Origin of the sequence: Pandoraea sp. PE-S2T-3, assembly GCF_002179965.1 — a bacterium.
Lineage (GTDB): Bacteria > Pseudomonadota > Gammaproteobacteria > Burkholderiales > Burkholderiaceae > Pandoraea.
This window is the reverse complement of sequence record NZ_NGUQ01000014.1, coordinates 56,990-114,660: the sequence shown is the minus strand read 5'-3', so window position 1 is coordinate 114,660 and position 57,671 is coordinate 56,990. Positions and strand designations below refer to the sequence as shown.

Annotated in this window: 50 protein-coding genes (2 of these 50 running past the window's edge); 21 read left to right on the top strand and 29 right to left on the bottom strand. The window is 63.3% G+C overall.

Annotated elements, in window-relative coordinates; translation table 11 throughout:
* Nucleotides 1-685: the 5' portion of a LysR family transcriptional regulator gene (locus CDV46_RS10240; protein WP_254915993.1), read on the bottom strand. 302 nt of this gene lie to the left of the window's left edge; only the first 685 of its 987 coding nucleotides appear in the window; it begins with the start codon at nt 683-685; its stop codon lies off the left edge, out of view.
* A 253-nt stretch (nt 686-938) separates the two neighbouring features.
* On the opposite strand from CDV46_RS10240, the gene CDV46_RS10235 reads away from it, so the two are divergent.
* Together CDV46_RS10235 and CDV46_RS10230 are read left to right on the top strand one after the other, a co-directional pair.
* The gene (locus tag CDV46_RS10235) at nt 939-1,991 is read left to right on the top strand and encodes a bile acid:sodium symporter family protein (RefSeq protein WP_087691435.1); all 1,053 of its coding nucleotides are present in this window, start codon (nt 939-941) and stop codon (nt 1,989-1,991) included.
* A 283-nt stretch (nt 1,992-2,274) separates the two neighbouring features.
* A complete protein-coding gene (locus CDV46_RS10230) occupies nt 2,275-3,792 on the top strand; it encodes a DEAD/DEAH box helicase (RefSeq protein WP_087722473.1) in 1,518 nt (505 codons plus the stop codon).
* A gap of 78 nt (nt 3,793-3,870) precedes the next feature.
* Here the strand turns inward: CDV46_RS10230 and gluQRS are convergent, their stop codons facing one another.
* Both gluQRS and CDV46_RS10220 read right to left on the bottom strand, forming a co-directional pair.
* Nucleotides 3,871-4,785: a tRNA glutamyl-Q(34) synthetase GluQRS gene (gene gluQRS, locus CDV46_RS10225; RefSeq protein WP_087722472.1), complete on the bottom strand. Its 915-nt coding sequence runs from the start codon at nt 4,783-4,785 to the stop codon at nt 3,871-3,873.
* 9 nt (nt 4,786-4,794) lie between these two features.
* Entirely contained in the window at nt 4,795-5,679 is an 885-nt protein-coding gene (locus CDV46_RS10220; RefSeq protein ID WP_087691438.1) for a sulfurtransferase, read from the bottom strand.
* Nucleotides 5,680-5,907: 228 nt separating this feature from the next.
* On the opposite strand from CDV46_RS10220, the gene dnaE reads away from it, so the two are divergent.
* Both dnaE and CDV46_RS10210 read left to right on the top strand, forming a co-directional pair.
* The gene (dnaE, locus tag CDV46_RS10215) at nt 5,908-9,522 is read left to right on the top strand and encodes a DNA polymerase III subunit alpha (protein WP_087722732.1); all 3,615 of its coding nucleotides are present in this window, start codon (nt 5,908-5,910) and stop codon (nt 9,520-9,522) included.
* A gap of 58 nt (nt 9,523-9,580) precedes the next feature.
* Nucleotides 9,581-10,432, top strand: coding sequence for a glycosyltransferase family 2 protein (locus CDV46_RS10210; protein ID WP_087722471.1), 852 nt, complete (start codon nt 9,581-9,583; stop codon nt 10,430-10,432).
* A gap of 124 nt (nt 10,433-10,556) precedes the next feature.
* Here the strand turns inward: CDV46_RS10210 and CDV46_RS10205 are convergent, their stop codons facing one another.
* Complete coding sequence (locus tag CDV46_RS10205; protein ID WP_441339323.1) at nt 10,557-11,360, bottom strand: glycosyltransferase family 2 protein; 804 nt, start codon at nt 11,358-11,360, stop codon at nt 10,557-10,559.
* Nucleotides 11,361-11,385: 25 nt separating this feature from the next.
* Nucleotides 11,386-13,191: a DNA helicase RecQ gene (gene recQ / locus CDV46_RS10200; protein WP_058375736.1), complete on the bottom strand. Its 1,806-nt coding sequence runs from the start codon at nt 13,189-13,191 to the stop codon at nt 11,386-11,388.
* Nucleotides 13,192-13,354: 163 nt separating this feature from the next.
* Between recQ and msbA the strand changes: the two genes are divergently transcribed.
* The 5 genes from msbA (at nt 13,355) to rfbC (ending at nt 18,380) form a co-directional block, all read left to right on the top strand.
* Complete coding sequence (gene msbA / locus CDV46_RS10195; RefSeq protein WP_087691440.1) at nt 13,355-15,103, top strand: lipid A export permease/ATP-binding protein MsbA; 1,749 nt, start codon at nt 13,355-13,357, stop codon at nt 15,101-15,103.
* Between the two features lie 90 nt (nt 15,104-15,193).
* Nucleotides 15,194-15,775, top strand: a complete 582-nt coding sequence (locus tag CDV46_RS10190; RefSeq protein ID WP_087691441.1) for a peroxidase-related enzyme — start codon at nt 15,194-15,196, stop codon at nt 15,773-15,775.
* Nucleotides 15,776-15,802: 27 nt separating this feature from the next.
* The gene (rfbB, locus tag CDV46_RS10185; RefSeq protein ID WP_087691442.1) at nt 15,803-16,861 is read left to right on the top strand and encodes a dTDP-glucose 4,6-dehydratase; all 1,059 of its coding nucleotides are present in this window, start codon (nt 15,803-15,805) and stop codon (nt 16,859-16,861) included.
* A gap of 13 nt (nt 16,862-16,874) precedes the next feature.
* Nucleotides 16,875-17,762 carry a glucose-1-phosphate thymidylyltransferase RfbA gene (rfbA, locus tag CDV46_RS10180; RefSeq protein WP_212677150.1) on the top strand — a complete coding sequence of 296 codons (888 nt, stop codon included), beginning with the start codon at nt 16,875-16,877 and terminating at the stop codon, nt 17,760-17,762.
* 69 nt (nt 17,763-17,831) lie between these two features.
* Nucleotides 17,832-18,380, top strand: a complete 549-nt coding sequence (gene rfbC, locus CDV46_RS10175; protein WP_087722470.1) for a dTDP-4-dehydrorhamnose 3,5-epimerase — start codon at nt 17,832-17,834, stop codon at nt 18,378-18,380.
* Between the two features lie 80 nt (nt 18,381-18,460).
* Here rfbC and CDV46_RS10170 read toward each other — a convergent pair whose 3' ends face one another.
* The 15 genes from CDV46_RS10170 to CDV46_RS10100 all read right to left on the bottom strand — a co-directional run bounded on the left by CDV46_RS10170 (nt 18,461) and on the right by CDV46_RS10100 (nt 33,450).
* Nucleotides 18,461-19,699, bottom strand: coding sequence for a cation diffusion facilitator family transporter (locus CDV46_RS10170; RefSeq protein ID WP_087722469.1), 1,239 nt, complete (start codon nt 19,697-19,699; stop codon nt 18,461-18,463).
* 25 nt (nt 19,700-19,724) lie between these two features.
* The gene (rng, locus tag CDV46_RS10165; RefSeq protein WP_058375729.1) at nt 19,725-21,194 is read right to left on the bottom strand and encodes a ribonuclease G; all 1,470 of its coding nucleotides are present in this window, start codon (nt 21,192-21,194) and stop codon (nt 19,725-19,727) included.
* Between the two features lie 42 nt (nt 21,195-21,236).
* On the bottom strand, nt 21,237-21,836 hold the full coding sequence (locus tag CDV46_RS10160; protein ID WP_087691445.1) for a Maf family protein: 600 nt from the start codon (nt 21,834-21,836) through the stop codon (nt 21,237-21,239).
* A gap of 164 nt (nt 21,837-22,000) precedes the next feature.
* A complete protein-coding gene (gene ugpQ / locus CDV46_RS10155) occupies nt 22,001-22,780 on the bottom strand; it encodes a glycerophosphodiester phosphodiesterase (protein WP_087691446.1) in 780 nt (259 codons plus the stop codon).
* Entirely contained in the window at nt 22,777-23,874 is a 1,098-nt protein-coding gene (locus tag CDV46_RS10150) for a sn-glycerol-3-phosphate import ATP-binding protein UgpC (protein WP_087691447.1), read from the bottom strand. The genes ugpQ and CDV46_RS10150 overlap by 4 nt, the downstream gene beginning before the upstream one ends.
* Nucleotides 23,875-23,876: 2 nt before the next feature.
* Nucleotides 23,877-24,722 (bottom strand): sn-glycerol-3-phosphate ABC transporter permease UgpE, encoded by an 846-nt coding sequence (ugpE, locus tag CDV46_RS10145; RefSeq protein ID WP_058375725.1) that lies wholly within the window; start codon nt 24,720-24,722, stop codon nt 23,877-23,879.
* On the bottom strand, nt 24,719-25,615 hold the full coding sequence (ugpA, locus tag CDV46_RS10140) for a sn-glycerol-3-phosphate ABC transporter permease UgpA (RefSeq protein WP_058375724.1): 897 nt from the start codon (nt 25,613-25,615) through the stop codon (nt 24,719-24,721). The genes ugpE and ugpA overlap by 4 nt, the downstream gene beginning before the upstream one ends.
* Nucleotides 25,616-25,753: 138 nt before the next feature.
* Nucleotides 25,754-27,085: a sn-glycerol-3-phosphate ABC transporter substrate-binding protein UgpB gene (gene ugpB / locus CDV46_RS10135; RefSeq protein ID WP_087691448.1), complete on the bottom strand. Its 1,332-nt coding sequence runs from the start codon at nt 27,083-27,085 to the stop codon at nt 25,754-25,756.
* 277 nt (nt 27,086-27,362) lie between these two features.
* Nucleotides 27,363-27,833, bottom strand: coding sequence for a 23S rRNA (pseudouridine(1915)-N(3))-methyltransferase RlmH (gene rlmH / locus CDV46_RS10130; RefSeq protein ID WP_087722468.1), 471 nt, complete (start codon nt 27,831-27,833; stop codon nt 27,363-27,365).
* A gap of 20 nt (nt 27,834-27,853) precedes the next feature.
* On the bottom strand, nt 27,854-28,306 hold the full coding sequence (gene rsfS / locus CDV46_RS10125; RefSeq protein WP_087691450.1) for a ribosome silencing factor: 453 nt from the start codon (nt 28,304-28,306) through the stop codon (nt 27,854-27,856).
* 63 nt (nt 28,307-28,369) lie between these two features.
* Nucleotides 28,370-29,074: a nicotinate-nucleotide adenylyltransferase gene (locus CDV46_RS10120; RefSeq protein ID WP_087722467.1), complete on the bottom strand. Its 705-nt coding sequence runs from the start codon at nt 29,072-29,074 to the stop codon at nt 28,370-28,372.
* Between the two features lie 13 nt (nt 29,075-29,087).
* Nucleotides 29,088-30,035, bottom strand: a complete 948-nt coding sequence (gene hemF / locus CDV46_RS10115; RefSeq protein WP_087691452.1) for an oxygen-dependent coproporphyrinogen oxidase — start codon at nt 30,033-30,035, stop codon at nt 29,088-29,090.
* A gap of 169 nt (nt 30,036-30,204) precedes the next feature.
* Complete coding sequence (locus CDV46_RS10110; protein ID WP_249277717.1) at nt 30,205-31,104, bottom strand: mechanosensitive ion channel family protein; 900 nt, start codon at nt 31,102-31,104, stop codon at nt 30,205-30,207.
* A gap of 327 nt (nt 31,105-31,431) precedes the next feature.
* Nucleotides 31,432-32,718: a phosphoribosylamine--glycine ligase gene (gene purD / locus CDV46_RS10105; RefSeq protein WP_087691453.1), complete on the bottom strand. Its 1,287-nt coding sequence runs from the start codon at nt 32,716-32,718 to the stop codon at nt 31,432-31,434.
* A gap of 6 nt (nt 32,719-32,724) precedes the next feature.
* The gene (locus tag CDV46_RS10100; protein WP_058375716.1) at nt 32,725-33,450 is read right to left on the bottom strand and encodes a YebC/PmpR family DNA-binding transcriptional regulator; all 726 of its coding nucleotides are present in this window, start codon (nt 33,448-33,450) and stop codon (nt 32,725-32,727) included.
* Between the two features lie 437 nt (nt 33,451-33,887).
* Between CDV46_RS10100 and CDV46_RS10095 the strand changes: the two genes are divergently transcribed.
* Together CDV46_RS10095 and CDV46_RS10090 are read left to right on the top strand one after the other, a co-directional pair.
* Entirely contained in the window at nt 33,888-35,369 is a 1,482-nt protein-coding gene (locus CDV46_RS10095) for a helicase HerA-like domain-containing protein (RefSeq protein ID WP_249277736.1), read from the top strand.
* A gap of 129 nt (nt 35,370-35,498) precedes the next feature.
* Complete coding sequence (locus tag CDV46_RS10090) at nt 35,499-36,416, top strand: DMT family transporter (protein WP_058375714.1); 918 nt, start codon at nt 35,499-35,501, stop codon at nt 36,414-36,416.
* Between the two features lie 15 nt (nt 36,417-36,431).
* On the opposite strand, the gene upp is transcribed toward CDV46_RS10090, so the two are convergent.
* The gene (gene upp, locus CDV46_RS10085) at nt 36,432-37,082 is read right to left on the bottom strand and encodes a uracil phosphoribosyltransferase (protein WP_058375713.1); all 651 of its coding nucleotides are present in this window, start codon (nt 37,080-37,082) and stop codon (nt 36,432-36,434) included.
* Between the two features lie 212 nt (nt 37,083-37,294).
* On the opposite strand from upp, the gene CDV46_RS10080 reads away from it, so the two are divergent.
* From CDV46_RS10080 to CDV46_RS10070, 3 genes are all read left to right on the top strand, one after another.
* Nucleotides 37,295-38,074, top strand: coding sequence for an SDR family oxidoreductase (locus CDV46_RS10080; protein ID WP_087722466.1), 780 nt, complete (start codon nt 37,295-37,297; stop codon nt 38,072-38,074).
* A 30-nt stretch (nt 38,075-38,104) separates the two neighbouring features.
* Nucleotides 38,105-38,536, top strand: coding sequence for a methylglyoxal synthase (locus tag CDV46_RS10075; protein WP_087722465.1), 432 nt, complete (start codon nt 38,105-38,107; stop codon nt 38,534-38,536).
* Nucleotides 38,537-38,601: 65 nt separating this feature from the next.
* Complete coding sequence (locus CDV46_RS10070) at nt 38,602-39,576, top strand: quinone oxidoreductase family protein (protein WP_087691457.1); 975 nt, start codon at nt 38,602-38,604, stop codon at nt 39,574-39,576.
* An 87-nt stretch (nt 39,577-39,663) separates the two neighbouring features.
* Here the strand turns inward: CDV46_RS10070 and CDV46_RS10065 are convergent, their stop codons facing one another.
* Nucleotides 39,664-39,945 (bottom strand): YkvA family protein, encoded by a 282-nt coding sequence (locus CDV46_RS10065; RefSeq protein WP_058375709.1) that lies wholly within the window; start codon nt 39,943-39,945, stop codon nt 39,664-39,666.
* A 337-nt stretch (nt 39,946-40,282) separates the two neighbouring features.
* Between CDV46_RS10065 and CDV46_RS10060 the strand changes: the two genes are divergently transcribed.
* Complete coding sequence (locus tag CDV46_RS10060) at nt 40,283-41,809, top strand: gamma-glutamyl-gamma-aminobutyrate hydrolase family protein (RefSeq protein WP_087722464.1); 1,527 nt, start codon at nt 40,283-40,285, stop codon at nt 41,807-41,809.
* A gap of 117 nt (nt 41,810-41,926) precedes the next feature.
* Here CDV46_RS10060 and CDV46_RS10055 read toward each other — a convergent pair whose 3' ends face one another.
* Both CDV46_RS10055 and CDV46_RS10050 read right to left on the bottom strand, forming a co-directional pair.
* Nucleotides 41,927-43,090: a porin gene (locus CDV46_RS10055; protein WP_058375708.1), complete on the bottom strand. Its 1,164-nt coding sequence runs from the start codon at nt 43,088-43,090 to the stop codon at nt 41,927-41,929.
* 910 nt (nt 43,091-44,000) lie between these two features.
* Complete coding sequence (locus CDV46_RS10050; RefSeq protein WP_254915991.1) at nt 44,001-45,188, bottom strand: sigma-54-dependent Fis family transcriptional regulator; 1,188 nt, start codon at nt 45,186-45,188, stop codon at nt 44,001-44,003.
* A 344-nt stretch (nt 45,189-45,532) separates the two neighbouring features.
* Between CDV46_RS10050 and CDV46_RS10045 the strand changes: the two genes are divergently transcribed.
* Nucleotides 45,533-46,477 (top strand): LysR family transcriptional regulator, encoded by a 945-nt coding sequence (locus CDV46_RS10045; protein ID WP_087691458.1) that lies wholly within the window; start codon nt 45,533-45,535, stop codon nt 46,475-46,477.
* Between the two features lie 28 nt (nt 46,478-46,505).
* Here the strand turns inward: CDV46_RS10045 and CDV46_RS10040 are convergent, their stop codons facing one another.
* From CDV46_RS10040 to CDV46_RS10030, 3 genes are all read right to left on the bottom strand, one after another.
* Nucleotides 46,506-47,261, bottom strand: coding sequence for an SDR family NAD(P)-dependent oxidoreductase (locus CDV46_RS10040; protein WP_087691459.1), 756 nt, complete (start codon nt 47,259-47,261; stop codon nt 46,506-46,508).
* 155 nt (nt 47,262-47,416) lie between these two features.
* A complete protein-coding gene (locus CDV46_RS10035; RefSeq protein WP_058379828.1) occupies nt 47,417-49,279 on the bottom strand; it encodes a TRAP transporter large permease in 1,863 nt (620 codons plus the stop codon).
* A gap of 15 nt (nt 49,280-49,294) precedes the next feature.
* Nucleotides 49,295-50,314, bottom strand: coding sequence for a TRAP transporter substrate-binding protein (locus tag CDV46_RS10030; RefSeq protein WP_087691461.1), 1,020 nt, complete (start codon nt 50,312-50,314; stop codon nt 49,295-49,297).
* Nucleotides 50,315-50,983: 669 nt separating this feature from the next.
* Between CDV46_RS10030 and CDV46_RS10025 the strand changes: the two genes are divergently transcribed.
* The 4 genes from CDV46_RS10025 to CDV46_RS10010 are packed head-to-tail and all read left to right on the top strand — an operon-like array spanning nt 50,984 to nt 54,769.
* Nucleotides 50,984-52,150 carry an acetyl-CoA acetyltransferase gene (locus tag CDV46_RS10025; RefSeq protein ID WP_058375702.1) on the top strand — a complete coding sequence of 389 codons (1,167 nt, stop codon included), beginning with the start codon at nt 50,984-50,986 and terminating at the stop codon, nt 52,148-52,150.
* A gap of 35 nt (nt 52,151-52,185) precedes the next feature.
* Entirely contained in the window at nt 52,186-53,823 is a 1,638-nt protein-coding gene (locus CDV46_RS10020; RefSeq protein WP_254915990.1) for an acyl-CoA synthetase, read from the top strand.
* Entirely contained in the window at nt 53,820-54,356 is a 537-nt protein-coding gene (locus CDV46_RS10015; protein ID WP_249277720.1) for a PCC domain-containing protein, read from the top strand. Before CDV46_RS10020 ends, CDV46_RS10015 begins: the two co-directional genes overlap by 4 nt.
* On the top strand, nt 54,353-54,769 hold the full coding sequence (locus CDV46_RS10010) for a PPC domain-containing DNA-binding protein (protein ID WP_087691463.1): 417 nt from the start codon (nt 54,353-54,355) through the stop codon (nt 54,767-54,769). The genes CDV46_RS10015 and CDV46_RS10010 overlap by 4 nt, the downstream gene beginning before the upstream one ends.
* A 66-nt stretch (nt 54,770-54,835) precedes the next feature.
* On the opposite strand, the gene CDV46_RS10005 is transcribed toward CDV46_RS10010, so the two are convergent.
* Nucleotides 54,836-55,597: an alpha/beta fold hydrolase gene (locus CDV46_RS10005; RefSeq protein WP_087722462.1), complete on the bottom strand. Its 762-nt coding sequence runs from the start codon at nt 55,595-55,597 to the stop codon at nt 54,836-54,838.
* Nucleotides 55,598-55,712: 115 nt separating this feature from the next.
* Between CDV46_RS10005 and CDV46_RS10000 the strand changes: the two genes are divergently transcribed.
* Nucleotides 55,713-56,492 carry an AraC family transcriptional regulator gene (locus CDV46_RS10000; protein ID WP_087722461.1) on the top strand — a complete coding sequence of 260 codons (780 nt, stop codon included), beginning with the start codon at nt 55,713-55,715 and terminating at the stop codon, nt 56,490-56,492.
* 102 nt (nt 56,493-56,594) lie between these two features.
* Here the strand turns inward: CDV46_RS10000 and alaC are convergent, their stop codons facing one another.
* Nucleotides 56,595-57,671, bottom strand: partial view of an alanine transaminase gene (gene alaC, locus CDV46_RS09995; RefSeq protein ID WP_087722460.1) — the 3' portion only. It continues 141 nt past the right edge of the window; the window shows 1,077 of its 1,218 coding nt (coding positions 142-1,218); its start codon lies off the right edge, out of view; its stop codon occupies nt 56,595-56,597.

Here is a 57,671-nt window from a genome sequence, read left to right as displayed (position 1 = left end):
CGGTGATGGCGTGGCCGACTTCCTGCGCAATCTGGCAATACGCACCGTGCTCGGCCAGCGCCCGGTCGATGAGCGGCCGGCTGCCCGAGGCGTAATCGAGTAGCACCAGCTTCTCGCCGTTGAGTTCTTTCCACGTGACTTGCGACTGCTTGGCGAAGCGATGTGAGCGGTCGCACACCACGAGAAACGGTTCGACCATGATGGGCTCGCCGACCAAATCGTCGGTGCCTTCCGATGCCACGATCACGCCGAAATCGACTTCACCGTGCCGCACGCTGTCGGTCGCGAGCGTCTGCACCTGATCGCGCAGCATGAGGGTGATGTCGGGGTAGCGGGCGGCACACGCCGAGATGCATTCGGGCATGAGGTTGGCCGAAATGGTCGGCGCGCTGGCTACCCGCACGCGGCCACGCCGCTCTTCTGCGAGCCCGTGGGTATCGCGCAACGCGCTCTCCAGTTCGTCGAGTACCCGGGCGAGCGTCGCCGAGAGGCTAGCGCCCACTTCGGTCAGCGTGACTTCCCGCGTGGTGCGATCGACCAACTTGAGGCCGAGTTCTTGTTCCAGTTCGCGAATACAACGGCTCACGGCCGGTTGCGTCAGGCCAATGTCCTCTCCGGCCCGGCTGAAGCTCCCGTGCTGGGCGACTGCGAGGAACACCTTGAGTTGGCGCAGCGAGATATTCATGCGTTATTGGTATGAATAAATTTTTTAAATGAATTTGTATTTTAACTATCCTTGCGCTCTAATACGTGAAAACCCGTATCGCGAGCGCACACTTCCGGTCACATTCGATCGCATATTGATCCGCTATTGATCGCGCATGCATCGACCCACGACCACGCTGTCAGCCCTGAGCTGCGGCGTTCCGTGTCCTTGTGGACGGGCTTTGTCTTTTATGACCCGCCGAGATTTCCTCGAGATTCACCCGAGATTGACGATGGCCCGACCGCGTTTCCTTCCCGACAACTTTACGTTGATGTTAGTGGCGACCGTAGCGCTCGCCAGCTTCCTGCCGGCGCACGGCGAAGGCGAAGTTGCCTTCAACCTGCTCACGAGCGTGGCGATTGCCCTGCTGTTCTTCCTGCATGGCGCGAAACTCTCGCGCGAAGCCGTGCTGGCGGGTGCCACGCACTGGCGCCTGCACCTGCTCGTCTTTGCCAGCACGTTCGTTGTGTTCCCGATTGTCGGTGTGGCGCTCAAGCCGCTGCTGTCATGGGCCGTGACGCCTGAGCTATATCTCGGCATTCTGTTCCTGTGCACCTTGCCCGCGACGGTGCAGTCGGCCATCGCGTTCACGTCGATGGCGCGCGGCAATGTGCCGGCGGCCGTGTGCAGTGCCTCGGCCTCCAGCCTGTTCGGCATCTTCATTACGCCGGTCCTCGTGGGGCTGGTCGTGGTGCACCACGATGGCAACACGGGCGCATCGCCGTTCGACTCCATCGGCAACATCATGCTGCAACTGCTCGTGCCGTTCATCGCCGGCCAGTTGTCGCGCAAGGCCATCGGCGGCTGGGTCGAGCGTAATCGCGCGCTGCTCAAGTTCGTCGATCAGGGCTCGATCCTGCTGGTGGTGTACACGGCGTTCAGTGAGGCGGTCAATACGGGCTTGTGGCACCAGATTCCGCCGCTGGCGCTGGTCGGTCTGGTGGGCTGCTGCGCGGTGATTCTGGCGGTGATGCTCGCGATCACCACGTTCTCGGCGCGTTGGCTCGGCTTCTCGCGCGAAGACGAAATCACCATCGTGTTCTGCGGTTCGAAGAAGAGTCTGGCGAGCGGCATCCCGATGGCGAAGGTGTTGTTTGCCACCGGCCCGCTGGGCGCGATCGTCTTGCCGTTGATGTTGTTTCACCAGATGCAACTGATGGTCTGCGCCGTGCTGGCGCAACGCTACGCCACCAAGCAGCGCGCCGCTCAGGCGAAAGCCGGCAAGGCAGGTGCTGCCAAGGCTGTGAAGTCGGACGGTAGCGCCAAGGCCGGCGCAGGACGATAAGCGTGGCGGGGGTGGTGCGCGGCGCCTCGTGCGGGCCGGCGCAAAGTGCCGCAAAGCCTCGCTGTCACACGTTGGTCGTGCGCAAGTGCTAGAATTGCGTCTGTTTCGCTTCTTAATGACCTCCCAGGTCCGGCGGCGCCCGACGCATCTGTCCCCTGACAGTCCCCTCTCGCGCCAGCCCTGAGCATGGCGCCCAGCGCCCCTTGAATTTTCGCGAGTGTGCTTTGATGCGGATCCTTCCGCGTGGCGGCCCCCGTTTTTTTAAAAGAGATGTCCCTTCACCATGGCTGATGTGAATGCTGTTCCTACCCCTGGCTTCGATAGCTTTGGGCTGCATGCGGACATCTTGCGGGCCATCGCCGAGCAGGGGTACACCAGTCCGACTCCGATTCAGGCGCAGGCCATTCCGGTCGTACTTTCCGGCCGCGACGTGATGGGTGCTGCGCAAACGGGTACCGGCAAGACGGCAAGCTTCTCGCTGCCGATCATTCAACGCCTGCTGCCCGACGCCAATACGAGTGCTTCGCCTGCCCGTCACCCGGTGCGCGCGCTGATCCTGACGCCGACGCGTGAGCTCGCCGATCAGGTGGCCGAGAACGTGCGTCTGTACGCCTCGCACACGCCGCTGCGCAACACCGTCGTGTTCGGCGGTGTGGACATGAACCCGCAGAAAGACGCGCTGCGCCGCGGTGTCGAGATTCTGATCGCCACGCCGGGACGTCTGCTCGATCACGTCGAACAAAAGACGGTCAATCTGGGCCAGGTCAAGATGCTGGTGCTGGACGAAGCGGACCGCATGCTGGACATGGGCTTCCTGCCCGATCTCCAGCGCATTCTGAATTTGCTGCCGAAGCAGCGCCAGACGCTGCTGTTCTCGGCAACGTTCTCGAACGAAATCAAGAAGCTCGCCTCGAGCTACCTCACCAACCCGCTGACGATCGAAGTGGCACGCCGCAATGCGACGGCCGATACGGTCGAGCAGATCGTCTATGAAGTGCCGGAAGACGACAAGCGCGCCGCGGTGGTTCAGATTCTCAACGAACGCGACCTCAAGCAGGTCATCGTGTTCGTGAACAGCAAGATCGGCGCTAGCCGTCTGGCGCGTCAGTTGGAGCGCGACGGTGTGGTGACGGCGGCCATTCACGGCGACAAATCGCAGAACGAACGCATGCAGGCCCTCGAAGCCTTCAAGCAGGGCGGCATTCAAGCCCTGGTCGCGACCGATGTGGCTGCGCGTGGTCTCGATATCTCCGATCTGCCGGGCGTGATCAACTACGATCTGCCGTACAACCCGGAAGATTACGTCCACCGTATCGGCCGTACCGGCCGTGCCGGCGCATCGGGCGAGGCCATCTCGCTGTGCGCCCCGGACGAGCGCAAACACCTGGTTGAAATCGAAAAGCTGATCAAGCGCGAACTCAAGCGTGGCGAGCTGGTGCTGGAGCGCCGCAGCCGTTCGCGTGATGAGCGTGGTGATCGTCCCGAGCGCAGTGAGCGCCCGGAGCGTTCGGAACGTACCGAGCGGCGCGGTGAGCGCAGCGAGCGTCATGGCCGTCACGACGGCCTGCGCGCCAGCCGCAGCGGTAGCAGCGGCCTGCCGGGTCAGCGTCGCGTTCGCCCGGAAGACGAGTTCTTCTACAAGCCGTACGAGCCGTCGCCCACGGCCGACGATGCGCAGCAAAACAGCAAGTCGTCGCAAGACGCGGGCGCGCCGAACGCCTTCGGCGCCATGCCCGAGAAAGCACCGAAGCGTCAGGTGGCAGCACTGCTCGCGGGGTTCCCGCGCAAGGCCAGCAACTGAGTGAGCTTCAAGGGCTAAAGCCCTTCAGCGTGTCGAATGAAAAAAGCCAGCGTATCGCGCTGGCTTTTTTTATGGCGATCAGTCGCCGTGTTGCGCCCGCCATGCCTGTGTTGCCGCCGCGAAGAAATCCTCGCGATGCGTCGTCTGACTCAGTACTGCTGGCAGGCCGAGATGCGTGGCAGCCTCTTGAAGGGCTGCGAGGACGGCTTCATCGGAGTCGAGCGATAGCGCCGCTGCGCCATTCTGCTTGCTCAGCTTCTCGCCATCGGCGGCCATCACGAGCGGCACATGGAGATAGCGCGGCGTGGCGGCGCCAAGGCATTGCTGGAGATAGATCTGGCGGGCGGTGGAGTCGAGCAGGTCGGTGCCGCGCACGACATCGGTAATGCGTTGCGCTTCGTCGTCGACCACCACGGCGAGCTGGTATGCCCACTGTCCGTCGGCGCGCTTGAGCACGAAATCGCCGACTTCGGTGGCGAGATCCTGCGACTGCGGCCCCATCCAGCGATCATCGAATCCGATGCGTGCCGCGTTGCCATCCGGGACTCGCAGTCGCCACGCCCGCGCGGGCTTGCCGTGCAGGCCATCGCGGCAGGTGCCCGGATAGGCTAGCGTGCTGTGGCGGGCGTGTTCGCGCGTGAGTGAGTCGGCGATTTCCCGCCGAGTGCAGCCGCAGGGATACACCCGGCCAGACGCCGTCAGCGAAGCGAGCGCGTCCTCGTACAGCGCGTGCCGCTGGCTCTGCCAGACAATGGGTTCGTCGCTGTGGAGGCCCAGTCGCGTGAGCGTTGCCAGAATGTCATCCGCCGCACCGGCAATGCAACGTGGCTCGTCCAGATCTTCCATGCGCACGATCCACACGCCGTCGTGCGCGCGGGCATCGAGCCAACTCGCCAGTGCGGTGACCAGCGAGCCGCGGTGCAGCGGCCCGGTCGGCGAGGGGGCGAAGCGGCCGCGATAATGCCCGGTACGGCCCGATTCGACGCGCGTCACCGGCGCGCCTTAGTCCGCGATGGACGGGGCTGCGCGTTCAGCACGCGCGGCAGGCGTCGCGCTTTTCTCGCCAACGCACGCCGGGCAATGCTCGCCTTCGACATAGTCCGGGCTTTGCTGGGCTTCGGGCGTGACGACGGCGCGGCACGCGAAGCACTGCACGGTGCCCGCCGGCGCGAGGTCGGGGGTCAGTGCCGTGCGGTAGTCGAACACGAAGCAGTCGCCCTGATAGTGGGCGCCGCCGACATCCTCAAAGTACTTGAGAATGCCGCCGTCGAGCTGATACGTGTGTTCCAGCCCGATATCGCGCATGTAGATGGCGGCTTTTTCGCAACGAATGCCGCCCGTGCAGAACGACACGATCGTCTTGCCCTCGAAATCTTCGCGATGGGCTGCGATGACGTCCGGGAATTCGGAGAATTTGGTCAGGCGATAGTCGACGGCGTTATCGAACGTGCCGACATCCACTTCGAAGTCGTTGCGCGTGTCGAGCATCACGACCGGACGGCCTTCGTCATCCTGGCCCGCGTCCAGCCAGCGCTTGAGCGTGGCGGGTTCGACACCGGGCGCGCGCCCGTCTGCCGGCTTGATGACCGGCATCTTCATCGTGATGATTTCTTTCTTGGCGCGGACCAGCATGCGGCGGAACGGTTGTTCCTCGGAGAGACTCTCCTTGACCGCGAGGTCGGCGAAACGGGCGTCGGCGCGCAACTGGCCGAGAAATGCGTCGATCGATTCGCGCGAGCCGGCCAGAAACAGATTGATGCCTTCCGGGGCCAGCAGAATGGTGCCCTTCAGGTCGAGCACCTGGCAGTGTTCGAGCAGCGCAGGGCGCAGTGTTGCGATGTCGTCGAGCGAGACGAACTTGTACGCGGCGATGTTGACGATAGACATGGCAACAGGGTTTCGCAAAAGCGTGAAGCAATAAACCGCCATTATCGCCGATCTGGCCCGAAGGCACTTTGATTTCACCCCATAAGTCGCTGATATCCCGTGGAATCGGACGATGCCCCCGTACCGGATGCGGCAAATTCCGAGCGGTCGGCCGGTGCCGTCCGAAAAGCGCAGATATGCCACCAGCCCGGGGACACGGCGCGCGAAATCCGGAGCCGCCGCGTTACAATACGGCCCATGTCAGAACCTCGTTTCGTCCACCTCCGCCTCCACTCCGAATACTCGATCGCCGATGGCATCGTGCGCCTTGACGACGTCGTCAAAGCCGCGGCCAAGGACGGGCAGGGCGCGCTCGCGCTCACCGACCTCGCGAACATGTTCGGTGCCATCCGTTTCTACAAAGAAGCCCGCGGCAAGGGCGTCAAGCCGATCATCGGTTGCGACGCCTGGATCACCAATGCTGCCGATCGCGACAAGCCGTCACGGTTGTTGCTGCTCGCGCGCGACAAGGAAGGCTATCTGAATCTGTGCCAGTTGCTGTCGAAGGCATGGCTCGGCAACCAGTGGCGCGGGCGTGCAGAAATCGACCCGTCGTGGCTTGATCCCGACGGCTTCGCGCGAGGTCTGCTGGCGATTTCCGGTGGGCAGATGGGCGATGTCGGTGCCGCGCTGGCGGCAGGCAATCCCGATCTGGCGGCGCAGTGCGCGCAGCATTGGGCGAAGGTCTTTCCGGGGGCGTTCTATATCGAACTGCAACGCACCGGTCAGGCCGGCATGGAAACGTATGTGCAGCAGGCGGTGCAACTGGCCGCGAAGGTAGGGCTGCCGGTCGTTGCCACGCATCCGATCCAGTTCATGACCGGCGACGATTTCACCGCGCACGAAGCGCGTGTGTGTATCTCGGAAGGTGAAATTCTCGGCAATGCGCGCCGGGTGCGCCGTTTTACGCAGGACCAGAGCTTCCGCACGCAGGACGACATGATCGCCGCGTTCGAGGATGTGCCGTCCGCGATTGCCAATTCCGTCGAAATCGCCAAGCGTTGCAACCTCACGCTCGAACTCGGCAAACCGAAGCTGCCGCTCTTCCCGACGCCTGACGGCATGTCGCTCGACGACTATCTCGTGCAGTTGTCGAAAGAGGGGCTGGAAATGCGTCTGGGGCAGCTCTTCCCCGACGCGGCGGAGCGCGACGCGCAGCGCCCCGAGTATTACAAGCGGCTCGATTTCGAGACCGGCACGATCATCAAGATGGGCTTCCCGGGCTACTTCCTGATCGTGGCGGACTTTATCCAATGGGCCAAGAATAACGGCGTGCCGGTCGGCCCGGGCCGGGGTTCGGGCGCCGGTTCGCTCGTCGCCTATGCGCTGGGCATTACCGACCTTGACCCGCTGAAGTACAACCTGCTGTTCGAGCGTTTCCTGAATCCGGAACGCGTCTCGATGCCCGACTTCGACATCGACTTCTGTCAGGACGGGCGCGACCGCGTCATTCAGTACGTGAAAGAGAAGTACGGCGCAGACGCCGTCTCGCAGATCGCCACCTTCGGTTCGATGGCGGCCAAGGCGGCGGTGCGAGATGTCGGGCGCGTGCTCGATCTCGGCTACAACTTCGTCGACGGTGTCGCCAAGCTCATCCCGTTCAAGCCGGGCAAGCTCGTCACGCTCGACGACGCAATGAAGGAAGAGCCGGCACTGGCCGAGCGCTTCAACACGGAAGACGAAGTCAAGCAGTTGCTCGAACTGGCGCAGCGTGTCGAAGGCCTCACGCGTAACGTCGGCATGCACGCCGGGGGCGTGTTGATCGCGCCGGGCAAGCTCACCGATTTCTGCCCGTTGTACACGCAAGGCGTCGGCGAAGACGCCAGCGGCGTCGTGAGTCAGTACGACAAGGACGACGTGGAAGCCGTCGGGCTGGTGAAGTTCGACTTCTTGGGCCTGACTACGCTCACGATCCTGAACTGGGCAGAGCGCTACATCAAGCGCTTGCATCCCGAGATGGCGGACTGGTCGCTTGAGCAGGTCTCGCTGACCGATCCGGCAGCCTTCAGCATTCTCAAAAAAGCCAATACGGTGGCCGTGTTCCAGCTGGAAAGCCGGGGCATGCAGGGCATGTTGAAAGACGCCCAGCCCGACCGCTTCGAAGACATCATTGCGCTGGTGGCGTTGTACCGTCCGGGCCCGATGGACCTGATTCCGAGCTTCTGCGCGCGTAAGCACGGCCGCGAGAAGGTGGAATATCCGGACCCGCGCGTCGAGCCTGTGCTCCAGGAGACCTACGGCATCATGGTCTATCAGGAGCAGGTGATGCAGATGGCGCAGATTATCGGCGGATACTCGCTCGGTGGCGCCGACTTGCTGCGTCGCGCGATGGGCAAGAAGAAGGCAGAGGAAATGGCCATGCACCGTGGCTTGTTCCGCGAGGGCGCGGACAAGAACGGGCTGACGGCCGAGAAGGCCGACGAAATCTTCGACTTGATGGAGAAGTTCGCGGGCTACGGCTTCAACAAGTCGCACGCGGCGGCTTACGCGCTGCTCGCGTATTACACGGCATGGCTCAAGGCGCATCACCCTGCCGAATTCATGGCGGCCAATATGAGCTTGGCCATGGACGATACGGACAAGGTCAAGATTCTTTATGAAGACTGCCTGACCAACGGTCTGGCTGTTCTGCCGCCGGACGTGAATGTCTCTGCTTACCGTTTCGAGCCCGCCGATTCGAAGACCGTGCGCTACGGTCTCGGTGCGATCAAGGGCAGCGGTCAGTCGGCCATTGAAGAGATTCTGCGGGCGCGCGAAGAACGGCCGTTCACCGATCTGTTCGATTTCTGCCAGCGTATCGATCGCCGCATGGTGAACCGCCGCACGATCGAAGCGCTGATCCGCGCCGGGGCGTTCGACACCATTCACGATAACCGGGCGCAATTGATGGCGTCGGTGCCCATGGCCATGGAAGCGGCCGAGCAGGCGAGTGCTGCGGCCAATCAGGTCAGCCTGTTCGATCTGGGCGACGAGAGTTTGCAGGCGCCGCTGGAACTGGCCGACGAACTGGCCTGGACTGACAAGCGCAAGCTTCAGGAAGAAAAACAGGCGCTTGGCTTCTACCTGTCGGGACACATGTTCGACTCGTACGCCGAAGAGGTGCGCCGTTTTGTGCGCACGCGCATCAAGGACTTGAGTGAAGGGCGCGACCGCCTCGTGGCGGGTGTGATCGCAAGCCTGCGCACGATGATGACGCAGCGCGGCAAGATGGTGATCGCCCAACTCGACGATGGCTCCGCCACGCTCGAAGTGGCGATCTTCAACGAGCAGTTCGAGGCGAACAAGCAACTGTTCAAGGAAGACGAACTGCTGATCGTTCACGGCAGTGCGCGACCCGACAGCTTCACCGGCGGGCTGCGTTTCACGACGGAAAGTCTTATGGATCTCGGCCGTGCACGTGCCCGTTTCGCTCGCGCGCTCAAGCTGTCGTTCAACGGCAATGCTGACTGGACACGCCTGCGCGCCACGTTGCAACCGCACTGCACGATGTATCGCGTGACGGCAACGGCTGGGGCCGGATCCGGCGGTGGAGGTGGCGGCGGGGGCTTTGGCGGCGGTGGCGGCGGATTCAAGGGTGGCAATGGCGGCAATGGTGGTGGTGGCGGTGGCTTCGGCCGGCGCAACGGGAATGGCAATGGCGACGACGACAAGCCGACGGGGCTGCCGGTGCACATCGTCTACCGCCGCACCGACGCCGAATGCGAGTCGCGTCTCGGGGACGACTGGAAGGTGCAGCCCGGCGATGAGCTGTTGGGCGAGCTTCGTCAGTGGCTCACCCCCGACTCGGTGCAGATCGTTTATTGAACGGCCTGACCTCGTAATCGAACCCGCCCGTTTGGCCTGATCAACAAGGAATTTCCGGATGTTTTCCATCATCGTTCCGACGTGGAACAACCTCGCGTTGCTGCAACTTTGTGTGCGCAGCATTCGCCAGAACTCGGGCATGCCGCACCAGATCATCGTTCACGTGAACGATGGCTCCGACGGCACGCTGGACTGGGTGCGCGCCGAGGGACTTGATCACACCGCTTCGCCGGACAACATCGGGATCTGCTACGCCGTGAATCAGGCGGCGGCGCTCGCGCGAGAGAAGTACATCGTCTACCTGAACGACGACATGTATTGCTGCCCGGGTTGGGACACGGCGTTGATCGAGCGTGCCGAGGCGATGCCGGACAAGGCGTTCATGCTTTCGGGCACGATGATCGAGCCGGTGGATACCGGCAATCCGTGCGTGCTCGTGACGGATTTCGGACGCGAAGTCGATACCTTTGACGAAGCCGCGCTGCTCGCGGCGGTGTCGACGTATCAGAAGGCGGACTGGTTCGGCGCCACGTGGCCGCCGACGCTGGTGCATCGCGACTGGTGGTTCCTTGTGGGCGGTTACAGCACCGAGCTGAGCCCGGGCATGAGCAGCGACAATGATTTCTCGATGAAGTTATGGGCGGCCGGCTGCCGCAAGTTCATCGGCGTCGGGGCGAGTCTCGTCTACCACTTCCAGTGCAAGAGCACGGGCAAGGTCGTGAAGAACGACGGACGCACGCAGTTCCTGCGTAAGTGGGGTATGACCCAGAAGATTTTCGATCGCTACTACCTACGTCGCGGCAAGGTCGTGCCTGCCGGCAGCGATGGTTCGGTGGGGGAGCCCGTCGACGATGGCCAACTGCGTTGGCAGATGTTCCGCTCGCGTATCAAGCGAGCGCTCGCGAAGTAAGCGCGAGTCGATTGCCCGGCGATCGACAGTCGTAGCGACCATCGGGGTTGTCGATCAAATAAAAAAGGATGCGTATTCGCGTCCTTTTTTGATTTGCGAGCACTCGCCGGTTACTCACCCGTTTTCAGCTTTCCCCGCGCCTCAACAGCGCGTACTTCAGGAATGCACTGCGTGCGTTCATGCGCGCAATCGCGGCACCTGTGGCGCCATCGAGAAAGCCTCGGCGCAGCACGAAGGTGCGCACGAAGGCCCATCCGCCGTTGATCCACGGCTTGAGTGCGGAGACCTTCTTGCCACGCAACGCCATTTCCTTCGCGCCCGCCTTGGCATAACGCTGCACCTTGTCCTCGACCTGCCGCACTTCGGTGTAGCTGAAATGCAGCAGATGATTGGGCAACGTGCCGATCTCGCCTTCCACGATTACGCGTTCGTGCACGAGGTTGTCTGAGAAGCGCCCGGCGTCGCGGCGGAACAGCCGCAGCACGTAGTCCGGATACCACCCGCAATGGCGCACCCAGTGGCCGAGGAACTGCGACAGGCGGGGCATGCGATAGCCCGCATGACGGTTCGATGCGATGGCCGCAGCGATGTCGGCGGCCAATTCTGGTGTGATGCGTTCATCGGCATCGAGCGAGAGCACCCAGGGCTGGGTCGCGAACGACAGCGCGCGGTTCTTCTGCGGCCCGAAGCCCGGCCAGTCGGGGGTGACATGAACCTCGGCACCGGCATCGCGTGCGATGTCTGCCGTGCCATCGGTGCTGGCGTTATCCAGCACCACGATTTGCGATGCCAGCGCCCGGACCGACGCGATGCACTCGGCGATGTTGTGCCGCTCGTTGCGCGTCAGAATCGTCACGGTCAGCGGCAGGCGCTGCGGTGACGAGGGCAGATTCGGTGCACTCGGCAAGGTCGAATGGGCTTCAGTCATGTCGAAGGTTCGGACGTTCAGGCGCTCAGGCGTTCAGCAACTCGACCAGCGCTTCACCATAGCGCTCGATCTTGGCTTCGCCCAGACCGGTGATGTCCACCAGACCATCGCGGTGACGCGGGCGGCGCTGCGCCAGTTCTCGCAGCGTCCGGTCGTGAAGAATAACGTACGCGGGTACCGCCTGCGTTTTCGCCATGTCCTGTCGCCAGGCGCGCAGCTTGTCGAACAACTGCTGGTCGGCGGGATCCAGCTCGATGGCCGGCGACGCGTAGCCCGCAAAGCGGCTCTTCTTGCTGGCGACCGCGCGTTGGCGGCGCAGCGACAGTGTCGTTTCGCCCTTGAGCACCGGGCGCGCGGACGCGTTCAGAATCAACGCACCGTATTGACTGCTGTCCGGCTCGATCAGGCCGTGGGCGATCAACTGACGGAACACAGCACGCCAGCCCTGATCGTCCAGTTCACCGCCGACGCCGAACGTCGGCAGGCTCTCGTGACCGAACTGGCGCATCTTGTCGGTGCTGCGTCCGCGCAGCAGATCGACGAGATGGCCGGCACCAAAGCGCTGGCCGGTGCGCAAAATGGCCGAAAGTGCCTTTTGAGCCGCAATCGTGCCATCGAAGACTTCCGGCGGGTTCAGGCACACGTCGCAGTTGCCGCACGGCTCACTGCTCTCTCCGAAGTACGACAACAGCACGGTCCGGCGGCAGCGCGGGGCTTCGCAATAGCCGAGCAGGGCGTCGAGTTTCTGACGCTCGATGCGCTTTTGCAGGTCCGGTGCGTTGGATTCGTCGATGCGGCTGCGGTGCACCACCACGTCGTTCAGCCCGTAGGCCATCCAGGCTTCAGCGGGTTCGCCATCGCGGCCCGCGCGGCCGGTTTCCTGATAGTAGGCTTCGAGGCTCTTGGGCAAGTCCAGATGGGCGACAAAGCGCACGTCCGGCTTGTCGATCCCCATGCCGAAGGCGACCGTCGCCGACATCACCAGCCCTTCTTCACGCAGAAACCGTTGCTGGTGGGTGCGGCGCACGTCGGCGTCCAGACCCGCGTGATAAGGCAGGGCCGGAATGCCTTGTGTCTCCAGCCAGGCGGCGGTTTCTTCCACTTTCTTGCGCGACAGGCAGTAGACAATCCCGGCCTCGCCACGATGCCGGCCCAGAAACGTCAACAACTGCTTGCGCGGGTTGTCGCGGTCGACAATTTCGTAGCGGATGTTCGGCCGGTCGAAGCTCGACACGAACAGATGCGCTTCGGTGAGACCCAGCCGGGTCTGGATTTCCTCGCGTGTCGCCGCGTCAGCCGTGGCCGTGAGCGCAATACGCGGCACGCTCGGATAACGCTCGTGCAGCGCCGAAAGTTGAATGTATTCCGGCCGGAAATCATGGCCCCACTGCGACACGCAGTGCGCTTCGTCGATGGCGAAGAGCGCCAGTTGCCCGCGCTCGTCGAGCCGGTCGAGCAGATCGAGAAAGCGATCGGTCAGCAGCCGTTCCGGCGCGACGTAGAGCAGATCGAGTTCGCCGCGCGCGGCACGCCGCTCGGTATCGATGGCCTCGTCGAAGCTGAGGCTGGAATTGAGATAGGCCGCGCGCACACCCGCTTGCAGCAGCGCGTCGACCTGATCCTGCATGAGCGCGATGAGCGGGGAGACGACGATGCCCAGGCCAGGGCGCAGCAACGCGGGAATCTGGTAGCACAGCGACTTGCCGCCGCCGGTGGGCATGAGCACGAGCGCATCGCCACCGCCGGCCACATGGTCGACGATCGCGGCCTGATCGCCACGGAATGCGTTATAGCCGAATACGGTACGGAGAACTTCGAGTGCGCTTGCCATGGGCGGGAGTATACCGGTTCCCATCCCGGGCAGGCGCTTGCGAGGGCCGGAATGAGCGGCTTTCCGATGAATTTTCCGGAAGCGTCCGATGCCGGGGCAGACGAGTCCCGGCGGGGCAGGCCGGTACGTTAGAATAGCGGTTTTTCCGCCGTTCCCCCAATACATGAGCGCACCGCACCCGCCTTCCGGACCGATTCTGCGACGTCTGCTGGGCTATCTCCAGCCTTACTGGCACATGGGCTTGCTGGCCGTGCTTGCCATGGCCATGGTCGCGGCGACCGAGGCGGCCATTCCGGCCGTGCTCAAGCCGGTGCTCGACAAGGGCTTCTCGGGCGGCGATCCGTGGAAGCTCTGGTACGTGCCGACCGCCGTGATCGGCCTCGCCGTCATTCGTGGTCTGGCGCAGTATGCCGCCAACTACATGCTTTCGTGGGTGTCCAACCGCGTGCTGCTCGACCTGCGCGTGCGCATGTTCGAGCGTCTGCTTCACGCGCCGGCGGCCTACTTCCAGCGTGAAACCACCAGCACGCTGATCAACGCCATCGTCTACGAAGTCAATCAGGTGCTCGGTGTGCTGACCACCGTGCTGATCACGCTCGTGCGCGATTCGCTGACCGTGATCGGCCTGCTCGGTTATCTGTTCTATCTGAACTGGCGCCTCACGCTCGTCGTGGCGGTCATTTTGCCGCTCATCGGCTGGCTGGTCGGCAAGATCAACCGCCGTCTGCGCCGCCTGAACCGCGAGCAGCAAACCCTGACCAACAAGCTGTCGTACGTGGTCGAAGAAGCGGTCGGCGGCTACAAGGTCGTGAAGATTCATAACGGCGAAGCCTACGAAAAGTCGCGTTTCGACAAGATGACGAGCACGCTGCGCGGCTATGCCATGCGCGTGACCGTGTCGGGCGGTCTCGCACAGCCGGTAACCCAGGCGCTGGCATCGCTGGCGCTCGCCATCGTGATTACCGTGGCGATGATCGAATCGTCGTCGGGCGAGATGACCGTCGGCGGCTTCACGGCATTCGTCACGGCGCTGCTGCTGGTGGTCTCGCCGCTCAAGCACCTGATGGACGTGAACCAGCCGCTGCAACGCGGCATGACGGCAGCCGAACTCATCTTCGAGGTGATGGACGTCGAAATCGAGCCGAGCGGCGGTGAGCGCACGCTCGAGCGCGCCAAGGGCCGCGTGACGTTCGATCAGGTGAGCTTCCACTACGGCGCGAGCGATCGCCCGACGCTCGATCGTATTTCGCTCGATGTCGCCCCGGGAGAAATGGTGGCGCTGGTGGGGCCGTCGGGTAGCGGCAAGACCACGATGGTCAATCTGGTGCCGCGTTTCTTCGATCCGACCGGCGGGCGCATCCTGCTCGACGATATTGCGCTTAGCGACCTGCGTCTGGCCGACCTGCGCCGTCAGATCGCATTCGTGAGTCAGGACGTGGTGCTCTTCAACGACACCATCGCCGCGAACGTCGCCTACGGGCAAGAAATTGATACCCCGCGTGTCGAAGCGGCGCTGCGAGCGGCCAATCTGATCGACGCTGTCGCGGCCATGCCGGATGGCGTGGAGACCCTCGTGGGCGACAACGGTATGCGTCTGTCGGGCGGTCAGCGTCAGCGTCTGGCGATTGCCCGCGCGATCTACAAGGATGCGCCGATCCTGATTCTCGATGAGGCGACGTCGGCCCTCGACTCGGAATCGGAGCGTCACGTGCAGGCAGCGCTCGAAGTGCTGATGGAAGGCCGCACCACGCTGGTGATTGCGCACCGATTGTCGACCATCGAACGCGCCGACCGCATCGTCGTGCTGGAGCACGGCCGCATCGTGGAGCAGGGCTCCCATCAGGCACTGCTGGCGCATAATGGCCTCTACGCGCATTTGCACCGCATTCAATACGCGCAGGAAGAGGCTTAATTCAGGCGCATCGGGGCCAGATTCAGTGCTGATCCAGCGCGGAATCGACCCGATGCCTGCGACCAGACAACACGTTTCGAGGAGATTACGATGAGCCAGCCGATCAGTCGTTTTCCTGTGCCCGACCTGGCGAGCCTGCCGGCGGACATTCGGGCGCGTATCGACGAAGTGCAGGAAAAGGCGGGCTTCATTCCGAACGTGTTTTTGGCGCTGGCGCATCGTCCCGACGAGTTTCGCGCATTTTTCGCATATCACGATGCCCTCATGCTCAAAGAGGGCAACCTCAGCAAGGGCGAGCGCGAAATGATCGTGGTGGTCACGAGTGCCGCCAACCAGTGTCTGTACTGCGTGGTGGCACACGGCGCGCTGGTGCGTATTTATGAAAAGCAGCCGTTGCTGGCCGATCAGGTGGCCGTCAACTATTTGAAAGCCGACCTGAGCGCGCGTCAGAAGGCCATCCTGACGTACGCGATGAAGGTTTGCGAACGCGCTCACGAAGTGGGCGATCAGGATTACGCCGAGTTGCGCGACCATGGCCTCGACGATGAGGACATCTGGGATATTGCGGCGATCACGGCGTTTTTCGGCATGTCCAACCGCATTGCGAATGCGGTGTCCATGCGGCCAAACGACGAATTCTTCTTGATGGGGCGCGTGCCGCGCACCCGCTAAATCTACTTCTCTTAACTCTCGATACTCATGATCTTCGTGACTGGCGGCGCCGGATTTATCGGTGCAAATTTCGTTCTCGACTGGCTGGCGCAAAACGACGAGACGGTGGTGACCATCGACAAGCTCACCTACGCCGGCAATCTGGCCAATCTGGCGAGTCTCGAACACGATGCGCGCCATCGTTTCGCGCAGGTCGACATCTGCGATCGTGCTGCGCTCGACCGGCTCTATGCCGAGCATCGTCCGCGCGCCGTGCTGCATTTCGCGGCGGAAAGCCACGTCGACCGCTCGATTCATGGCCCGGGTGAGTTCGTGCAAACCAACATCGTCGGCACGTTCACGATGCTCGAAGCCGCGCGCGCCTACTGGGGCACGCTCGACGGCGACGCACGCGACGCGTTCCGTTTCCTGCATGTGTCGACCGATGAAGTCTACGGCTCGCTGAGCCCGACCGACCCCGCGTTTACCGAGACCACGCCATACGCGCCTAACAGCCCGTACTCGGCGTCGAAAGCCGGTTCAGACCATCTGGTGCGTGCGTATCACCATACCTATGGCATGCCGGTGCTCACGACGAATTGCTCGAACAACTACGGTCCGTACCAATTCCCCGAGAAGCTCATTCCGCTGGTCATTGCCAATGCGCTGGCCGGCAAGCCGCTGCCGATCTACGGCGACGGCAGCAACGTGCGCGACTGGCTGTACGTTGGCGACCATTGCTCGGCGATTCGCGAAGTGCTTGCCAAGGGCGTGTTGGGCGAGGTCTACAACGTGGGTGGCTGGAACGAGCAGAACAACCTGTCGGTCGTGAAGCACCTGTGCACGCTGCTCGACGAATTGTCGCCGCGCGCCGACGGCAAGTCGTACGTCGATCAGATCACCTTCGTGACCGACCGCCCGGGCCATGACCGCCGTTACGCCATCGACGCCCGCAAGCTCGAGCGCGAACTGGGCTGGCGTCCGGCCGAAACCTTCGAGACCGGCATGCGCAAGACGGTGCAGTGGTATCTCGCCAATGGTGAGTGGGTGCGCCAGGTGCTGTCGGGCGAGTATCAGCGCTGGATCGAAACGCATTATCAGAAATAAGAACGAGGCACGTATGGGCATCAAACGTAAGGGCATCATTCTCGCCGGCGGCTCCGGCACGCGACTGTATCCGGCCACGCTGGCCGTCTCGAAGCAGTTGCTGCCGGTGTACGACAAGCCGATGATCTACTACCCGCTCAGCACGCTGATGCTGGCGGGAATTCGCGACATCCTGATCATCTCGACCCCGCAAGACACGCCGCGTTTCGAGCAACTGCTTGGCGACGGCAGCCAGTGGGGCCTGAATCTTCAGTACGCCGTGCAGCCCTCGCCGGACGGTCTCGCGCAGGCCTTCCTGATCGGTGCGGACTTCATCGGTAACGATCCGTGCGCGCTGGTGCTCGGCGACAACCTGTTCTACGGACACGACTTCGCAGGTCTGCTGTCGGCCGCGAACGCGCAAACCGACGGCGCGTCGGTGTTTGCATATCCAGTGCATGACCCGGAGCGCTATGGCGTGGTGACGTTCGATGACAGCGGCAAAGCCATCGAACTCGTCGAAAAGCCGAAAGAGCCGAAGTCGCGCTACGCCGTGACGGGCCTGTATTTCTGCGACAACGACGTCATCGACATCGCCCGCTCGATCAAGCCGTCACCGCGCGGCGAGCTGGAAATTACCGACGTCAACAACGAGTATCTGCGTCGCGGCAAGCTGAACGTGCAGATCATGGGACGCGGTTATGCATGGCTCGACACCGGCACGCATGAGTCGATGCTCGAGGCGAGCACCTTCATCCAGACGATCGAAAGCCGTCAGGGTCTGAAGGTGGCCTGCCCGGAGGAGATCGCCTATCGCCGCGGCTGGATCGATGCCGCTGCGATCGAAGCGCTGGCGCAACCGTTGGCGAAGAACGGTTACGGCCAGTATCTGCTGGCGATGTTGCGCGAGCGCGTATTCTGAATTTCCTGAGTGTCGAACGGGGCCGTTCGCCCGTTCGCCGCCGACTCCTGATAGCTACCGGTAACCGTTATGCAAGTCACTCCGACCGCCATTCCTGCTGTGTGCGTCATCGAACCCAAGGTGTTCGGCGATTCGCGTGGTCATTTCTTCGAGAGCTTCAATCAACGCAACTTCAATGAGTTGCTTGGCGGCACGTTCTCGTTCGTGCAGGATAACCAGTCGCGCTCGGCGCGCGGTGTGCTGCGTGGCCTGCACTATCAGGTCAAGCAGCCGCAGGGCAAGCTCGTGCGCGTGTTGCAGGGCGAGATCTACGATGTGGCCGTCGATATTCGTGAGGGTTCACCGACCTTCGGCAAGTGGGTTGCCGAGGTGTTGAGCGCTGAGAACAAGAAGCAGTTGTGGATTCCTGCGGGCTTTGCGCACGGCTTTGTCGTGACGTCGGAGAACGCCGAAGTGCTCTACAAGACGACCGACTACTGGGCGCCGCAGTTCGAGCGCTGCATTCGCTGGGACGATCCGTCGCTGGCCATTCCCTGGCCCCTCGACGGCATCACGCCGCTCGTGTCGGACAAGGACAAGCAGGGCATGCTGTTCGCCGACTACAAGCACGAAGACTAAGCTTGTGGTTCGCGTGACGGCAGAAAAAAACGGCGCTGAGACAGCGCCGTTTTTGTTTTTCACGCGTCTGCCTGCGTGCGCTACACAGGTTCGACCGTCGCTGTCGACAACACGGTAGTAGTTTCGCCCGTGACGCGCAGCACTCTCACGTGACGCAGCCCGAAGCGCGCCGCAAGCGCATCGGCGACCGTTTGCGAAGCATATTCGCCACAGGCGTCGCCCTGCGCCGCAGGCTCCGTGGACGTTGCCGGTTCATGCAGCCCCTCCACGATCACGTCGGCTTCCAGCCCGTTGTTGATGTAATGCAGCTTCACGTCGTGCAGCGCCAACGCGTTTGCCCGGCAAAGCACTTCGGCGGCGGCGACGATCGCCGCGCGTGCCGGCCACTGCTGCAAGGCAGTGCCTTTCGTATCGCTCTCGGGATCGACGTGTACGAGCACATCGAGAATTTGCGGCACGTTCATCACCGCTGCCCGCGCTTGTTCCGCGATGTAGTGACCTTCCGACACCGACAGCCGCGCATCGACGAGAACGTGCACGTCGACCACGATCTCGTCGCCCATGCGACGCGTGCGCAGCATGTCGATGGCGCGCACCCCCGGCGTATTGAGCAAATGCTGCCGGATGTCGACCATCGTGGCGTCGTCCACGCCGCGGTCGATCAGGTCTTGCAACGCGTTCCAGCCGAATTTCCAGCCCGTGCGGCCGATCATCAGGCCGACGAGCGCTGCCGCGAGCGGATCGAGCAGGCGGTAGCCGGCCAGATTGCCCAGAATGCCGCACGCCACCACCAGCGACGACAGCGCGTCAGAGCGCGCATGCCACGCATTGGCAACGAGCATCGCCGAACGCACACGCTGCGCCGCGCGAAGCATGTAGCGAAAAAGCCCTTCCTTGCAGACCAGCACGAGCACGGCCACCGCGAGCGCAATGGCGTGGACTTCCGGAATTTCTTCCGGATGAAGCAAGCGCTCGACGCCGCGCCACAGCATGCCCGCACCGACCACCAGCAGAATGGCGCCGAGAAACAGCGAAGCAGCATTCTCGTAGCGGCTGTGGCCGTAGGGGTGATCCGCGTCCGGTGCCCGGGCGCTGCCGCGTGCGGCGGCCAGCACCACGAAATCGGAGACGATGTCCGAGAACGAGTGGATACCGTCGGCAATCAAGGCTTGTGAGCGGGCGAAGATGCCGATCACGATCTGCGCCGTGGTGAGCACGACATTGACCCAGATACTGACCCAGGTCGAATGTCGCGCAACCGCGTGCTTGTCGAGCGCCTCGCTGGATGCCGCCAGATTGTCGTAGTTGGAGTAGGGCATGAGAGAGCGACGCGCGCGAGGGTGATTACATCAGGATGATGTCGTACTGATCTTGGTGGAACGACGATTCCACCTGCAACGAAATCGGCTTGCCGATGAAGTCGATGAGCATGGCGAGGTGTTGCGATTCCTCTTCGAGGAACAGGTCCACCACTTCCTGCGACGCGATCAGACGGAATTCGCGCGGATTGAACTGGCGCGACTCGCGCAGAATTTCGCGCAGGATGTCGTAGCACAGCGTGCGCGGCGTCTTTACCTGCCCCTTGCCCTGACAAATCGCGCACGGCTCGCACAGCACGTGGGCCAGCGATTCACGCGTGCGCTTGCGTGTCATCTCCACCAGCCCGAGCTGCGAGAAGCCGTTCACCGTGATGCGCGTGCGATCGCGCGACAGTGCCTTCTTCAGTTCGGCGAGCACGGAGTCGCGATGATCGGCGCTTTCCATGTCGATGAAGTCGATAATGATGATGCCGCCCAGATTGCGCAGGCGCAGCTGGCGCGCGATCATCAGCGCCGCTTCCAGATTCGTCTTGAAGATCGTGTCGTCGAAGTTGCGCGCACCGACATAGCCGCCGGTGTTCACGTCGATCGTCGTCATCGCTTCGGTCTGATCGATCATCAGATACCCGCCCGACTTCAGATCTACGCGGCGCGAGAGCGCGCGCTCGATTTCCGTTTCCACGTTGTACAGATCGAACAGCGGCCGCTCGCCCGTGTAGTGCGTGAGCTTGCTCAACACGGCCGGCGTGTAAATGGCGGCAAAGTCGGCCAGCTTCTGGAACGTTTCGCGCGAGTCGACCAGAATCTTGCCGGTTTCCTCGTGCACGAAGTCGCGCAGTACGCGCTGGGCCAGATTCAGATCCTGATACAGCAGCGAAGGCGCCGGCACTCGCGTGCTCTGTTCGCCGATGGTCTGCCACGACTTGCGCAGATAGGCGATGTCGTTGGCCAGCTCCGCATCGGCCGCGTCTTCCGCGATCGTGCGCACGATGAAGCCGCCCTTTTCGTCGGCGGGCACCAGCGCCTGAATCTTGCTGCGCAGTGCTTCGCGCTCCGCTTCGCTCTCGATGCGCTGCGAGATGCCGATGTGCGGCTCTTGCGGCAGATACACCAGCGTGCGCCCGGCGATGCTGACCTGCGTCGACAGCCGTGCGCCTTTCGTGCCGATCGGGTCCTTGATGACCTGCACCATCAGCGTCTGGCCCTCGAACACCGTCTTTTCGATGGGCGGTTGCGGGTGAGGCACCGACGTATCGTTGCTCGTGCGGGGATGCCAGATATCGGCCACGTGCAGGAACGCGGCGCGCTCCAGACCAATATCGATGAATGCCGATTGCATGCCGGGCAGTACCCGCACGACTTTGCCCAGATAGATGTTGCCCACGAGGCCACGCGACAGCGTGCGCTCGATGTGCAGCTCCTGCACCGCGCCGATTTGCATGAGCGCTACGCGCGTCTCTTGCGGCGTGATGTTGACCAGAATGTCTTCGTTCATAAAGTGTCGACCAGACTCAAATTCTTGGGAATTCGGTACGCGTCAGAAGTCGACGCCCGCTTGTCGCAGCAGCGCAGCGGTTTCGCAGAGCGGCAGGCCCATGATGCCGGAATAGCTGCCGTCGATGCGCATGACGAATTCGGCGGCCTTGCCTTGAATACCGTAAGCGCCGGCTTTGCCCATGGCTTCGCCCGACGCGACGTAACGTTCGATTTCCTCCGTGCGCAGCGGCCGGAACCAGACATGCGAGATATTCACCGCCTGACGAATCTGATCCCCCGTACACACCGCCACGGCGGTGAGCACACGGTGGCGCGTACCGGACAGACGCGAGAGCACCGCGCGGGCATCGGCGTCGTCGAACGGTTTGCCGAGAATCGTGCCGTCCAGGCAGACGGTGGTATCGGCGGCGAGGATGGGTGCGTCGGGCAGGCCGGCGCGGGCGAGCCGGGCGATGGCGGCTTCGGCTTTCGCGCGGGTCACGCGCTGGACGTAGTTGTCGGGCGGTTCACCGGGCAGGACGGCTTCGAGTGCTTCGGCGTCTTCGTCGGCGGAGGGGAGCAGCAGTTCGAAACGCACACCGAGTTGGTGCAGCAGCTCCTGACGGCGGGGACTTTGCGAAGCGAGATAGATATACGGCATGGGCGGCTTGGCTTGAAATCGTCCAGCCCGGCGCTCGAAAGGGAATTCGGGCTGCACCGGGCCGCTTGGTAGGCTGGGCGAAGGGAACGCCCTATTATGCCGCCTTGCGCCCCCGCCCGCCAGTTTCAGGGGGAGAGAGACCCCCTCACCCCAACCGCCGATCCTCAGGCGTCGGCGAGAAAATCAGCGCCGATCAGGTCGATACGATCGGTGCAGATGGCGTCAACGCCCCAAGCGGCCAGCTCTCGGGCACGGGCCGGATCGTTGACCGTATAGACCAGCATTTGCAGCCCGGCCGCCTTGATCTCGGCAACCTGCGGGCCGTCGAGGTGTTTATGGCTGGCGTGCAGCGACACCGTGGCAAGCGCCTTCGCGTCGTCGCGCCAGTGGGCCGGCACGGCTTCGTAGAGCATCCCACGGGGCAACTCAGGCGCGGCCTTGGCGGCCGCTTCGAGGGCTTCGTAAGAGAACGACGAGAGCAGCGGCGGCAGGCCGTGTGCAGGCCACAGCGCTTGCACGGCCTGTGCGACGAGCGTGCCCGTCTCGACTTCCCGCCCCGGGCAGGGCTTGATCTCGACGTTGGCGGCGAGACCGAGCGCCTGACAGCGCTCCGCGACCTGCGCCAGCGTGGGCATCACCTGCCCGGCAAAGCGCTCGTCGAACCAGGCACCGGCGTCGAGTTTCGCGATCTCGTCGTAGGTCATCTGCGCGGCGGCACCGTGGCCGTTGCTGGTGCGATCGACCGTATCGTCGTGCAGCAGAAAAACGACGTTATCCGCCGACAGCTTGGCGTCGAACTCGACCATTTGCAGGCCGAGCGAGGCGCCTGTCTCGAACGCCGCCAAAGTGTTCTCGGGGGCCAGCTTGCCGCCCCCCCGATGAGACACGATGCGCGGATACGGCCACGCGCGCCACAAATGAGAAGGCGTTGCGCTTTCGCTCATGCTTCGACTCGCTTGCCGGTGGACGGATCGAACAGGTGGAGTGCCTTTGCCGAGATGGCCAGCGGCACCACCGTGCCTGCCGCCGGACGCAGCTCGTGCGGCAAACGCACAGTGATGTGTTGATCGCCCCAGCGGCCGTGTGCCAGATTATCGGCACCCAGCAGTTCGAGCTGATCGACCATGACATTCGTTTGCGCCGCGAAGGCGCCGATGCCGTTCGGCTGTTCTGCCGGCACCAGATGCTCCGGACGCACGCCCAGCACCAGTTCGCGATTGGCGTGCGCCATGCTCGTGGGCGGCAGGCGCAGCGACGGGCCACCGCCGTCCACCTGGAACGAGCGGCCTTCCGTATCCACGCGGCCCTTGAGCAGGTTCATCGCGGGCGAGCCCATGAAGCTGGCGACAAACAACGACGCCGGGCGCTCGTACACATCCGAGGGCGTGCCGATCTGCTCCGCGTAGCCCTTGTTCATCACGATCACGCGATCCGCGAGCGTCATGGCTTCGACCTGATCGTGCGTGACGTACAGGCTGGTCGTCTTCAGGCGGCGATGCAGGCGCTGAATTTCCAGACGCATCTGCACGCGCAGCTTCGCATCCAGATTCGAGAGCGGCTCGTCGAACAGGAACACGGCCGGCTCGCGCACGATGGCGCGGCCCATGGCCACGCGCTGGCGCTGACCGCCCGAGAGTTCGCGCGGACGGCGTGCGAGCAGCGGTTCGAGTTCGAGAATCTTCGCGGCCGCGAGCACGCGCTCTTCGATCGTCTTCTTGTCGATGCCGCGAATCTTCAGGCCATACGACATGTTCTGACGCACATCCATGTGCGGATACAGCGCGTAGTTCTGGAACACCATCGCAATGTTGCGATCCTTCGGCTCCAGCTTGTTCACCACTTGAGAGCCGATCAGGATGCTGCCTTCGCTGACCGATTCGAGACCGGCCACCATGCGCAGCAGGGTCGACTTGCCGCAGCCCGACGGGCCGACGATGACCACGAATTCGCCGTCCTGGATATCGATGTCGACACCGTGCAGGATGTAGTTCGTCTGGTCGTAGGTTTTCTTGACGCTATGGAGTTTGAGATTTGCCATGATTACTTTTCCGAATCGACCAGACCGCGCACGAACCAACGCTGCATGAGCAGCACTACAGCGAGCGGCGGGAGCATCGCGAGTAGCGTGGCGCTCATCACGAGCTGCCATTGCGTGGCGGTATCCCCGCTGCCGATCATGCTCTTGATGCCCACCACGGCCGTCGTCATCGACGGGGCGTTGGTCACCAGAATCGGCCACAGGTACTGATTCCAGCCATAGATGAAGGTGATGACGAAGAGCGCTGCGATGTTCGTCTTCGAGAGCGGCAGCACCACATCCACGAAGAAGCGCATCGGGCCGGCGCCATCGATGCGCGCCGCTTCCACGAGTTCATCGGGCAGCGTCATGAAGAACTGCCGGAACAGGAACGTGGCCGTGGCCGATGCAATCAGCGGCACCGTCAGACCGACGTAACTGTTGATGAGCCCGAGGCTCGAGATCACCTGCACCGTCGGGAAAATACGCACTTCCACCGGCAGCATCAGCGTGACGAAGATCAGCCAGAAGAACAGGTTGCGCAGCGGGAAGCGGAAATACACGATGGCGAAGGCCGACAGAATCGACACCGAGATCTTGCCGATCGTGATGACCAGTGCCATCAGCAGGCTGTTGCCGAGCATCAGGCCGAACGGCATCGCCGAATCGCCCGTGCCCCGGCCCCACACCGTGCTGAGGTTATCCAGCAGGTGTGTGCTCGGAATGAGCGACAGAGGCACGTTGAAAATTTCGCGCTCGTTCATCGTGGCGGCGACGAACGCCACGTAGAGCGGAAAGACCACCAGCAGCACGCCGATCACCAGCATGACGTGGCAGAAGATGTCCAGGCCGCGACGGTTCTCGATCATGCGTATTGCACCTTGCGTTCGATGAAGCGGAACTGCACGACCGTGAGCACGATGACGATCGCCATCAGCACCACCGACTGGGCAGCCGAGCTACCGAGGTCGAGCCCCTTGAAGCCTTCCGAGTAGATCTTGTAGATGAGCGTCATGGTCGACTGGCCGGGGCCGCCGCCGGTGGCGGCATCGATCACCGGGAAGGTGTCGAAGAACGAGTACACGAGGTTCACCACGAGCAGGAAGAACGTGGTCGGCGAGATCAGCGGCAGCACCAGCCCGAAGAAACGCCGCACCGGACCGGCACCGTCGATGGCCGCCGCTTCGACCAGCGAGCGCGGAATCGCCTGCAAACCGGCGTAGAAGAACAGGAAGTTGTAGCTGATCTGTTTCCAGATCGACGCGAGCACGACCAGGAACATCGCCTGACCGCCGTTCAGCGCGTGGTTCCATTCCACGCCGAGTTTGCCGAGCCCGTAGGTCACGAGGCCGATACTCGGGTTGAACAGAAACGCCCACAACACCGCCGCAATCGCCGGGGCGACCGCGTACGGCCAGATGAGCAGCGTCTGGTACACGCGCTTGCCGCGCGTGACGCGATCGGCCATGGCGGCGAGCAGCAGCGAGATCACCAGCCCGCACACGGTCACCAGACCGCTGAAAATCATCGTGGTCCGAAACGATGCGAGATAGAGCGGATCGCGCCAGAGCGAGGTGAAGTTGTCGAAGCCGACGAACTGGCTGGAGAGCCCGAATGCGTCCTGCGTCGATGTCGATTGCCACAGGGCCTCGCCCGCGGGCCACAGAAAGAACACGACGGTAATGAATAGCTGCGGAGCGACGAGCGCGTACGGCAGCCAGCCGGTACCGAAGCGAGGGCGTTCTCTTGAGTTGTGCGCCATAACGATTTGAACCAATGAAAAAAACGCCAACCCGGCCCGCGTGGGCGGGCCGGGTGGCGTCATTGTAACGTCACGGTCATATTGGCCGATGCACGAAATGCGCGTGCATCGCTGTCAGTGCCGTGTGCGGGGTAGCGCTTAGCTTCCCGACTTTTCGAAGCGGCGCAGCAGGTCGTCGCCACGGGCCACCGCCTTATCCAGCGCGGCCTTCGGCGTTTGCTTGCCGCTCCACACGCCTTCGAGTTCTTCGTCGATCACCGTACGGATCTGCGGCATGTTGCCCAGACGCAGACCACGGGTGAACGGCAGAGGCGGCTTGTTGAGCATCTGCTTGATGGCCATGTCGGCGCCCGGGTTCTTCTCGTAGAAGCCTTGCTTCTCGGTCAGTTCGTAGGCCGCCTTGGTGACCGGCAGGTAGCCCGTGTCCTGGTGCCACTTCGCGGCCACGGCCGGCGAGGTGAGGTAGTTCAGGAACTTGGCCACGCCCTTGTACTCGGCCGACGACTTGCCGGCGAGCACCCACAGGCTGGCGCCACCGATGATGGCGTTCTGCGGGGCACCCTTCACGTCCGCGTCGTACGGCATCATGCCCACGCCGTAGCTGAACTTGGCGTACTTGGCGATGTTGGCGAGCGCACCCGAGGTGGTCATCGCGATACCGCAGTCGCCGCTGTAGAACTTCGAGGTCACTTCATCCTTGCGGCCCACATACGTGAACGTGCCTTCCTTGGCCATGTCGGCCAGGAACTGGATGTGCTTGGTTTGCTGCGGACCGTTGAAGACCAGCTTGGCGTCAAGACCGTCGAAGCCGTTGTTCTTCGTGGCGAACGGCAGGCCCTGCCATGCGCTGTAGTTCTCCAACTGCGTCCAGCTCTGCCAGCCCATCGTGAAACCGCACGACAGTCCAGCGGCCTTGAGCTTGGTGGCGTCTGCCTTCACGTCGGCCCACGTCTTGGGCGCGGTGTTCGGGTCGAGGCCCGCCTTCTTGAAGGCGTCCTTGTTGTAGTACAGCACCGGGGTCGAGCTGTTGAACGGCATCGACACGAGGTGATTGGTCTTGCTGTCGGCGTAGTAGCTGGCCACGGTCGGCACGAAAGCCGATTCGTCGAACGGCTCGCCGGCGTCCTTCATGACTTGCCAGACCGGCTTCACAGCCTTCTTGGCCTGCATCATCGTGGCCGTACCCACTTCGTACACCTGCAAAATTGCGGGGGCGTTGCCGGCACGGAAAGCAGCGATGCCTGCGGCCAGGCCCTGCTCGTAGTTGCCCTTGTAGATCGGAACGATCTTGTAATCGCTTTGCGAGGCGTTGAAATCGTTGGCGATCTGGTTGACGCGCTCGCCGAGAGCCGATTCCATCGAGTGCCAGAACTGGATCTCGGTGGCGGCCAGGGCCGACGTGCTCATGCCGAGCGCCAGGGCCGCACCGACGCCGGCCAGGGCGAGCGTGCGCAGGGAAGGTTGCTTCATGCCAATCTCCGGTGGTTCACGAGAAGTCTTGTCTGTTCGCGGTGCGAACGGTATAGCGCCGCGTAGACTACCACGCCGTCGTGTTTTTTCCACTCGCAGTGCAGCACCGTTTGTTGTATGGCGGCGTCTCGCAAGCGATTGACAGAATATTGGAATTCACCGGCGCGCCATGCCCGTAGGCGCGGGGCGTGGTCGTGGCCGAAGACCGCAGACAAACACAACGCGCCGTTGCACTGCACAAGCGGATTTGACTTATTTCTGACTTATTTGCCCGCGTCTAGACCCGATGGTACGGATGATTCGCGTTGATGCTCCACGCGCGGTAGAGCTGTTCGGCGAGCAGCACCCGCACCATGCCGTGCGGCATGGTGAGGCTGGACAAGCGGATGAGCGTATCGGCGCGGGCCTTGAGGGCCGGGTCGAGCCCGTCGGCACCGCCGATCACGAAGGCGACATCGCGGCCGTCCTGCTGCCAGCCGGTGAGCGACTGGGCGAGGCGCATCGTGGTGAGGTCCGTGCCGCGCTCGTCCAGACAGATGAGCCGGCAGCCGCGCGGCAGGGCCGCGTCGATGCGCTGCGCCTCGGCAGCCATCACGGTCTCAGCGGTGCGGGAGTTGGAGCGTTGCTCCGGCTTGATTTCCTTGAGTTCGATGCGCAGCTCGGGGGGCATGCGCTTCGCGTACTCGGCAAAGGCGGTCTCGATCCAGCCGGGCATCTTGTGCCCGACCGCGAGAATGTACAGACGCATGACAGCGAAACCGGCGGGTCTTACTTGGCGGCCTTGCGGCGTGCCGGTGCCTTGGCTTCGGCGGCGTCGTCGCCGTCGTCTTCCGCTTCGCCGTCATCTTCGGCGCTGGCCTTGACACCGGCCTTGGTGCCCGCGGCCTTCAGGCGCACGGGCTTCTCGCCCCAGATCTCTTCCAGGTTGTAGTACTGGCGCAGGGCCGGTTGCATGATGTGCACGATGGCGTCGCCGGTATCGACCAGCACCCATTCGCCCACGTCTTCACCTTCCATGCTGATGACGTCGCCGCCGGCTGCCTTGACCTTGTCGCGCACGCTGGCGGCGAGGGCCTTGGTCTGGCGGTTGGACGTACCGCTGGCGATGATCACGCGCTCAAACAGGGCGGTGAGGTGCTCGGTGTTGTACACCTTGATGTCCTGGGCCTTGACGTCTTCGAGGGCGTCGACGATAAGGCGCTGAAGTTTACGAATATCCATAGTGCGTTGTCTTGGTGAAGCAGAGGCAAACAGGGGCGCGAGACGGCGGGCCGCTAGGGCTTGTCAGGCGCGATACAGGTGTTGCGCGCGGATGTACTCCCACACGGGTTCGGGCAGATTCGCAGGCCGTGAGGCTGCGTCTGTCGCGTGCGCCAGTGCGGCGCGCAACTCGGTGGCGGAGATGTCGACGGCCAGTGAGTCGTCGATCAGGATGCCGCCGCATGGCGTGGATTGTACCCCGAGCGCGGACTTTTCCCTTTCTGCGAAGACTTCACGCAGTGGCAGGGACGCCGTTTCGCGGCTGAAACCCGGCCGGGCCGCCGCACATACGTGGGCGTAATCGAACAGTTCGCGCCAGGCGTGCCACGTGTCCAGACGCACCAGTTGGTCCGAGCCGATCAGCAGCGACAGCGATGCTTGCGGCCCGTAATCGGCGCGCAACTCGCGCAGCGTATCGATCGTATAGCTGGGGCCGGCTCGCTCGATTTCGCGGGTGCTCACGATCAGTTGCGTGGCCGGATGCGTGCGTTGCAACTCTTCAGCCAGCAATTCGGCGGCCAGCCGGGTCATTGCCAGACGGTGCACGGCGGGCGTGCTGCCCTGCTTTTGCGGTTGTTGGCCGGCAGGCATGAGCAACAGCTCGTCGAGCGCGAGCGTGCGGGCAAACAGTGCGCCCAGCGCCAGATGGCCGGTATGAATCGGGTCGAACGTGCCGCCGAGCACGCCGATGCGCTTGGGGCCTCGGGCGGCGCGAGAGGTGACGGTCATGCGTGGGTCGCCTTCACACCCACTCGCGGCGCACGAGGAAATCGGTATAGAGCTTGGCTTCCGGGGTGTCCGGCTCCGGCTTCCAGTCGTAGTGCCACTTCACGATCGGCGGCATCGACATCAGGATCGACTCGGTACGGCCGCCCGATTGCAGGCCGAAATGCGTGCCACGGTCCCAGACCAGATTGAATTCGACGTAGCGGCCACGGCGATGCGCCTGAAAATCGCGCTCGCGCTCGCCGTACGGCATGCCGCGGCGGCGTTCCACGATCGGCACATAGGCGTCGAGGAAGGCGTCGCCCACGCTTTGCATGACCGCAAAGCCGGTCTCGAAGCCGCCGCCCGAGAAATCGTCGAAGAAGATACCGCCGATGCCGCGCGGCTCTTGCCGGTGCTTCAGATAGAAGTACTCGTCGCACCAGGTCTTGAAGCGCGGGTACCAATCGGTGCCGAACGGATCGAGGGCGTCCTTGCAGGTCTGGTGGAAATGCCGGCAGTCGTCTTCGAATGCGTAATAAGGCGTGAGGTCCATGCCGCCGCCGAACCAGAACGCGGGGGCTTCGCCGGGGGCGGTCGCGATCAGGATGCGCACGTTGAAGTGCACGGTCGGGCAGTACGGATTACGGGGATGCAGAACGAGCGAGACGCCAAGGGCTTCGAAACCGCGTCCGGCCAATTCGGGGCGCGAGGCGCTGGCCGAGCCGGGGAGCTTGTCGCCCACCACGTGGGAGAAGTTCACGCCGCCGCGCTCGAAGAAATCACCGTCGTCGAGCACCCGGGTGCGGCCGTCGCCACGCAGCGCGCCGTCGGCCGGGCGCTGCCAGTCGTCGGCGAGAAAGCGCTTGCCGTCGAGCCGTTCCAGCGTTTCGACAATACGGTCTTGCAGACCGAGCAGATAAGTTCGCACTGCGCCGGTGTCCGGCATCTGTGCGGCGTCTTTCGCCGTCGTGCTCGCGGTCATCCTTCTACGTCCCGTTTTGGTAATAGACGGATTGTACCGGCTGGCGGGCGTTCAGGGGCGTCAGGCGGGGCGCCGGGGCGGCGTTTATGCCGCCCGGATGACCCGTATCAAGGTGTTGAGGTGACTTTCGGGACGTTCGCGAAGCCCGTCCTGATGTTGAATGCGCAGTTCAGGGCGCCGGAGCGTTCGGGCGCGAGCCCGCCGGCGCGGCATTGCCCGTGCCGATGATCGGCGCGTTCGCGCTGGCGTTGCCGCCGCCCACATCCGCTGGCGGCGGCATGAGGATCTGGCGCGGCGCGGGTACCGGCCAGTGCGCCGTACCGCCGACTTCGGCAATCGCCCGGTTGGTGTCGAAATACACCTGCCAGTAGTCGCGGTTGTGGCAGTACGGCCGCACCGCGAGCACCGGCCCGGCCGGATTGAACTCCAGAATGGCGACGTCCACGGCGGGCGCACTCATCACGTTCGGAATCTGGGCGATACGCGCCTTGAGACGCGCTACGGCGTCCTGCACGTCGACCGTATGGGCCAACTGCGCGCTCAGATCGACGCGCCGGAACGCGTTGGCGTCGTAGACCGTGATGTTGTCGCTGAACACCTTCGTGTTACCCACATAGACGCGCAGGTTGTCTGCCGTGGTCATCGTCGTGACGAACAGGCCGATCTCGTCGACCACGCCGGTCACGCCGCCGGCGCTGATCATGTCGCCCGTCTTGAACGGGCGCAGCACGATCAGGAAGATGCCCGAGGCAAAGTTCGACAGCAGCCCGGACCAGGCCGCGCCGATGGCGATGCCGGCAGCGGCAAGCAGCGCCGCGAACGACGTGGTCTCGATACCGCAGACGCTCAGGATGGTGATGACCAAGGCGATGCGCAAGGCAATGCGCAACGACGATTCGGAGTAACGGACGAGAGTGGGATCGATGGCCCGGCGGGTCATCGCGGCCCGCACGAGGCGGGCGACCAGATTGATGACGATGCCGCCGATGATCCAGATGACGACTGCCATCAGGATCTTCAGTCCGAATGGCACCAGATAATCGTTGACCAGCTTGTTGAGGTCGAACATACGCGTCTCCGTCGAGCGAGGGATCTGTCGGGAAAACTGCTGGGTTCCGCCGAGGCTGGCCGGAGGGGGGTGACCGAGGGCGTTTGCCACGCATTCCATCGTGGAACTACGCAGGTTGCGCCGCTGCCAGCGTGCCAATTTGCGTTTCGCTTGTCAATCTTGCCGATGGGATAACGAAATGACGCCGATGTGATGCCGATGTGGCGAACGCGTCACGTTCCAACAATGTCGCGCCTGAAATGACAACGGCCCGGACGACTTGTGGCCGTCCGGGCCGTGGGGCATCAACTTGCCGGTGCCTCAGTGCGGCACCTCAATACAACGCAATCAGGCCGTGCCTTCCGGCTTGCGCGCGAGGGCGCGGTTGCCGATGTCGTGGCGATATTGCATGCCGTCGAAGCTGATCTGGTTGACCATCTGGTACGCCACGCTTTGCGCGCCGCGCACCGTGTCCGACAAGCCGACCACGCACAGCACGCGTCCGCCGGTGACCGACAGCACGTCGTTCTCCAACTGCGTACCGGCATGGAATGTCACGCAATCGCTGGTCTCGGCGGGAATCTCCGAGATGCGGTCGGCCTTGCGCGGGTTATCCGGGTAGCCGTAAGCGGCGAGCACCACGCCCAGCGCATAGCGGCGGTCCCAGTCGAGTTCGACCTTATCGAGCGTACCGGCAATCGCGTGCTCGACCACCACCGAGAAGTCGCCCTTCAGGCGCGCCATGATCGGCTGCGTCTCGGGGTCGCCCATGCGGCAGTTGAATTCGAGCGTCTTGATATTGCCTTGCGGGTCGATCATCAGGCCGGCGTAAAGGAAGCCCGTGTAGCGGATGCCATCGGTTTCCATACCGCGCACGGTCGGCAGAATGATCTCGCGCATCACGCGAGCGTGAATTTGCGGCGTGACGATCGGCGCGGGCGAGTAGGCACCCATGCCGCCCGTGTTCGGGCCCTGATCGTTGTCGAGCAGACGCTTGTGATCCTGCGACGTGGCGAGCGGCAGCACGTTCTTGCCGTCGACCATGACGATGAAGCTGGCTTCTTCGCCTTGCAGGAATTCCTCGATGACCACACGCGCACCGGCGTCGCCGAGCTTGTTGTCCGCGAGCATCGCGTCCACGGCGTTGTGCGCTTCTTCCAGCGACATCGCCACGACCACGCCCTTGCCAGCGGCCAGACCATCGGCCTTGATCACGATCGGCGCACCCTTGGCGTCGATGTAAGCGTGGGCCTTGGCCGCGTCGGAGAACGTTTCGTAATCGGCGGTCGGAATGCCGTGGCGCTTCATGAACGCCTTGGCGAAGTCCTTCGACGATTCGAGCTGCGCCGCTTCACGCGTCGGGCCGAACACCTTCAGGCCACGGGCACGGAAGATATTGACGATACCGGCGGCGAGCGGTGCTTCGGGGCCGACCACGGTGAGGGCGATGCCTTCACGAATGGCGAACTCGGCGAGCACGTTCGGATCGCTGATCGGGACATTGCGCAGGCGCTCGTCGAGCGCCGTGCCGCCGTTGCCCGGGGCGACGTAGACCAGTTGGATGCGCGACGATTGCGCGAGCTTCCACGCCAGGGCGTGTTCACGGCCACCCGAGCCGACAACCAGAATCTTCATGCTTGTTTATTCCTCGATGACGGCGTTGGTAAAGACTTCCTGCACGTCGTCGAGGTTTTCGAGCGCGTCGAGCAGCTTTTGCATCTTCAGGGCGTCTTCGCCGGTGAAGACCACTTCGGTTTGCGGCTTCATCGTGACTTCCGCGACTTCGGCCTTCAGGCCGGCGGCTTCGAGCTTGGTCTTGACCGTCTGGAAGTCGTTGGCCGGGCAGATCACTTCGAAGCTGCCGTCGTCGTTGCTGATGACGTCGTCGGCACCTGCATCGAGGGCGACTTCCATCAGCTTGTCTTCCGGCGTTTCCGGCGAGAACAGGAACTGGCCGCAATGCGTGAACAGGAAGGCCACCGAGCCGTCGGTGCCCATGTTGCCGCCGAACTTCGAGAAGGCGTGACGCACTTCCGCAACGGTACGCACGCGGTTGTCCGTCATGGTGTCGACGATCACGGCCGCGCCGTTGATGCCGTAGCCTTCGTAGCGAATTTCTTCGTAGTTGGCGCCGTCCAGACCGCCCACGCCGCGATCGATCGCGCGCTTGACGTTGTCCTTTGGCATGTTCGCATCGGCAGCCTTTTCCACGGCCAGACGCAGGCGCGGGTTGCTGTCGGCGTCACCGCCGCCCAGACGCGCTGCCACGGTGATTTCCTTGATCAGGCGTGTCCAGACTTTACCGCGCTTGGCATCTGCCGCAGCCTTCTTGTGTTTGATGTTGGCCCATTTGCTATGACCCGCCATGAAATTCTCCGTCGTGCCGCAGTGCGGCTGAATATGCCGCTGGTCCGCGCAATGCCGCGCGGCCAGCCTTTGAAACGGGAGCGCCCGCCACCGAAGGGCAGCGGGCGCTTGACAGGCATGGCCCTCGGCCTGCGAGGCCCGGGCGGCAACCTGCCGCTATAATCGGAGGCAATTTTATCATGCCGCCGCACCGTGCCACGGGTGTTTGCTGCGCCGTGTCACGACCCGCACCGTGTCTACTGCCGAGGTCGCTCATGCCTAAGAAGCCCGCGCCGTCGCAAGCGTCGCCGTCCCCCGCATCTGCTTCAAGCGCTACTTCCCGCTCTGCATCTCCCGTTGAATCCGCCTCATCCTCCGGCGCTGCCGGTACGCATGAAACCGGGGCACCGCTCGTCATCGCCCGCAACGACCAGCACCTGCTCGGCCTGCTGCCCGCCATGGGCAACCGCCACGGCCTGATCACTGGCGCGACCGGCACGGGCAAGACCGTCACGCTGCAAGTCATGGCGCAGGCGTTCTCCGATATCGGCGTGCCCGTGTTTCTCGCCGACGTGAAGGGCGATCTCACTGGCATCACCCAACCGGGCGCAGAGACTCCCAAGCTCAAGGAACGCATCGCCAATCTGGGCTTCGATACCCCCGACTGGCACGGCAGCCCCGCCATGCTCTGGGATGTGTTCGGCGAGCAGGGCCATCCGGTGCGCGCCACCGTCTCCGATCTCGGCCCGTTGCTGCTCGCACGCCTGTTGGGCCTGAACGAGACGCAGACCGGCGTGCTCAACCTCGTCTTCAAGATTGCCGACGACAACGGTCTGTTGTTGCTCGACAGCAAAGACCTGCGCGCGATGCTCCAGCACGTGGGCGAGAACGCGTCGAGCTTCACCACGCAGTACGGCAATATCTCGGCCGCATCGGTCGGGGCCATCCAACGCGGGTTGCTCGCGCTGGAGCAGCAGGGCGCCGACAAGTTTTTCGGCGAACCGATGCTCAACATCGACGACTTCATGCAGACCGATGCGCAAGGGCGCGGCATCGTCAACATTCTCGCCGCCGACAAACTGCTCACCGCGCCGCGCATCTACGGCACGTTCCTGTTGTGGCTGCTGGCCGAACTGTTCGAGCGTCTGCCCGAAGTGGGCGACCCTGATAAGCCGAAGCTCGTGTTCTTCTTCGACGAGGCGCATCTGCTGTTCAACGAGGCCCCGAAGGCGTTGCTGGAGCGCATCGAGCAGATGGTTCGCCTGATCCGTTCGAAGGGCGTCGGCGTGTACTTCGTCACGCAGAATCCGGTGGACGTGCCCGATACCGTGCTCGGACAGCTGGGCAATCGCGTGCAGCATGCGTTGCGCGCCTATTCGCCGCGCGACCAGAAGGCCGTGAAGGTGGCTGCGCAGACGATGCGGGCGAACCCGTCACTCGATATCGAGAAGGTCATTGGCGAACTGGGCGTGGGCGAGGCCTTGGTGTCGCTGCTCGATGAAAAGGGACGCCCGACCGTGACGGAGCGTGCGTATATCGCGCCGCCGGCCTCGCGCATCGGGCCGATCACGCCGCAAGAGCGGCAGGCGGTGATGGCGAACTCGCTGGTCGCGGGCGTGTACGAGACGGCGGTCGATCGTGAATCGGCGTATGAAAAGCTCGTGGGCCGCACGGAGAACCGCCAACCTGACACGCCGGGCGGTGCGGCTCCGGCAGGGGGTGAGTCCTCGGGTGGTTTGCTCGACGCGGTGAAGGACTCGCTTGGCGGTCTTCTCGGCGGCGGCAGTGGCAGCACTGGCGGCGCGCGCGGTTCGAGCCGCAAGGACACGCCGATCGACGCCATGGTCAAGAGCACGGCCCGCACGATCGGCAGTCAGTTGGGACGCGAAATCGTACGTGGCGTACTCGGCAGCATCTTCGGCGGCAATCGTCGTAGGTAGTCGACGCCGGTAGTCGTTACCGGCAGTCGCCGGTCGCCACCGGTATGCATCGTTGATAGCAATCCGGCCACTCGCGAGTGGCCCGCATCACCCTTACAACAATAACAATGAAGGAGTCTGCGCTTCCCGATGTCTCTGAAAACGTCGCTTGACCCGGTGCGTACCGGTGTTGCCCACGATCCGCTGTGGCTGCGTGCCGCGCCGCTGATCTTCCTGTTCCTGTGGTCGGTCGGCTTCACGGTCGCCAAGATCGGCCTCGCGTACGCCGATCCGCTCACGTTCCTCGCGCTGCGCTACGGCCTCGTGCTGGTGTTGCTCGCGCCGCTGGCCATCGTGATGCGGCCGCCCTTGCCGAAGACCGCGGCGGCGTGGGGGCATCTCATCGTCATCGGCCTGCTGATTCAGGCGTTGTATTTCAGCATGACGTATCTCGCGCTGCGCATTGGCGTCTCGGCGGGCAGCGTGGCGCTGATTACGTCGCTGCAACCGATTCTCGTGGCACTGGCGGTGCCGCATCTGGTCGGCGAGCGTGTGAGCGGGATGAACTGGATCGGTCTGGGGCTCGGACTGGCCGGAGCGGCGCTGGTGATCGTGGCGCGCTCGGCAGTGGAGGCGACGTCGGCACTCGGCCTGCTGTTCACCTTCATCGCATTGGGCGCAATTACCTGCGGCACGCTGTATGAAAAGCGCTTCGGTGTCGGGCAGCACCCGATCACGTCCAATCTCGTGCAGTACGCCGTGGGCTTTGCCGCGACGCTGCCGCTGGCATGGTGGCTCGAACCGATGCACGTCTCATGGACGTGGCAACTCAGCCTCTCGCTCGTCTACCTTGTCATCGGCAATTCGATCGTGGCCATCTCGTTGCTGCTGGCGATGATCCGGAGAGGCGAAGCGTCGCGCGTCTCGGCGCTGTTCTTTCTCGTGCCGCCCGCCGCCGCACTGGCCGCGTGGATCATGGTCGGGGAACACATGCCGCCACTCGCGTGGGGCGGGATGGTGCTCGCCGCCATCGGCGTAGCGATGGCGACGCGGCGCAAGGCGCGCTGACGGGGGGAGCCGGCCCTAGTTCTTCGTGCCGAACAGACGGTCACCGGCGTCGCCCAGACCCGGGATGATGTAAGCGTGGTCGTCCAGACGCTCGTCGAGCGAGGCCACGTACAACTTCACGCCCGGGTGGGCATCGTGCAGCACCTTCACGCCTTCCGGGGCGGCAACGAGGGCGAGGAAGGCAATGTTCTCTTCCTCGACGCCACGCTTGCGCAGCACGTCGACCGCGTGCACGGCCGAGTAGCCGGTGGCGACCATCGGATCGCACAGGATGAAACGGCGGTCGGCCACGTCGGGCAGGCGCACCAGATATTCCACCGGGCGGTGTTGCTCGTCGCGATACACGCCGATATGACCGACGCGTGCCGACGGCACCAGATCGAGCAGGCCGTCGCTCATGCCCACGCCTGCGCGCAGCACCGGCACGATGGCCAGCTTCTTGCCGGCGATGACGGGGGCGTCCATGGTGACCATTGGCGTCTCGATCGACTCGGTCGTGAGCGGCAGGTCGCGGGTGATTTCATAGCCCATGAGCAAGGTGATCTCGCGCAGCAGGCCACGGAACGTGCGCGTCGAGGTTTCCTTGTCGCGCATGTGCGAGAGCTTGTGCTGGATCAGCGGGTGATCGCAGATGAAGAGATTCGGGAAGCGATTATCTTGTTTCATGGCAGCATTCTGAGGCAGGGCCGGTGTGGCCCGCATGGCCGCGATTTTAGCCGATGCCGGCTACGGCGGTCCGGCTTTCGACACCACGCGCCGGAAATGCGGCCCATCACGCCGCGCGTCAGCGGCTATCTCCCGATTCCCTTAGAATCGCTGCAAGACGGCTCGCAGGGCCGTATTTCCACGAATTCTCGACTGACTTGGAAGGCTGAACCATGGATCTGGGAATCAAGGGCCGCACGGCGCTGGTGTGCGGTGCGAGCAAGGGGCTGGGGCGCGCTTGCGCACAGGCGCTGGCCGAAGCGGGGGCCGACGTGGTGATCGTCGCGCGCACGGCGGCGGCACTCAATGAAGCCGCGGATGCGATCCGCGCCTCGACGGGCGTGACGGTGACCGCCGTCGCTTGCGACATCACCACGCCGGAAGGCCGTGCACAAGCACTCGCCGCGTGTGCGCAACCCGACATTCTCGTGACCAACGCGGGCGGCCCGCCGCCGGGCGATTTTCGGGAATGGCAGCGCGACGACTGGATTCGCGCGCTCGACGCCAACATGCTCACCCCGATCGAACTGATCAAGGCGACCGTCGACGGCATGATCGCGCGCCGCTTTGGCCGCATCGTGAACATCACGTCGTCGGCCGTGAAGGCACCGATCGACATTCTGGGCCTCTCGAACGGTGCTCGCTCGGGCCTGACGGGTTTTGTGGCCGGCCTGTCGCGCACGACCGTCGCCCACAACGTCACGATCAACAATCTGCTGCCGGGGGCGTTCGATACCGACCGTCTGGCCGGCACGATGAAAGCGTGGGCAGACAAGAGCGGCCAGTCGGTGGACGAAGCCCGTGCCAAGCGGGCCGCCGCGATTCCCGCGCGCCGCTTCGGCCAGCCGGACGAATTCGGCGCGACGTGCGCGTTCCTTTGCAGCGCGCAGGCCGGGTACATCACCGGGCAGAACGTGCTGATCGACGGCGGCGCTTATCCCGGTACTTTCTAGGCCGGCACTTTCTAGGCAGAGACTTCCCACATGACCGTAACTACCGTCACGAGCGCACCGAAGGTTCGCATCGCCCTCATCGCGCACGACAAGAAGAAAGATGAAATTCTGGCCGTCGCGCGCGATTACGTGGACGTGCTGCGCCAGTGCGACCTCGTCGCCACCGGCACCACGGGCGGGCGCATCGCCATGGAGCTAGGCCTCGACGTGGAGCGCAAGCTCTCCGGCCCGCATGGCGGCGATCTGCAAATCGGCGCCCAACTGGCCGAAGGCCGCGTCGACATGGTGCTGTTTCTGCGCGACCCGATGACGCCCCAGCCGCACGAACCCGATATCAATGCGCTCGTGCGCGCCTGCGACGTGCACAACGTGCCGTGCGCAACCAATAGTTCGACGGCTCGCTTGTTGCTGGAGCAGTTGATCATTCGTCTTGCGGCCCAGCCGAAAGCGCTGGCGACCTGATCGTCACGCGCTCGGCAGGCAACCGATATCCCCAGAACAAACCCCCGAATAATCAAGGAGCGAGGATGACAAAAGCGATCCGCATCGAAACGAATGGCGGTCCGGAAGTGATGCAGTACGTGGACGTGCAAGTCGGCGAGCCGGGCCCGGGTGAGGCGCGCGTGCGTCACAACGCGGTCGGGTTGAACTACATCGACGTGTATTTCCGTACCGGTCTGTATCCGCAGCCGCTGCCCGCCGGGCTTGGCATGGAAGCCTCGGGCGTCGTCGAAGCCGTGGGCGAAGGCGTCACGCATGTGAAGCCGGGCGACCGTGTGGCGTACGCCAGCCGCCCGTGCGGTGCTTACTCGCAGGCGCGTGTGATGCCCGCCGCACCGCTGGTGCGTCTGCCCGACGCGATCACCGACGACCAGGCCGCCGCCATGATGCTGCAAGGCATGACGGCGCAATACCTGCTGCGTCGCACGTATCCGGTGAAAGCGGGCGACACGATCCTGATTCATGCAGCCGCCGGCGGCGTGGGGCTGATTGTGTGCCAATGGGCCAAGGCACTCGGCGCGACGGTCATCGGGACGGTCGGTTCCGACGAGAAAGCCGCGCTGGTGCGTCAGCACGGCTGCGATCACCCGATCGTCTACACGCGCGAGAACTTTGTCGAGCGCGTGAAGGACATCACGGGTGGCGAAGGCGTGCCCGTGGTGTACGACTCGATCGGCAAAGACACCTTCATCGGTTCGCTCGACTGCCTGCGTCCGCTTGGCACGATGGTGAACTTCGGTAATGCCTCGGGCCCGGTGACGCAGATCAACACGGCCGATCTGGTCTCGCGCGGCTCGCTGTTCTTCACGCGTCCGACCTTGTTCAACTACACGGCCAAGCGTGCAGATCTGGAAGCGACGGCCAACGAGTTGTTCGATGTGGTGGCGAAGGGCACCGTGAAGATCGAAGTCAACCAGCGTTATGCGCTGGCTGACGTCGCTCAGGCGCATCGTGATCTCGAAGCGCGCAAGACGACGGGCTCGACGCTGCTGATGCCGTAATCGGGGCCTCCGGCCTTCGTGCAGAAAAGAAAAGGGACGCCAGTGGCGTCCCTTTTTCGTTGGCGCTGGTGTCGCCGCAGCGACCGTTCAGGCGCGTTGCGTGAAGATATGCGCGCGGGCGTCCTCGCGCACGTCGACGGGCAGGCGCCCGACCAGCCAGTGCACCACCATGCCGATGATCACCACGTCGTCGAGCAGGCCAAAAACCGGTACAAAGTCGGGAATCAGGTCGAACGGGCTGAGCAGATAGACGACCAGTGCCGCCACGGCGGGCAGCAGCCAGCGCGGGCGGCGCGGGTCACGCACCGCGTGCCAAAGAATTCGGAAATCGTGGCGCGCCACTTGCCACAGACGCAGAAAACGTTTCACTTGCAGACTCCCAAAACAAACGTCAAGACCGTGTGGTTATGCAGAAATGCGTGCTTAACCGACGCAAATGTCGAAAACGTCGTATAACATCGTTCAAAGTATTGAGAATGATACGCGCAAGTGATGTTTCTTGCCGATAGGCATGGGCACGCACTACGCGTTACAAAAGACTTCGACATCGCTGCATCGCTACGGTTTCATCTTGCGGTAGTGACTGCCGGGCAAGTGAGGAAACGGCAGCTTTCGCGATTGCGGCGTAACAGGGGCGGCGGGATAATTTGCCAATCGCCGTGGTCTACCCCTTTTTCCCCTCCTAGCGGACGCATCCAACGCCACTATGACCGACGCTCAAGATCCGAAATCGCCGCAACAGCCCCCCAAGCCCGAGCTCGACGCGAACAAGAGCGCAGCCAAACCAGCAACACCCGCCACCCCGGAAACCTCGTCGAGCGCCTCGACCCAGTCGACCGACTACGTCGAAGGTGCGACACCGGCCGCGCCGCGCGCGACCGGAAAACCGGTGGGCGGCACGGCAGAAGGTTCTGCCGACATGCCACCCAACCCCGACACGCTGACCCGTCCAGTGCATCAGGCAGAACCGGGCGCCTCGGCCGACGCTCGGGCCGAACAGCCGCCGCTGGCCACGACAGCTAGCGCGGCAACAACACCTTCAGCAACGCCGACTACGCCGCCGACAACCTCTGCGGCGCCTGCCGCCGGCCAGCCGCCGATTGCTGAAGTTGCGTCCGATCGCAATCCCATTGGCGCCCCGGTTGCCGCGTCGCGCGAAGACGTCAAGGCCGCCGGTGTGGGCAGCGCTGGCGGGACCATCGGTACCGGCACTGGTGCGACGTCTGCCTCGTCGTCGGGCGGTGCGGGTGCCTCAGGTGGTTCAGGCGGCTCAGGCGGTGGCGAACCGCCCCATCAACCCGCGTTCGGCGGGAGCGCGCCGCGTCCCGGCAGCCCTGCATCGATGGGCGGTGCGCCGTCTTACCTGCAAGCGGGCGATTCGCCGTGGTCGGTCTTGCGACGCATCATGGGCGCACGTTTTCGCGCGTGGTACGACCGCGCCGGTCAGCGCATCACGCAGCGCACGCTAAAGATCGGCATCTCCGCGCGAATCTTCCATCCGGAGCCCGGCAACAAGGGGTTGCGCAGCAAAACGCTGCAATACCTTGAAGAATCGATCGCGCACTGGGTGATGTCGCGCGACGTGCTGGTGTTCATGATTCCGACAGTGGATACGCAAGGCCAGCTTCACCCGAGCCACATCCGCCTGCACGATTACGCCAAGCATCTCGACGGTCTGGTGTTGCAGGGCGGGGCGGACGTTGCGCCGCTCACGTATTCGGAAGTCGCCACGCGTCACGAATGGCAGGGCGACCGCATGCGCGACATGTACGAACTGGAACTGCTGCACGAGTTTGTCGAGCAGGGCAAGCCGATTCTCGGCGTCTGCCGTGGCTGTCAACTGATCAACGTGGCGTTCGGCGGCACCTTGCATCAGGACATCGCCACCGATCTGCCGGAAGCGATTCCTCACGTGACGGAAACGTACGAGCACAATCGCCACACGCTGACCTTCCCCGAAGGCTCGTCGCTCGCGCAAATGCTCGGCCCGGTCGATGTGCCCATCGTGAATTCGATTCACCACCAGTCGGTGAAGACGCTGGGGCGCGATCTGAGTGTGGAGGCGATGTGTGCGGAAGATGGCGTGGTGGAGGCCATTCGCTATCGCAAGGCGCCGTTCGTGATGGGCCTGCAATGGCATCCGGAGTTTCACCGCGCGGGTGGTCCGGAGTTTCTGGATTGCACGCCGGTGCTCGATAACTTCCTGCGTGCCGCGCGCGAGACGCGCTTCTGATGCATTTCGAATGCACTGAATCCCCATCAGTGCCGCAATAGAGAAAGGGCAGCCGAGGCTGCCCTTTCTCATGTCGAGAGCGCTGCGATACTGCCGGCAGCGCTCCGTCCGCGTCGATTAGAAGCGGTGACGGATGCCCGTGCCCACAACAGTTTGCGAGCTGGTCGACGACATACCGCCGGCAGCGCCGACACCAGCTTGCAAGCCCGTGCCTTCGTTGTCGGAGATGTGTTGGTACGAACCGGTCAGGTACACGTCGGTGCGCTTCGACAGACGGTAGTCAGCTTGCAGCGTAACGGTGTGGAACTTCGGCTTCTGATCCGTCGAATCTTGCTTGGCCATCGTGTACGTGTACGCGGCCGACAGCGAGACTGCCGGGGTCAGCATGTAGCGACCGTTGATTTCGAAGTTGTCGAACTTCAGACCGTCGTTGTTGAACGACACAGCCGTGCTGTTGTAGTTCAGGCCCGACAGACCTTGCAGTTGCGTGTGGGTGTACACCAGGCCGACCGTAGCCGGGCCGAAGGCGTAGTTACCACCGATACCCCAGACGCGTTGCTTCTGCGACTGGAACACCGAGTCACCGCCGTTCGACGTGTCGACAGCGCCCGAACCGTTGTTGTTACCCGGATTGCCTTGGCGTTCCAAGTAAGCAGCAGCCACCGTCAGCGGGCCGTTTGCGTAGTTCACGCCGGCGCTGAATGCACGGTTGTTGGCGAAGTCACCAGCCTTGTTCGAGAAGCCATACAGGCCGCCGAACGTCAGGCCGTTGTAGTTGGCGCTCGAGTACTTGACCGAGTTGTTCACACGGAACGAGTTGTTCGTGTTGTCGTTATCGTACGGGTGCGAAGCGATCGTGCCGCCGAACGACGAACCGTTCAGGGTCAGCGGTGCCAGGTAGTCAACCAGCGAGTCGTATTGACGACCGATCGTCACGGCGCCGAACTTGTCGTTCTGCAGGCCGACGAAGGCTTGACGGCCGAACATGCGGCCGTTTTGGCCCGACTGACCGTTGTTGATCGAGAAACCGTTTTCCAACACGAAGATGGCCTTGTTACCGCCACCCAGGTCTTCCGAGCCCTTCAGGCCCCAACGGCTGCCGTTGATCAGGCCGCTCGTTGCGCGGAAGTTCTTCGAACCCGAAGCCGCCGACGTGGTGGAGTTGCTCGTGTAAGCAACGCCAGCATCGATCAAGCCGTACAGCGTGACGCTGCTTTGAGCATGCGCGGCGGTCGCCGAGAACGCGCCGACAACGGCTGCGGCAAGAAGAGTTTTTTTCATGGTTTAAGCTCCAGTAACGTGACACGAATCGCAGAATTCGCGTGAAAACAGAACGCGGCGAAACAGAACATGTCGAGGTGACGGTTTGTCATTCGCGGACCCGATCAGGTATCGGCACTGTTCTGCTGACAGGGGGCAGTGTATGAGTGGGCATCACTCCCGCCTATTTCAGAATCCGCAAGAATCTATTTCACTTCTGAAAAGAATCACGTCGATGCGTCCTAAAGCGTTGTGTGGCAAGGGATTGGCTTGATTAAGCCTAGGCGAGAAATGGCAATGCAAGCGGTGTGTGTTGCGCTCGGGACACAGTGTTGTGGGGTTGATGAGGCGGCTGCGAAGCGTTACCAGCACTGGATTTGCGCGCGACACGCGTGATTTGAATTGGTTCCCGCGCTGCGAATTCATGCCGAAGTGCCGGCTTGCGCGAGTGGTGCATGACACTGAAATCGAAAGCAATGACGTAACCAATACTGTCGTGATGTCGTTCAGCGATTCGCGATGTTCAGTCGGTCGCGATTAGACAGTCGAGCGTGTCGCGTGGCGGAAAAGTCGATGGCAAATTTGTTCGCCGATGGGTTCACGACAGCGCGCTGTCATTCTCGTGTCATCGATGCACGCAAGTGCGACAAATTGAGCGCGTGTGATGCGACAATTCCTAGATGCATGTGAGCGCGGTTTCGCACGTCGTCAAAAAAGCCCTTTGTTTATGGGGTTTTACAGACTATTGCGAGTCGACAAATAAATCATTGCGCCGAATGATGAGAATGTTTCGCGGGGCCGCACCTATACTACGTTCCGCGAGAAGTAGACTTTTGCGTTGAGTGAAAAGTCTCCAAACCTTGGCGCGGCCTCATCGGCCGCGCTTTTTTTTGCCCGCATTTTTGTTACGTGTTTTCGTCACGCGCTTTCGTCACGCGTAGTGCCCCGACGTCAGCGCGTCGGCGCAATCGCGCACATGCGGAATGCTGAGTTGCTTGAGCTTGCGATACAGCGATGCGCGGCAAAAGCCGAGCGTGCGCGCCGCCGCAGAAATGTTCCAGCGATGCTGGGCGAGTGCCTGCAAGATGCGTTCACGTTCCTGCATGCGAGGCGCGTCGTGCTCGGTCGTGGCGGGCGTTGCCGTCGCCGCGATGCTCGATGACGCACTCTGCGCGGAGGCCGTGCGCGTGACAGCCGACATCGAAGCCGCCATCGAAGCCACCATCGGCATCGGCAACACCGCCGCCTCTCGCAACGGCAAATCGTGGGCAGTCATCGTCGAATGTCGCGACGTCATCGCCGTCGCGGTCAACTCCGGTGGCAGATCTTCCACTCGCATCACATTCCCGTTCATCACCGCACACGCGTAGCGCAACGCCGCGCGCAGCTGCCGCAAATTGCCGGGCCATGCATAGGCAAGCAGACGCGTCATGGCTTCCGCCGACACGCGTGCGAGGGCTTGATCCATGCGCGTGCCGGGCCACTCGTCGCAGAGCATGCGCGCAATAAGTTCAGGCTTGTCGTCGCGTTCATGCAGCGTGGGGAGCGTCAACACGCCCACGGCGACGCGGTAATACAAATCTTCGCGGAACTTGCCTTGCGCAACGGCGCTCGCGAGATCCTGATGGGTCGCGCAAATCAACTGCACGTCGACCGGGATGGCACGGCTCGCACCCAGCGGTGTGACTTCGCGTTCCGACAGCACACGCAGCAAACGCGTTTGCAGCGCATACGGCATGTCGCCGATTTCATCGAGAAAGAGGGTGCCGCCGTCGGCCTGTTGCAGTTTGCCCTTCATGCCACCGGGCAACGCGCCCGAGAACGCGCCGCGCTGATAGCCAAACAGTTCGCTCTCGACCAGATGTTCGGGAATCGAGGCCGTATTGATCGCGATGAACGCTTGCGCGCGCCGTTCGCTGTACGCGTGCAGTGCGCGGGCGAGAAACTCCTTGCCCGTCCCCGTCTCACCGAGAATCAGCACCGGCAGGCCGCGATCGACGAAGCGCTTGCCGCGCGCGAGCAGATCGCGCATGCGGGCGTCGGTGCCGCTGAGATCATCGATGGCGAGGTAGTCGGGGCGCATCTGGCGCTGAGCCGTGGTGGCAGGCGCGGGCGCCATGGCGGGGTGTGCGAGGGGAGCGAGTGCGGCGACGTTGCTGAAGGCGGCGGACGTACCGAGGGGGACGACAGTGCCTAGGGTGCCTAGGTTGCCAAGGGGGCTAAGTGTGCCAAGCGATCCGACAGGTCGAGCGGGGGCGTTCGCTACAGCGAGGTGAGCGGGCATGACTGTCTCCTTCTCGTATCGTTACGAAAGGTCGCCGTCGGTGGCTTTTGGCCTGGCGTTTCCTCACGTCTCTTTATTTTGCGTCTCGCTCGGGTGGCGACCGCAAATGGAGCATACGACCGCCCAGTCATAACATCCAATACAATATTGGTGCGCTATTAATACCTCTGGGGTATCAGATGATCGAACTGCGCCATTTCCAGTATTTCGTCGTGTTGGCCGAAACCTTGCATTTCGGCCGCGCGGCGCAGCAATTACATATCTCGCAGCCGCCGCTCTCGCGGCAGATTGCGTTGATGGAGGCCGAACTCGGCGTGCAGCTCTTTGAGCGCACACGGCGGAGCGTGCGCCTGACCCGTGCGGGTGCGCGCTTCTATCAGGATGCGGTGGAAATTCTCAACTCGGTAGACAGGGCCAAACGCAACGTCGTGGCGGCCAGCCGGGGCGAGGATGGGGCAATCACCGTGGGCTTCATGATGTCCTCGGCCTACAACATCCTGCCGGCGCTCACGCGCACTTACGCTGCGGCGTATCCGCGCGTCGACATGAAGCTGGCGGAAGCCCTGCCCAACCTGCTGGCCGAATCGGTGCGCGCCGGCCGTATCGACGTGGGCATCATGTACCGTCCGGAAGACCTGACCGGGCTGGAGTCGGCGACGGTGTTTCGCGAAGAGATGGTCGCGGTGATACCGCGCACGCACGCACTTGCCGACGTGGGCGTGCTAGATGCCACGCAACTGGCAGAAGAGTCGTTCGTGAGCATTCCGCGCGAGATTGCCCCGCTGGTCTACGACCTGATCGTCACGCATTGCCGCCGCGCCGGCTTCGCACCGCATATCCGGCTCGAAACCAACCTTCAGCAGACGATTATCAATTTGGTGGGTGAGGGGCTGGGCGTGGCGATGGTGCCAATGTCGATGAGCAGCGCGAGCGCGTCGGGCACTGCGGTGTTCAAGTCACTGCGTAATGCGCCCGTGGCAGAGGTGGCCCTGCTGTGGAGTCGCGACAACCACAACCCGTGTGTTGCCACGTTTGTTGAAAATGCCCAGCGCGCGTGGCGCGAAATGCAGCGCGTGCCGGGCGCGCGGGTGGTGCCCGATCTGCCGGACACCCTCCTGCGCTGATTCTCGATGCCGGTTCCGGTTCGGCGGCTTAGATTTCCAGAATCCCGGCGGCCACGAAGCCGCCGTCGACCGGCAGGATATGCCCGGTCACATACGACGCGTCGTCCGACGCGAGGAAGCTCACCGCCCCGGCGATTTCTTCCGGCTGGCCGTAGCGGCCCAGCGGCGTGGTTTCCGTGTAGTGCCGGCGCGAGATGTCCGAGTGCAGCACCTTGGTCAGCGGCGTGTCGATCGGGCCCGGGGCAACGCCGTTGGCCGTAATGCCGAACGGGGCCAGTTCGATGGCCATCTGACGCGTGAGCCCGATCACGGCCGCCTTCGACGTGCCATAAGCGGTGCGCCCGGCGCTCGCCAGAATGCCCGCCACCGAGGCCAGATTGACGATGCGCCCCCAGCGTTGTTCGCGCATCAGGCGGGCGGCGTGCTGCCCGCATAGCAGCGTGCCGGTCAGGTTGACGGCCATCACCTGATGCCAGTGATCCAGCGGGTATTCGAGAAACGGAAACGTCTTGGCGATGCCTGCGTTATTGACCAGCACGTCGCAGCGGCCGTGCTTCTGCGCCACTTGCCGGAACCCGTCGGCAATCGACGCTTCCTCACCCACATTCATCTTGAGTGCCCACGCATTGCCGCCTGACGCCCGCAACTTGCTTGCCGTCTCGTTCGCACCTTCCTCGTTCAGATCGGCGACCACGACCGTCATGCCGTCTTTGACCAGCCGCTCGCAAATGGCTGCACCGATACCCATTCCACCGCCCGTCACAACTGCTACTTTCTCGGTCATGCTATGGACTCCTAAATTTATTTCGATTTACAGCGCGGGCTCCACCGCCAGCAGTGAGGCGGAGTCCGTTAGTTACCCAGCGAAAATTCGAACCGTGGCAGCGGTGGCGTCAGGCGGGCGGTCATCAAAGACCCGCCGGCCCGACGCTGCGCCGCTTACTTCAGGAAGCCGATAGAGATCCACGGCACGAAGACCACGATCAGCAGCGCGATGAGCAGCGCGCCCATATAAGTCCACATGCGGTTGAACACCTTGTCGGGCGAGGTCTTGCCGATGGCGCACGCGGCGTAGAACCCCACACCGAGCGGCGGCGCGAACAGGCCCATGCCCATCGACAGGATGACGACCATCGCGTAGTGCACGTCGTGAATGCCCAGCGAGCGCGCCACGGGGAACAGCAGCGGCCCGAACAGCACGATGGCCGGAATGCCTTCAAGCACGCTGCCCAGCACGATGAACACCACCATCGAGATCAGCAGAAAGCCGACCTGTCCGCCCGGTACGCCGTGCATCAGGCCGACCAGCTTGGCCGAGAAACCCGACTGCGTCAGCGCCCACGCCATGGCGGTCGCCATGCCGATGATCAGCAGAATCGCGCCGGAGAGTGCGGCCGTTTCCGTGAGCAGCGGGTAGAGGCGTTTGAAGTTCAGATGCTTCTTGAACGCGTGCACGATCAGGCCGATCACGATCGTGTAGGCGATGCCGACCGTCGAGACCTCGGTGGCCGTGGCGGCACCTTCGATCACGGCCGTACGGATCAGGATCGGCAGGGCCAGCGCGGGCAGCGCGATGATGAACGTCTTGCCGATCACGCCCCACGGTGCACGGCGGGCCGCACTCGGTGCTTCCTTGCGCGAGCGGGTGAAGCACACCACCACGATGGCGAGCGTCGCGATCACGGCCGGCAGCAGGCCGCCGACGAAGAGCGCGGTAATCGACACACCGCATACCGCGCCAATGGTGATCAGCACGAGACTCGGCGGAATCGTCTCCGTCATCGCGCCCGTCGAGGACAGCAGCGCGACGAGGTCTTCCGGTTTCGAGCCACGGCGTTGCATTTCGGGGAACAGCGCCGGGGCAACAGCGGCCATGTCGGCAGCCTTCGAGCCCGAGATGCCCGAGACGAGGAACATCGCACCGAGCAGCACATATTGCAGGCCGCCGCGCACGTGACCGAGCAGCGATGCCATGAACTCGATCAGGCTGCGCGCCAGCCCGCTCATTTCGATCAGGGCACCGAGCAACACGAAAAGCGGCACCGACAGCAGAATCAGGCCCGACATGCCCTCGTCCATGCGGCTCACGACGATCTGCAACGGCGCATCCGTCACGAGCGCGAGATAGCCGAGCGTGGCCGTCCCGAACGCAAACGCGATCGGAATGCCGCCCGCCACACAAACGCCCACGATCAGCACGAAGAACACGAGCAGGTTGTAATTGCCCATCGCGATCAGCGCCGGGCGGCCGAGCCACAGTGCCGCACCGAGCGCAGCCACGACCAGCACCCCGAGTCCGAACTGGCGCATCGTGGAGCAGCGCGCCATGCGCGAGATCGCGGCGAGCAGCATGAGCGCCGCACCGACCGGCAGTGCCGCGGCACGCAGGCCATCGGGGATTTCGAGCGCGGGCGTCGTGATGTCCATCTGTTCGATGGCATGCGTGTACGCCGGCATGATGATGAGCGCCACGAACACGCAGACCGTGAGCGCGGCCATCGTCTGAAACCAGTCACGCCACGCCGCAGGAAGCTTGTTGACGATGGCGGACAGGCGCATGTGCTCACCGCGATCGAGCGCGATGACCGCGCCGAGCATCGATAGCCAGATGAACAGGATTTGCGCCAGTTCATCCGACCAGGTGAGCGGATTGTCGAACCCGTAGCGCGAGATTACGCCCGCGAGCAGGATGAGAGTCTCCGCCACGACCAGCAGCACGGCAACCGCCTCGGTGACTTTCATCACCGCGCGGTTGACGTGGCAGAAGAGGCGGGCGAGCGCGTGCGTGGGCTCGGCCGTCATCGTCAACGTTTCCATTTACGCGAGCTTCCCGGTGTACTTTTCGAGCATGGCCCAGGCTTCGTCGCCGAACTTCTTGTGCCATTCCGTGTAGAAGCCCGCTGCGCGCAGCTTGTCGCGGAACTGTTCGTTGTTCGGTGCGTTGAACACGAGACCCTTCTGCTTGAGTTCGACCATCACGCCGTCGTTGAGCTTCTTCACGTCGTCGCGCTGCACCAGTGCGGCGGCGTTCACGTTGGCGGTGATGATGTCCTGCAAGTCCTTCGGAATCTTGTCCCACTTCTGCTTGTTGGCGAGGAACCAGAAGCCGTCCCACATGTGGTTCGTCATCGACACGTACTTCTGCACTTCGTACAGCTTGGCGGTGGTGAGCAGGGCGAGCGGGTTTTCCTGCGCTTCGACGATCTTCGTTTGCAGCGCCGAATAGACTTCGGAGAAGTTGATCGACGTGGGCGACGAATCGAATGCGCGGAACATCGACGTCCACAGCGGGCTCGTCGGCACGCGGATCTTCAGGCCCTTGAGGTCAGCCGGTGAATTGATCGGGCGATTGCTCGTGGTGATCTGGCGATAACCGTTCTCCCAGATCTTGTCGAACGCGAAGACCGTGGTCTTGGCGATTTGCCCGCGCACGTGGGCACCGAGATCGCCGTCCATGGCGGCCCATACCTGACCGTAGTCCTTGAACGCGAAGCCCACGCCCGAGATCTGCGCCGACGGCACGAGCGTGCCGAGAATCAGCGGCGAGAGCGTGAAGAAGTCGATAGCGCCCGAGCGAATCTGACTCAGCATGTCGCTATCGGTGCCGAGCTGGTTGTTCGGGTAAATCTGGAAGTCCACGCGGCCTTTCGACTGCTCCGCGATCTTCTGCGCCATCTCCTTGGCGCGGATGTTCATCGGATGGCTGATCGGCAGGTTGTTGGCGAACTTCAGCGTGATTTCGGCGGCGTGCGCCTGCGTTTGATACAACCCCGTGGCGGCAGCGGCCGATGAGGCGGCCACGACTTTGATGAAGTGGCGACGATCCATAGTGCTCATACTGCATGTCTCCTTGATTTATAGGTTTGGTGACTGCGTCTGAAGCGGGACGGTACGGGCGTGTTGCCCTGCAACCTTCCTGCCAACTCGGAACGCGGGCTCACAAGTGGCTTGGCTATCTTACGCAAATCGAATGCCAGTTCGACGCCCTGACGGGAAAACCCTTACGTTGTTAAACATCCACGCAATCTCAAGGCGATCTGAACGCGCCCGTGCAACGGCTTTTGTCTGATGGAACAGGCGGGTAGCGCGCTATGACAGGCTTGCCGGGGCACGGCGTCGACGGCGCACGGGCGTGCGACACCTGTCGCATGGCGCGGCGGCACGTGCGACAACTGTCTCGTGTGAATGTCGCCGCCGGTGAGACACCTGTCGCAGTTGGGCCGTCGACTGTCTCTTGTGGCGAGCCATGCTGCGCCACAGCAAATTCGTTTCATGCGCCACGCATTCGAATTCACTTGATGCGCTTAGGAGTCCCGCTTTACGCTTACGTCAATTGCGCGCACGCCATAAGCGTGTGTCCGGACGGCGGGGCGAATCTTCTGCGAATCTCCTCACGGTCTTGCCGCGCAATCGGCGTTCGATGCCGTGGCGATCATGAACCGCGAGAATCTGGCATCGAAATTGCTCACCGGAGTCTGGATCACCCCAATTTTCCGGAGAAACTTCATGGTTGCTGCATGCCTTACCGGCTGGGCCCACTCCCAGTTCGGCAAACTCGATAACGTCGACGCCGAAGTTCTGCTGGCCCAAGTCGCGCAAGCCGCGCTCGATGATGCGGGCCTCGCGCCCGAGCAGATCGATTCGATTCATGTCGGCACTTTCAATGGCGGTTTCCTGTATCAGGACTTCCCGTCGTCGCTCGTCTTCAACAACATTCCCGGCCTGCGTTTCAAACCCGCGACGCGTTACGAAAACGCTTGCGCGACGGGTTCGGCTGCCGTGCACGGCGGGCTGCAATCGATCGAAGCCGGCAAGGCCACGCACGTGCTCGTGATCGGTTTCGAGAAGATGACCGAGCTCGCCACGCCGCAGGTCGGCGAAGTGCTGCTCAAGTGTTCCTATGCGCGTGAAGAAGCCGGTATTCCGGGCGGTTTCGCCGGGGTGTTCGGCACCATTGCGCAGCAGTACTTCGATCGCTATGGCGACCAGTCCGACGCGCTCGCGCGCATCGCGGCGAAGAACCATCGCAACGGCACGGACAATCCGTACGCTCACATGCGTCGCGACTTCGGCTACGACTTCTGCCGCAACGTCTCCGACAAGAACCCGTTTGTCGCCGGCCCGCTCAAGCGCACCGACTGCTCGATGGTCTCCGATGGTGCTGCGGCACTGGTGATCTCGAAGGCCGACGTTGCCCGCACCATGCCGAAGGCCGTGGGCTTCCGGGCGGCCGTGCAGGTCAACGACTACCTGCCGCTGTCGCGCCGCGACGCGCTCGCGTTCGAAGGCGGCCAGCATGCGTGGCGTCAGGCGCTCGGCGTGGCAGGCGTGTCGCTCAAGGACCTGTCGCTGGTCGAGACGCACGACTGCTTCACCATCGCCGAACTGATCGAATACGAAGCCATGGGTCTGGCCAAGCCGGGTCAGGGTGCCAATGTCGTCGCGGAAGGGCTGACGGAAAAAGACGGCCTGCTGCCGGTCAACCCGTCGGGCGGCCTGAAGTCCAAGGGACATCCGGTCGGTGCCACGGGCGTCTCGATGCACGTGATGGCGGCGATGCAGCTCACCGGCACGGCGGGCGGGATGCAGATTCCCAATGCCAAACTCGCGGGCGTGTTCAACATGGGCGGCGCAGCCGTGGCCAACTACGTGAGCATTCTCGAAGCGCGCTGATCGGCACGCGGCCCGGGGCCTGCTATTGGACGCCTGTGCACACCGATGCAGGCCGGGCAAAGAAGACTAAGAGGAAAGCAGAGGAGACGAGCAAGATGCTCAAGAAGGTCATGAATCTCGGCCGCCTGTTGGCCGACGTTGCCCGGCGCCATCCGGACGAGGCGGGGTTGATCATCGGCGACAAGGTGACGACCTGGGGCGAGATCGACGCGCGCGTGAATGCCGCCGTCGATGCGCTGCGCAAGCTCGGTGTGGGCAAGGGCGACAAGCTGCTCGTGCATTCGCGCAACAACCTGCCGATCTTCGAGAGTGCGTGGATCGCGTTCAAGCTTGGCGCGATCTGGGTGCCCACGAACTTCCGTATCACCGCACCTGAAGCCGCCTATCTCGGGCAGTCGAGCGGGGCGTGCGTGATGATCTACGACGCGGGCTTCGAAGGCCATGTCGACGCGGTGAAAGCCGCTTCACCCGCGCTGCGCCACGTGATCGCACTGGGCACGCCGCGCGCTGGCGAGCTGCACTACGAGACGCTGGTCGCCGAGCACATGGGCGCGCCCGAGTTCGAAGAAGAAGTCGAGTACGAAGACCCGCTGTGGTTCTTCTACACATCGGGCACGACCGGGCATCCGAAAGCGGGGGTACTTTCGCACGGGCAGATGGCATTCGTCGTCACCAACCATCTGGCGGACCTGATGCCCGGTATCACGTATCGCAGCCGCTCGATGGTCGTCGCGCCGCTTTCGCACGGTGCGGGCATTCACGCCATCGTCAACACGGCGCGCGGTGCGGCCAGTGTGCTGCTGCCGGGCGAGAAGATGGACGCGGCGCAGGTCTGGCAGGCGGTCGAGCGTCACCGGATCGACAACATGTTCACCGTGCCGACCATCGTGAAGATGCTGGTCGAAGACCCGTCCGTGGACGAATACGATCACAGCGCGTTGCGCTTCGTGATCTACGCGGGGGCGCCGATGTATCGCGCCGATCAGAAATACGCGCTGCAAAAGCTGGGCCGCGTGCTCGTGCAGTACTACGGTCTCGGCGAAGTGACGGGCAACATCACCGTGCTGCCGCCGTGGTTGCATGGCGATGACGACGACGCGCCCGATGCGCGCGTGGGCACGTGCGGTTTGCCGCGCACGGGCATGGAAGTGGCGATTCTCGACGAGCACGGCATGCGTCAGCCGCCGTTCGGTTCCGGCGAGATTTGCGTGCGTGGCCCGGCCGTGTTCATGGGGTATCACAACAACCCCGATGCCAACGCCAAGGCGTTCAAGAACGACTGGTTCCACACCGGCGATCTTGGCCATGTCGATGCACAGGGGTTCCTGTACATCACGGGGCGCGCGTCGGATATGTACATCTCGGGCGGCTCGAACGTGTACCCGCGCGAGATCGAAGAAGCGTTACTCACGCACCCGGCGGTATCGGAGTGCGCAGTGCTCGGCGTGCCCGACCCCAAGTGGGGCGAGAGCGGGCTGGCGGTCGTGGTGGCCCGCGAGGGCATGGCCGCGCAAGCCGACGAGTTGCTGGGACATCTCGAAGCGCGCATTGCCCGCTACAAGTGGCCGCGCCGCTTCGTGTTCTGGAATGCCATGCCCAAGTCGGGCTACGGCAAGATCGTGAAGAAGCAAATCAAGACGATGCTCGAAGAGCAAGGAGACTATCGACTATGAAACCTGCGCTTTCACGGATCTATCGGCATGCAGGCGCCCCCACGTTACCCCGTGTGGAAGACTGCGTGTTGAGCGGGCAGCACGAACTGCGCGTGACGATCCGGTCTGGTGCGAATCTTGGCGAGTCGTTACGCGCGGCGTTATCCCGCTATGCGTACGGCGGCGGCGTCGGCCGTTTTTGCGCGGGGACCGCGCGAGGTCTGCGGTATCACATGATTGAGAACACCGCAGATAATGAGCGCCCCTTCGGGTATGGGGCGCCGGTCGACGAAACCCGGGAAGTGGACCTGATCGGCGGTGCCATCACCGTGGGCCGGACGGCCGACGGTGCGACATTGCTGCATTGCCATGCGGGGTTTTCCGACCCTACGGGCAACTTGCACGGTGGCCATCTGATTCTCGATCACACGTGGGCCGGCGACGAGCCCGTGGTGATCCGCTTGTGCTTGTTCGAGCACGGCGGGTATGTGACCGCAGACGATGAGGAAACGCGCTTTCACTTGCTCCATCCCGTTGCCGGAGACCTCTCATGAGCGCAGCGCTCGATGTTCCCGTCGCCATTGAAAATGGCACGCTGGGCCGCTTGGTGGTGGCCCGTCTCAAACCGAATCAGGACCTGACCGAAAGTATCGAGGCGCTGTGTGCCGAGCATGCGATTTCGCGCGCCATCGTGCGCGGGGCGGTCGGCAGTCTGATCGATGCACGCCTCGCGTTTCGCGCGGGCGAGGGCTGGCGCGAGCAACTCGTGCAGGGCCCGGGCGTGGAAATCCTCAACGTGTTCGGCGAAGTCGATGTGCGCACCGACCCCGCCAAGTCGCTGCCGATGCTGCACGGCATGGTCGCGGACACCGAGGGGCGCATGTTCGCCGGGCGCTTCGTGCGCGGCGGCAACCTGTCGTTCATCACCATCGAAGTGACCTTGCAAGAGTGGTTGCCGGCGTCTTGACGGTGGGCGTGAGTCGGGATGTCGTGGTGGTTATGAGGGAGAGGGGAGTCTGCGGACTCCCCTATTTCATGCGTAGACGCTATGTAGGAACGATTCGATGGCGGTAACCAGTGCCAGCGGCGTTTCGTTCATCGGGTAATGACCGGTGTTTGGCAGCACGTCCAATGTGGCGAGCGGGTAGCGTCGCAGGTACGTCTCGCTCGCGAGCGTGGCGTTGAACGTCGGGTCATGCTCACCCACGAGGACTTTCATCGGATGCACGCCGGTGATCTCATGACTGAAGTCCGTGTCGGCCCAAGTCCGGAAGTAAGCCGCAAACGCTTCGGGCGATGCGGTGGAAAGCGAATAGGCCGCTTTCCACTCGATCCAGCGCGACGGCAGCTGGTTGCCGGTGCTGCGGTCGATGATCGTCTTGCGCAGTTCGATGCCGTTCGCGGCGTTTTCAAACAGCGCACGGCGTGTCGCGTCGAACGGCACGCCGCCGCACGGCACCGGGGCGATGGGGATCAACGCTCGCACACGCTCGGGGGCGCGGGTGGCGATCTTCTCGATGGCCATCGCCCCCATGGAGTGGCCGACGAGGCTGAACGTCGCGAAGCCGAGAGCGTCGGCGAGCGCGAGTGTGTCGTCGGCGATCTCGTCCATCGTGTAAGTGCCGGTGATTTCACGCATGCCACCGTAGCCGCGATAGTCCATGAAGACGTAGCTGAAGTCGTCTTGCGAGAGCCACGCCTCGATGGGCTCGAACGCATGCGCATCGCCGAACCAGCCGTGCAGGACAAAGACAGCGTGAGGGCCATTCCCCACGCGGTGAAACGTATTGGGCATATCGACTCCGGAGGTTGATCGTGGCGACGTGCGATGCACTGACGAGACAGGCATCGTACTGGCCTGCGGCATTGCCCGCCGTCAACAGTGGGTCAATCGCTGTAGAATCCGGGCCATGCGAAATACATTGCTCGATCCCTACGAAACCTTGCCGCGCAACGTGGTCGTGACCACCAACGACTATGCGGCGGGATCGACGTTTCCCGAGCATGCGCACGGGCGGGGGCAGTTCGCGTTTGCGTCGCGCGGCATGATTACGGTTGCTACGCCGCAGGGGCGCTGGTTCGTGCCGCCGCAACGCGCCTGCTGGGTACCGGCGGGTGTGCAGCACGAGATGACCATGAGTGGCCCAGTGACGATGCTCAACACCTTCGTTGCGAGCGATGCTGCCGAGGCAGCGGGGTTGCCCGGGCATTGCTGCGTTTTCGGGGTGTCGGCGTTGTTGCGGCAGTTGATGGATGAGGCGGTGGATTTGCCAGCCATGTATGACATCGGCGGGCGAGACGGCAAGCTCATGGACTTTCTCGTCTCGGAGATTGCTGCGATGCCGCGCCTGTCGCTGCATGCGCCGATGCCGAGCGATCCACGGCTGGTGGATGTGTGCCGGAATGTCTTTGCGGCACCGTCGATTGCGACCGATCTGGATGCCGTGGCGGATGCCGCATCGATGAGTCGGCGTACCTTCACGCGCCGGTTTCGTGAAGAGACCGGTGTGAGCTTTGCCGAATGGCGGCAGCAAGTGTGTTTGCTGGCGGCGATCGCACGCCTGAGTGAAGGGCAACCTGTGACGCGTGTGGCGCTGGATCTGGGCTACGGCAGCCCGAGTGCATTCACGTCGGCGTTTCGTCGCGTGCTGGGTGACGTGCCGAGCCGGTATCTGGAAGCGCGCGCTTAACGCGCAGCGGCCTTGAAAAGCAAACCGGGGCGTCCGTCTGAACGGAGGCCCCGGTGTGTGTCAACGTCAAGCAATGATGCTGTGTCGTGATGGCTTATGCGCTTACGCGACGGTCGGCGTGACGAGTCCGTCGTCACGGAACATGTGTTTGATGCCGCGCACCGCCTGACGAATACGCGATTCGTTTTCGATCAGTGCGAAGCGAACATACTCATCGCCGTACTCGCCGAAGCCGATGCCGGGCGAGACGGATACCTTCGCCTGCGCGAGCAGCTTCTTCGCGAATTCGAGCGAGCCGAGGGCGCGATACGGCTCGGGAATGCGTGCCCAGATATACATCGACGCCTTGGGCAGATCCACTGCCCAGCCCGCTTCGATCAGGCCTTTGTAGAGCACGTCGCGGCGGCGTTGGTATTGCTCGCGAATCTCTTCCACGCAAGTCTGATCGCCTTCGAGCGCAGCGATGGCGGCCACTTGCACGGGGGTGAACGTGCCGTAGTCGTGATAGCTCTTGATGCGCGCGAGGGCGGCGACCAGTTCCGGATTGCCGACCATGAAGCCGATGCGCCATCCGGCCATGTTGTAGCTCTTCGAGAGCGTGAAGAACTCCACTGCAACGTCTTTCGCCCCCGGCACCTGCATGATCGAGGGCGCTTTGTAGCCGTCATAGACGATGTCGGCGTAGGCCAGATCGTGCACCACGAGAATGTCGTGCTTGCGGGCGAGATCGATCACGCGCTCGAAGAATTCGAGTTCGACGCACTGCGCGGTCGGGTTCGACGGGAAGCCGAGAATCACCATCTTTGGCTTCGGATGGCTTTCGCGAATGCCGCGCTCGAGTTCGGTGAAGAAGTCGATGCCGGGCGTCATGGGCACGGAGCGGATGTTCGCCCCGGCGATGACGGCGCCGTAGATGTGAATCGGGTACGACGGGTTGGGCACCAGCACCGTATCGCCTTGGTCCAGCGTGGCGAGCATCAGGTGAGCGAGGCCTTCCTTCGAGCCGATGGTGACGATGGCTTCGCGCTCGGGATCGAGTTCGACGTCGTAGCGATCTTTGTACCAGCGGGTGATGGCGCGGCGCAGACGCGGGATGCCACGCGAAGTCGAGTAGCCGTGCGTGTCGGGGCGTTGCGAGACTTCGACGAGTTTGCTGACGATGTGCGGCGGGGTGGCCCC

Coding starts and splice junctions, on each gene's coding strand:
- CDV46_RS10235 (WP_087691435.1), top strand. CDS start 939: ATGGCCCGACCGCGTTTCCTTCCCGACAACTTTACGTTGATGTTAGTG.
- CDV46_RS10230 (WP_087722473.1), top strand. CDS start 2,275: ATGGCTGATGTGAATGCTGTTCCTACCCCTGGCTTCGATAGCTTTGGG.
- CDV46_RS10220 (WP_087691438.1), bottom strand. CDS start 5,679: ATGTCTATCGTCAACATCGCCGCGTACAAGTTCGTCTCGCTCGACGAC.
- CDV46_RS10210 (WP_087722471.1), top strand. CDS start 9,581: ATGTTTTCCATCATCGTTCCGACGTGGAACAACCTCGCGTTGCTGCAA.
- CDV46_RS10205 (WP_441339323.1), bottom strand. CDS start 11,360: ATGACTGAAGCCCATTCGACCTTGCCGAGTGCACCGAATCTGCCCTCG.
- recQ (WP_058375736.1), bottom strand. CDS start 13,191: ATGGCAAGCGCACTCGAAGTTCTCCGTACCGTATTCGGCTATAACGCA.
- msbA (WP_087691440.1), top strand. CDS start 13,355: ATGAGCGCACCGCACCCGCCTTCCGGACCGATTCTGCGACGTCTGCTG.
- CDV46_RS10190 (WP_087691441.1), top strand. CDS start 15,194: ATGAGCCAGCCGATCAGTCGTTTTCCTGTGCCCGACCTGGCGAGCCTG.
- rfbB (WP_087691442.1), top strand. CDS start 15,803: ATGATCTTCGTGACTGGCGGCGCCGGATTTATCGGTGCAAATTTCGTT.
- rfbA (WP_212677150.1), top strand. CDS start 16,875: ATGGGCATCAAACGTAAGGGCATCATTCTCGCCGGCGGCTCCGGCACG.
- rfbC (WP_087722470.1), top strand. CDS start 17,832: ATGCAAGTCACTCCGACCGCCATTCCTGCTGTGTGCGTCATCGAACCC.
- CDV46_RS10170 (WP_087722469.1), bottom strand. CDS start 19,699: ATGCCCTACTCCAACTACGACAATCTGGCGGCATCCAGCGAGGCGCTC.
- rng (WP_058375729.1), bottom strand. CDS start 21,194: ATGAACGAAGACATTCTGGTCAACATCACGCCGCAAGAGACGCGCGTA.
- CDV46_RS10160 (WP_087691445.1), bottom strand. CDS start 21,836: ATGCCGTATATCTATCTCGCTTCGCAAAGTCCCCGCCGTCAGGAGCTG.
- ugpQ (WP_087691446.1), bottom strand. CDS start 22,780: ATGAGCGAAAGCGCAACGCCTTCTCATTTGTGGCGCGCGTGGCCGTAT.
- CDV46_RS10150 (WP_087691447.1), bottom strand. CDS start 23,874: ATGGCAAATCTCAAACTCCATAGCGTCAAGAAAACCTACGACCAGACG.
- ugpE (WP_058375725.1), bottom strand. CDS start 24,722: ATGATCGAGAACCGTCGCGGCCTGGACATCTTCTGCCACGTCATGCTG.
- ugpA (WP_058375724.1), bottom strand. CDS start 25,615: ATGGCGCACAACTCAAGAGAACGCCCTCGCTTCGGTACCGGCTGGCTG.
- ugpB (WP_087691448.1), bottom strand. CDS start 27,085: ATGAAGCAACCTTCCCTGCGCACGCTCGCCCTGGCCGGCGTCGGTGCG.
- rlmH (WP_087722468.1), bottom strand. CDS start 27,833: ATGCGTCTGTACATTCTCGCGGTCGGGCACAAGATGCCCGGCTGGATC.
- rsfS (WP_087691450.1), bottom strand. CDS start 28,306: ATGGATATTCGTAAACTTCAGCGCCTTATCGTCGACGCCCTCGAAGAC.
- CDV46_RS10120 (WP_087722467.1), bottom strand. CDS start 29,074: ATGACCGTCACCTCTCGCGCCGCCCGAGGCCCCAAGCGCATCGGCGTG.
- hemF (WP_087691452.1), bottom strand. CDS start 30,035: ATGACCGCGAGCACGACGGCGAAAGACGCCGCACAGATGCCGGACACC.
- CDV46_RS10110 (WP_249277717.1), bottom strand. CDS start 31,104: ATGTTCGACCTCAACAAGCTGGTCAACGATTATCTGGTGCCATTCGGA.
- purD (WP_087691453.1), bottom strand. CDS start 32,718: ATGAAGATTCTGGTTGTCGGCTCGGGTGGCCGTGAACACGCCCTGGCG.
- CDV46_RS10100 (WP_058375716.1), bottom strand. CDS start 33,450: ATGGCGGGTCATAGCAAATGGGCCAACATCAAACACAAGAAGGCTGCG.
- CDV46_RS10095 (WP_249277736.1), top strand. CDS start 33,888: ATGGGCAACCGCCACGGCCTGATCACTGGCGCGACCGGCACGGGCAAG.
- CDV46_RS10090 (WP_058375714.1), top strand. CDS start 35,499: ATGTCTCTGAAAACGTCGCTTGACCCGGTGCGTACCGGTGTTGCCCAC.
- upp (WP_058375713.1), bottom strand. CDS start 37,082: ATGAAACAAGATAATCGCTTCCCGAATCTCTTCATCTGCGATCACCCG.
- CDV46_RS10080 (WP_087722466.1), top strand. CDS start 37,295: ATGGATCTGGGAATCAAGGGCCGCACGGCGCTGGTGTGCGGTGCGAGC.
- CDV46_RS10075 (WP_087722465.1), top strand. CDS start 38,105: ATGACCGTAACTACCGTCACGAGCGCACCGAAGGTTCGCATCGCCCTC.
- CDV46_RS10070 (WP_087691457.1), top strand. CDS start 38,602: ATGACAAAAGCGATCCGCATCGAAACGAATGGCGGTCCGGAAGTGATG.
- CDV46_RS10060 (WP_087722464.1), top strand. CDS start 40,283: ATGACCGACGCTCAAGATCCGAAATCGCCGCAACAGCCCCCCAAGCCC.
- CDV46_RS10055 (WP_058375708.1), bottom strand. CDS start 43,090: ATGAAAAAAACTCTTCTTGCCGCAGCCGTTGTCGGCGCGTTCTCGGCG.
- CDV46_RS10050 (WP_254915991.1), bottom strand. CDS start 45,188: ATGGCGCCCGCGCCTGCCACCACGGCTCAGCGCCAGATGCGCCCCGAC.
- CDV46_RS10045 (WP_087691458.1), top strand. CDS start 45,533: ATGATCGAACTGCGCCATTTCCAGTATTTCGTCGTGTTGGCCGAAACC.
- CDV46_RS10040 (WP_087691459.1), bottom strand. CDS start 47,261: ATGACCGAGAAAGTAGCAGTTGTGACGGGCGGTGGAATGGGTATCGGT.
- CDV46_RS10035 (WP_058379828.1), bottom strand. CDS start 49,279: ATGACGGCCGAGCCCACGCACGCGCTCGCCCGCCTCTTCTGCCACGTC.
- CDV46_RS10030 (WP_087691461.1), bottom strand. CDS start 50,314: ATGAGCACTATGGATCGTCGCCACTTCATCAAAGTCGTGGCCGCCTCA.
- CDV46_RS10025 (WP_058375702.1), top strand. CDS start 50,984: ATGGTTGCTGCATGCCTTACCGGCTGGGCCCACTCCCAGTTCGGCAAA.
- CDV46_RS10015 (WP_249277720.1), top strand. CDS start 53,820: ATGAAACCTGCGCTTTCACGGATCTATCGGCATGCAGGCGCCCCCACG.
- CDV46_RS10010 (WP_087691463.1), top strand. CDS start 54,353: ATGAGCGCAGCGCTCGATGTTCCCGTCGCCATTGAAAATGGCACGCTG.
- CDV46_RS10005 (WP_087722462.1), bottom strand. CDS start 55,597: ATGCCCAATACGTTTCACCGCGTGGGGAATGGCCCTCACGCTGTCTTT.
- CDV46_RS10000 (WP_087722461.1), top strand. CDS start 55,713: ATGCGAAATACATTGCTCGATCCCTACGAAACCTTGCCGCGCAACGTG.